Here is a 56,568-nt window from a genome sequence, read left to right on the forward strand (position 1 = left end):
AGATCGGGGCTGATCGGCAGTGTTAGTGTCGCGTTTCTAAGTGGCTAGTGAGCACGCGTCTCTAACCAGCTTTGACATCGGATGTAGGGGGGTGGGTTCAAGGATGAAGTGCGACTTGCGAATGATACCAATAGGTTGTCACTCGCAAGGAGAATGCAATGGAGCGCACCTACTCCCACATTGACCTCGATGAACGTCGCAAGATTGCTCGCTGGAAAACGGCTGGCCTAAGTGTCGAGGTGATCGCCGAGAAGCTTGGTCGACATCGCTCGACGATCTTTCGAGAGATCAAGCGCAACATGTTCGTCGACGATGTCGTCCCTGATCTCAGTGGCTACTACTGCGTGACGGCCCATGACATGGCTTGCGAACGACGCGCCAAGCTCCGGAAGTTGGTGCGATTCTCCAATGTCAGGCAGTCCGTTATCGACCGGATCAAACATGGTTGGTCACCGCAGCAGATTGCTGGTCGAATGCGTCTGGAACGGCACCCAATCTCGGTCAGTCACGAAACGATCTACAAGTTCGCCTACTCGGCCGACGGACACGCAATCAAGCTTTGGCGTCACCTGCCAGAGCATCGCGCTCGACGGCGCCCGCGAAATGCAAGACGCAAGCATGGTCAGAGGTTTAGCCCTGAGCTGAACATCCTGCGCCGCCCGGATGTTGTCGCTGATCGCAAGCAGTTTGGGCATTGGGAATGCGATCTGATCCAGTTTCGCAAGAAATTCGGCAAGGCTAATGTAACGTCGCTTGTGGAGCGGGTCAGCCGCTTTGCTATCTTCCTGCGCAATAACGATCGGCAGTCCCGGCCGGCTATGGAGGGGCTCGTGCAAGCGTTACAGGCGTTGCCACACGTCGCCCGACGCTCGATCACGTTCGACCGTGGCACGGAGTTCACCGACTGGCCTTATCTGCAAGCCAGCATCGGCACGCAGACATGGTTCTGCGACCCCCAATCGCCCTGGCAGAAAGGCACGGTCGAGAACACCAATAGGCGAGCGCGAAAGTGGCTTTCGAGAGAGGTAGACCCACTGTCCGTAACAGATGCCGACCTAATGGAGATCTGCAATCAGCTGAATGAGACACCGCGCAAATGCCTGGGCTACCAAACGCCGGCAGAGGTCTTTCGAAAAAAATTGCTCGCGCAGATGAGGCGTGCCGGGTAGCTTCGCCCTGCCCGCAAGTCGCGGTTCAGCGTGAATTCACAGGGCTATTTAGTAATGCGACATGCCAGTAATTTCAATGGCTTCACTTTGGAGATTTTGGCGTGTCCGGATGCTACACGCAAATCACCCTCGCCGATCTATCGCGAGATCAGCCGCATTACGTTCCATGATCGTGAACTGCCAGACTATGATGGCGACTACAGCACGCTTGCCAATGATCTGGCTCGGGAACGACGATGCAGACTGAGGAAGCTCAGACCTCATCCCGATTTGCGCGAGGAAATCATTAGTCAATTAAAGGCTCGCTGGTCATCGGAGCAGATTGCCGAACGCCTGGTTTCGGACGGTGTATCCCTGGTTCGTGTCTGCAAGGAAACGATCTATCGCTTCATTTACAACAAGGAGGACTACGGCCTAGGTCTCTATCAGGGCTTTGGAAGATGGGATGGGCGCATCCAGCTGGTTCTGCGATCCCAGTGCACCCTGGCAAAAAGGCACGGTCGAGAACACCAACAAGCGTCTTCGTCGCTATCTACCCGGCAATACCGATCTGATGTCGGTGTCACAACGCGACCTGACCACGCTTGCAAGGCATCTCAACAATCAGCCGCGCAAATGCCTTGTATACAAGACGCCGGCCGAGATGTTCATGGCCAATTTGCACGGAAGCGCGTGATCCCCTACCCTTCGGGCACGCATGATGTATGTGGGTTAGCTCCTCCAAACCGTGCCTGGTTGCGGCTTATCATGCGGCGGCAATCTCGCAAATTCGATGGCTGCGCCCTTGCAGTCAGGCGTGATCGTCATCACCGTTGGCTGCCTCTTGACCGACATTCCGCTGGTCCCTTTCCTGCAGAACCCGAAGACCAATTGCTATGTCAGTATTGAGTCTGCCCCAGATCGACGGCTTTTGTGAATCGGGTTTTGGCTTTCTGGTCGGTTTGCGCTCAACGATGAACGGTTTGCTTTGCTGGCGCATCTGTCCTCCATGCTGCGATTCGCAACAACAACGATACCGCACAGCACGAGCGGGGCAAGCAGGCCCCGCTTGCCTGATCTCGTGACCCCCAGCTGATGACACAGTTCTGGCGTTTCAGATGGGCTGGTTTGTCGAGGCTTTCATTTGCAAGGCCAGCGCGTTGTTCATCCTTGTCATAGTCGTTACGCAGTCTCAGGCGCCCATTCGCGGGCTCGATGAGGCATGTCTGACCGGAGAGCGGCTGCGCCTTGATCGTCTCCCCGCAACGGCCGGGTCCAGATTTCTTACCCCGTCAGGCTTCGCCCGCCTCCTCACCCACCAACAAATCTGCACCTTGCCGCCCTCCACTTCATTGCGGCCCTATAGGGTGCGGTCCGATCATCACCAGTCTTCGTGACAGCCATCGAGGCCGCGATGGGCGCGGCCCGAACACGAAAAGGAATAGGACAATGGCAATCATCGGCAACTTCACTGCAAACGAAACCGGCTTCACTGGCTCCATCCGCACTCTTGCCCTCAACGTCAAGGCACGCATTGCCCGCGTCGAGAACCCCTCCGACAAGGGCCCGCAGTTCCGCGTCTACGCCGGCAGCGTGGAATTCGGTGCAGCCTGGCAGAAGACGTCCGAACAAGGCCGCGACTACCTCTCGGTCAAGCTCGACGATCCGAGCTTTCCGGCCCCGATCTACGCAACGCTTGCTGAGGTCGAGGGCGAAGATGGTCTTCGGTTGATCTGGTCCAGGCAGAACCGGGATTGATCCACGGCATGAGGCTCCGCCCATCGGCGGGGCCTCATTGCAAATCATGCGACCGGAGTGGAGTGCGACGCCCGTAAACTCTTCTTGGCTCGGCCATACACCACCGAACTCGGGAGGGGCTGCGCCGAATGACCCGCCCCGTTCGAGAGGATTGGTTCAGGCGCTGGCAGTGCGGCGGCGACCAAGAAGTTGGAAGAGGTGGCTCAGCGTTCCGGATTCGAGCTCGGCGACCGGGCATCTTCCCGATCAGCTGGCCGATTGGCCAGAAGTTCAGAAGAGAGACGGTCACTCTTAGCGCGCGGGAAGATCTGCACTGAGAATGAGCTGGTCGCCAATGTCGCGGTCGACTGGCAAACACCACACTCACCCCGATGCAGACAGCTCTTCGCTGATCGATTTAGACGAGTTCTCGTCGAGCGATGTCATTGTCACGTGCAACGGTGGAATAGCCGCGGCCCTTCTTGCGACGCAGGAGATCGAGAAAGAGGTTCACCGCCTCTCGTTCTGTTGCGAAGTGATGGCTTATTGTTTGGCCGTTCGTTCCGATACGTCCCCAACGTCGCGTCAGGCACGCTTCGCCAAACAGATTTGGCTCGATGGACATGGCATAGAAGCGAGCCATGTTTTTCGTGCGGTCGATCCTCTCGACATAGAGGTGATAGGCTTGGATGATCATGCTGCCATGATCGCGATTGGCGCATTTCCCGTCCAACGAGAGTTTTGAATCGATCGACCGCCACTGATTCATTTTTGTGATGTCAGATGGGCTTCGGGCAGTTCTACCTCGGCATCAAAAACGCGGGGCTGAATAGGCAAGAGGCGGCTCATCCGGACTGTCGTCGATCCCGGTCACGATCCTATTGCACTGAGAAGAACAGCCGTGGGGGCGATGTGATGCAGCTGGATGGAGAAAAACGTCGGTCGCTGCGTCGGAAGGCCATAGGGCTACATCCCTGCCCTGCCTACATAAGCACTCATGTCGGGCCGCCGAAACCAGATGGCGCGGCCGCATCTCAGCGGAGGATTGCCGGCTGTGAAGACAATCTGCTCGTCCGCGCGCATCAGCAGCACTTCCTGGGGCTGTATCAACGGTCTGGGCGCCAGCTGCCTCGATCGTGTCCGCGATGATCCCCGCAGGTGGATGCTGCGACTGACCTGATCGACCTCGACAGTGGTCATGCCGCAGCGGCGAGATATGTATTCGGCGGTAGCGGGATCGTTGATGGCGGCAAAGCTGACCCAGCTGGCGCTCTCGAACCATTTGCTGGACGCGTCGCGTCCCCCATAGGTTTCGCGCAGCTGGCCGATCGACTGATAGATCATCGTCAGCGTAATGCCGTATTTTCGTCCGGCGTCTCGCGCGGTCTCAAGGATGCGCATATAGCCAAGCCTTGCAATCTCATCGAGCAGGAAGAGGGCCCTTCCCTCTATTGCGCCATCGCGATTGTAGATTGCGTTCAAAAACGAGCCGATCACCACACGCGCCAAACCAGCATGGGTCTCCAGCGTCTTCAGGTCTATGTTGATGAAAACATCCGTGTTGCCCGATGCGACGTCGCCGGTGCGAAACGTCGAGCCGGAGACCAGTGCTGCATAGTTTGTATAGGAGAGCCAATGGGTTTCCTTGATGGCATTGGCATAGACGCCGGAAAAGGTTTCCGGCGTCATGTTGACGAAGGCGGCGACGTTCTCTCTCACGAAGTCAGACCCGGAATTGTCGAAAATCTCCTGCAGGCGCTTGCGCAATTGCGGTTCGGGTTCAGCCAGATTGCTGCGTACCTGGCGGAGCGTCTGCTGTTCTTGCGGCGTGTGGCCCGACAGGCAGACATCGGCAATCATGGCGGTGAGAAGCTGCAGGCCGGACGAGCGGAAAAAGTCATCGCGGACGCCGCTTTCGCGACCGCTATCGCTCATGATCCAGGACGCGACCGATGCAATGTCTTCCTCCTTTGTACCACCGTATTGGCCAACCCAGTCGAGTGCATTGAATCCAGTTGCGGGACTGCGCGGATCCAGAATTCTGACCCGTCGGCCCGCCTGCTCACGATGTTTCGATACAAGGGGCGCGACTTCACGGGATGGGTCGAGCACGATGAGCGGACCGCCCCACGTAAGGGCTGTCGGGATGGTTACGGATGACGTCTTGAACCCGCCTGATCCGGCAAAGATGATGCCGTGGGAAGAGCCAAACGATCCGTCGAAGCACAGGAGCGGAGACATGCCGCCGGCGCCCCATGTCTCCTTGTCGTCGGCACGAAACGAGATGGCGGCCACGCTGTCACGATCAACGCGATACCGCTCACCAATCACGATGCCGCCGGTGTCGGGCAAGAGCTTGCCCGCTTTGGAAAGCTTCATCCAGTCAGCCTCGCCGTGAAGGGCACGCTTTCCGGAGACGCGCCTGGGCGAAGCATGCTTGAAGGCGGCGTTGCCGCGCAGCGCCACCCGCATGGCAAAGCACCCGGATATGAGTGCTGCAGTCGCGCCGACCATGGTCGCCGGATCAAGATACAATAACGCGGATTGTCCCGCTGGCAGCTGTGAAGAGAGCATTGAAAGACGTCCGCCTTCTCTCAGGCTTGCCATCAAGAGCATCACGGCGTTTCCGATTGTCGCACCAGTTCCCCAGGCGCGAATGTTCGAGGCACCTGCCGCTGCAAACAGCAATGCAAGGCCGAGCGACGCCGCGGTAAGGTAAGGGGCCGCGATCCCAATGCGCTCCAGGATGCGCTGAGCCTTTTCCGTTGTCCCGAGCCCGGCAATCCAGGTCTCGATACCGGTCATCGAAAAGAACACAGCACACATGAGCGCCGCGGGCATAATGACAAGAGCAATCCTATTGGCCTTCATGTCCGAATGCCTTTACGCCAATCGCGGTCAATCTTGCGCGCTCGCGCTCGTCGGACTTCAATCGCTCGGTAAGGTCGATGAGCGCGCCGAGTAGAAGCGCACGTTTTTCGAACCGCAGGCCGGCTTTGACGATCAGGCCGCCGAGCTCGATCTTGTCGCGCGTATCTTTCTTCCGGGCCTCAGACGTTTCTCCTCTTTTCATTCGCTCAAGCCTCGTCAAGGCGGCCTGAAGCCGGGCCAGTCGCGATCGCCTCGGGCTGCCCGCTGCCCGCTCCGCTCTCGTCGGTGCCTTTCCGTCCGGTGGCGCTCGGCTTGCCCGCGTGAAACCGTTTCGCCAGATCTTCAAATGCCGCCTGAAGCGCGGTTTCGTCGGTCTCAATGTCGCCGAGGCCTGCCCGAACTGCAATGCGGCCGATGCGTTCGGCTTCGCGGGTCTCTGCTGTCTTCAGCTGTTCCTGGAGCTTCGCGATCTCCTGGCGGATTTTCGAGGATGGCTTCTTCATCTCGTCGTTTCCCTTTCTCGGACACTGATGTTGCGAGACAGAGATTCTCAGAGCGTCGTGCCGAACGCACTACTGTGAATCCTCCAATCGCCAGAGGTGGGGTTTTTGTGAATGATCCCGGCCGTTCGAAGGACGGCTTCAAGGGCGCAATTATACGTCGCTGTCGCGACGCACTGCTCTTGGCTTGCGGCGCGGCCGCCCGTCTCTCGCGAACAGTTTTTCCGGTCGCTGGAGCGCATTAAGCAATGGTCGTCCCGCATCTCTCCGTCACCATCGTTGCCCGGGGCTCCGGCCGCAGTGCCGTTCTGTCAGCCGCGTATCGACACTGCGCCAAGATGGACTATGAGCGCGAAGCCCGGACGATCGATTACACCCGCAAGCAGGGTTTGTTGCATGAGGAATTCAATTTGCCGGTCGAAGCGCCGGAATGGCTTCGTCGCATGGTCGCCGATCGATCAGTCGCACAGGTGTCGGAAGCCTTCTGGAACCGCGTGGAAGACTTCGAGAAGCGATCGGATGCGCAGCTCGCCAAGGATGTAACAATCGCTCTTCCGATCGAGCTATCGGCGGCGCAGAACATTGAGCTCGTCCGTGATTTTGTAGCCAAGCACATCACTGCCCGGGGCATGGTGGCTGACTGGGTCTTTCATGATGTGCGTGAAAATCCCCACATCCATTTGATGACCACGCTGAGGCCTTTGACCGAGGCGGGATTCGGGTCGAAGAAGGTGCCGGTCACGGGACCTGACGGCAAGGTTCAGCGCAACGATCGCGGCAAGATCATCTATGCGCTTTGGGCCGGGGGTATCGAAGATTTCAACGCATTCCGAGACGGCTGGTTCGCATGCCAGAACCGGCATCTGGCACTTGCCGGGCTCGACATCAGGGTCGATGGTCGCGCCTTCGAAAAGCAGGGGATCGAGCTTGCGCCGACGATTCATCTCGGCGTTGGCGCGAAGGCAATCGAGCGCAAAGCGGGAATAGATGGAGAGGCAGCCGCATTGGAACGCCTGCAGTGGCAGGAAGAGCGTCGTATTGAAAACGCGCGGCGGATCGAGCGCAATCCGGCCCTCGTGCTTGATCTGGTCACCCGAGAAAAGAGTGTCTTTGCCGAAGGCGATATTGCCAGGATCCTCAATCGCTATATCGACGATGCCAACCTCTTCCAGAACCTGATGGTGCGCATCCTCGAACACCCGGAAACCTTGCGGCTGGACCGGGAGCGGATCGACTTTGCAACGGGTGTACGATCGCCGACGAAATACACGACACGGGCGTTGATCCGTCTGGAAGCGGAGATGGCCAACAAGGCGATCTGGCTTTCTCAGCAGTCATCGCATGGCATGCGCAGGCCCTTGCTCGAGGCGACATTTGCGCGACACGAACAGCTCTCGGATGAGCAGAAAGCTGCCATCGAAGATGTTGCTGGAGCCAAGCGCATTGCTGCCGTGATCGGTCGTGCAGGGGCTGGTAAGACAACGATGATGAAGGCCGCGCGTGAGGTGTGGGAAGCCGCCGGGTATCGGGTTGTCGGTGCGGCCCTCGCCGGCAAGGCGGCGGAGGGTTTGGAGACGGAAGCGGGCATTTCCTCCCGCACTCTGTCCTCTTGGGAGCTTCAATGGAGCAAAGGCCGCGGTCAGCTCGACGGCAAGACAATCCTTGTCTTGGACGAGGCTGGTATGGTGTCGTCGCGCCAGATGGCACGGTTTGTGGACGTCGTCGTGAGGTCAGGTGCCAAGCTCGTGCTCGTCGGCGATCCTGAACAGCTTCAGCCCATCGAGGCGGGCGCCGCCTTTCGTTCTATTGCCGATCGAATTGGGTATACAGAACTCGAAACCATCTATCGCCAGCGTCAGCCATGGATGCGCGAGGCTTCACTCGATCTCGCGCGCGGCAATGTTGGCAAGGCCATCGAAGCCTATGAGGCTCGCGGGAAGATGATCGGGGCTGAGTTGAAGGCTGATGCGATCACCAATCTCATTTCCGACTGGGACCGTGACTACGATCAAGCCAAGTCGACCTTGATCCTGGCGCATCTTCGTCGCGATGTCCGGATGCTGAACGAACTGGCGCGTGCCAGGCTGATTGCGCGCGGCGTCATCGAGGCTGGTTTTCAATTTAAGACGGCCGATGGTGTCAGACGCTTTGCAGCCGGTGAGCAGATCGTCCTTCTCAAAAATGAGGGGTCGCTTGGCGTCAAGAATGGCATGCTGGCAAAAGTCGTGGAAGCGGGGCCCGGCCGGCTTGTGGCGGAGATCGGCGAAGGTGAGCACCGCGCCCAAGTCTTGGTCGAACAGCGCTTCTATAACAATGTCGACCACGGCTATGCGACGACCATTCACAAGGCCCAGGGCGCGACAGTCGACCGGGTCAAGGTGCTGGCATCTCTCTCGCTTGATCGCCACCTGACCTATGTCGCCATGACACGTCACCGCGAGGATCTTGAGGTCTATTATGGCCGTCGATCCTTCGTAAAGGCGGGCGGATTGGTCGAAACCCTTTCGCGCAAGAATTCGAAGGAAACGACGCTCGATTATGCCGGCGGCAGCATCTATCGTCAGGCGCTGCTTTTCGCTGAAATTCGTGGGCATCAAATCGCCAAGGTCGCCAGGACCATCGCGCGTGATCGTCTTGCATGGACAGTACGTCAGAAAGACAGGCTCGTCGCGCTCACCGGCCGGCTTGCGGTCATCGCAACGCGGCTTGGTTACTCGCCTCCGATCAGCAAGACGGCTCACCCTGCAGCTAAGAAGGTGAGGCCGATGGTGGCCGGGATCTCCATTTTTCCAAAGTCGATCGATGAGGCTGTCGAGGAAAAGCTTGGCGCTGATCCGGCTCTCAAGAGGCAATGGGAAGAGGTCTCGATCCGCTTCACCTATGTCTATGCGCAACCCGAAGCGGCATTCAATGCGGTGAATGTCGATGCGATGCTAAACGACCGGGCAATGGCGGCAAAGACGATTTCAAGGCTCGCTGCTGAACCTGAGGCGTTTGGTGCGCTCAAGGGCAAGACCGGTGTCTTCGCCAGCCGGGCCAATAAATCGGACCGGGCTCGAGCGCTCCAGAATGTGACGCCGCTGGCCGAAGGCCTGAAGCACTATCTGCGTCAGCGTGGCGCCGCCGAAAGGAGACAGCAGGCCGAGGAACTGGCAGTTCGCAGACAGGTCGCAACGGAAATACCTGCCCTATCGGCCCAAGCGGCAAGTGTGCTGGAGCGCATCCGTAACGCCATCGACCAAAACGATCTGCCGGCGGCTCTCAAGCATGCGTCGGGCGATGGAAACGTAAAAGCCGAACTCGAGGCATTTGTAGAGGCAGTCTCCAAGCGCTTCGGGGAGCGAACATTCCTGTCGATTTCCGCAAAAGACGCCAGCGGTGCGGTGTATCGGCGCATAACGTCGGACATGAACGCAGTGCAAAGGAGCGAGGTCGCGCAAGCCTGGGACAGCATGCGGACGGCTCAGCAGCTGTGGACCCATCAGAGAACGGTGACGGCGCTGAACAAGGCCGAGGCCATGCGTCGGACGAAATCGCAAGGGCTCGGGCTCAAATGACGGAGGCGAGGAAGAAGGCGACACCGGTTTGGTGCGACCGCCGCCGCGCGTTGGTCTTACTGTGCGCCGTTGTGGCGACGATGTTTGTTGGGATGATTGGTCTTGGCACCGCAGGGTTCAGGATCAATCTCACCCCGAGTGAAGCCCTTGGCGTCTGGCGCATCCTGCCGCTCGATCGCAAGGTCGAGATCAATGACCTTGTCTTCGTGTGTGCACCAGATACCGACGCCATGCGCGCGGCGCGTGCGCGTGGCTATCTTCGCCGGGGTCTGTGTGCCGGCGGCTTTGCGCCGCTGATCAAGACGGTCGTTGCGAGATCGGGTCAACACATCGAGATCGAGGATCAGGTTCGCATTGACGGCCAGGTCCTCCTGCACTCAGGGCTTCACCCAAGAGACGCTCGAGGCCGGCAACTGATGCCGTTTGCTGGCGGTACAATCCCGCCTGGATCCGTCTATCTGCACTCGGATTTCCCGGCATCCTTCGACTCCCGGTATTTCGGGCCCGTTCCGGCCAACAATATTCTCGGCCTGGCGAAAAAGGTGTGGACCTATGCACCATGATCATCTGCGTGGATCTTCGCTTTTGCTGGGCTCGGTTGCGGCAGGGTGGCTCGGCTGGAGCGGCGACCTCCTGTCACTTCCGCTCGCAGCTGGTTTCCCGCTGCTCTGGTCGCATGCGAAAACGAGGGCGCAAGCGTTGACCGTTTCTGCCGCCTATTTCATGAGCGCGTCGCGGGGTCTGCCTGAGGGCGTTGCCAATTATTATGCATCAGACATCTGGCCTGGTCTGCTCCTCTGGCTGATTGCTTCTACTGGCTTCGTGCTGGTGCACACGGCGCTCTGGACCGATCGTCCTGGTTGGCGAAAACCACTTCGCTTCCTGATTGCCTGTGTGATTATGGCCGTTCCTCCCCTGGGAATACTGGGTTGGGCTCATCCGATCACGGCAGCGGGTGTTCTGTTTCCAGCTTGGGGTTGGTGGGGATTGCTGGCAATGATGCTCATTCTCTTGCTCATGACCATGCGGAATTGGCTTATAGCGGTGATAGTCTCTGCAGGATTTTGGCTCTCATCATCTGCTATCGCGACCGAGAGTGCGCAGCCAGCTTTGTGGCACGGAATTGATCTGGAAATGGGTGTCTCGCTTGGTCGGGATCAAAGTCTGGAGCGACAAGGCGTCTTGATGGCAATCATTCACCGCTCTGTCTCGCAGCATGCCTCGCGAACCGTTGTCGTCCTCCCGGAAAGTGCGCTTGGCTTCTGGACGCCGGCCATTGCTCGTCTGTGGCAAAGAGAGCTGTCAGGGACGGCGATCACAGTGATCGCTGGCACGGTGGTCGTTGACGCAGACGGCTACGACAATGTGCTGGTTTCGTTGAATGCGTCCGGTAGTGCCATTGTGTATCGTCAACGGATGCCGGTCCCTGGCTCGATGTGGCAGCCGTGGCTTAAGGTCCTTGGCGATCGAGGCGGCGCTCGGGCGCATTCCTTTGCCAACCCGATCGTTCATGTCGACCATACAAGGATCGCCCCCTTGATGTGCTATGAACAACTCATCGTCTGGCCTGTCATTCATTCCATGCTGCATGATCCAGATTTGATTGTTGCGCCTGCCAATGTCTGGTGGACCCGTGGCACCTCGATCATGAATATTCAACGTACGAGTGCCACGGCATGGGCGCGCCTCTTTGGCAAACCCCTCATCACGGCCTTCAACCAGTAGCCAAGACGAACTTCCGATATCAGTCGCGAACTCGGCGAGATTTCACCTAGATCGTCAGATGAGCTTCATGTCTTTTGCGTTTGCCACCAGTTGCGCGACCGTGGCTGCCCCGAGTTTAGAGCGTGCGGTGTCCAGATAGGACTGAACGGTCCGGTGCGACAGCTGTGTGAGTGTCCCCGTTTCGATGGCGGTTTTCCCCTTGGCTGCCCAGATCAGGCAGAGGCGTTCACGTGAAGACAACGGCCTGGCAGGAACTTGGGGCACGGTTTGTCGGAGCTCCTTCAGGCGGTGATGAAGCTCCATCAGAAGGGGGACACCATCGCTCAATTCCAGGGTCCCAGGTCTCCAGTAATCGCCATGAGAACTTGCAAAGCTCAAGATTAGCTGCCGGTCAAAACTCGTCCTGGCTGAGATCGCCAGACCGTGGGTGATGCCGTGCTCAATGGCATCGCTCGCGAAATGGCGCAACTTGGCGTCCCTCGAATGAAGCCAGCCGGTGGCCGACCATATGAAGGTGCCACTGCTGCGTTTCGCCTGACGGACGACAGGGTCGAGGCAAGCAAGATTGTTTTTGAGATAAAGGTCCTGCCAGTCTGTCGGAAAGGTGCCAAAATAGTCTCGGCTGCCCCCTTCAAGACCAAGATAGGCGTGATAGTCGAAACCATTACAGTTCGCAAAAGACGTCAGAGCTTGCGAGAGGGCGCTGTCACAGACTGCTGCGTCCAGGCAGTCAAGAAGCATCCGAAACTGCATGACCATGTTGGACCCTTTCCTATGCAGCCTCACCGAGCCAGTCGGCTCAGCGATGTTTGTTGGCCGGCAGATTCTTCCACGAATTCGACCGTGATGCGATGTGGGCTTGGGGTACAAATCTGCATTATTGGGTAGCAACCGTCACCAGCGTGTCGCCAGGCTTCAACGCTTGGAGTTGGAACCGCCTGTGTCATCATTTTCGCTCGCCGCTTCGTCTGAGCGTGTTTTGTCGTCCTGCGCCATGAGCAAAATTTAGCCTAGGACCGCGATATGGTCGGCTTCCCGATTGCTGTCGTGGGACAGGGCATGGCAGTTGTTAACGTGATCATTTGTTCTTCCCTGACGATGAATCTGCCGCCTTCGATATTAGACCCCCTGTGCTCGCCGCTGCATCTTTTGGTTGGGAACAACCAGAAGAGAGCGAGAACTGCCATGGACATGCGACGTGTGATCGTCGGTCTTTTTCCGTTGATTGGTTTTGTGGGTGATGCGGGTTCGGTGGCTGCGGATCAGCTCGTGCTGAACAGCTATGGCGGCCCCTATGAGGAGATCATCCGTTCGCGGATTATCGAGCCGTTTGAAGCCGAGACGGGTATTCGTGTTGTGTATGACGCTGTCGGCTCATCGTCGCAGGATTATGCAAAAATCAAGGCAACGGGTGGCAAGCCAGGCTTCGATGTCGTCGTGATGACGGCCGCCCAGGCTTTGCAGGGATGCAAGGACGGTCTGTTGGAAGAACTACCGAGTGACGTGATCAAAGAACTGGCTCATCTGTCTTCACGTATTGCGGACGCTGCCGGGCCTTGTGGCGCTGTGCATGAAGTCCAGTACATGTCGCTGCTCTATCGGACCGATCACATCGAGGGCGTACCGTCGTCATGGAGCCTGCTCCTCGATCCTGCGCTGTCGCGTCGGGTGATCCTGCCGACCTTTCAGAACGTCATGGCCGTCAATCTCCTTCAGGTGATGTCCGTCATGAATGGCGGCGGACTGGTCGACAATCTCGATCCAGGTTTTGCCGCCATGGCTGCTATTGCGCGCCAGTCGATCGGCTTCGAGCAGTCCTCGGCACTGCTTGAAAGCTACATCAAGGACGGCTCGGTCTGGGCCATGCCATTCTGGAACGGACGGGCGCAGCTGCTGGTGGATTCCGGTGCACCCGTCGATTATGTCCGGCCGTCGGAAGGCACGATCCCGTTGATTGCGACGCTCAGCGTGCCCGTCGGTGCTGAAAACAAGGAAGCGGCCTATCGATTCATCGACTTCTTCCTTCGAAAATCCAGCCAGGAGGCCTGGGTCGCAGGTTATCGTGTCGGCAGCGCTCGCACGGATATCGATGTCCCTGACGAGCTTCGTGATCGCCAGATCACTGAGGCAGAGCTCGATCAACTGCATCTGCCCGACCTTTCCGTGATGGCCGAGCGCATGCCCGAATGGTCTCAGCGCTGGGACCGCGACGTCGTTCCGGCGGCGAGGTAATCCCATGGCCAATACTGTTTCTCTTGTCCTGCCGGCGAGGCATTCGCCGGCAGTCGGGCCAGCGCATATCTATCTTGCGCTCTCCCCTTCTGTTTTCATGCTGCTGATCTTCTTTGCGCTTCCCATGGGCATGATGATCGGGCTCAGTTTTACCGATCCAGTATCCGGTCTGCCGTCACTGGCGAGCTATCAGCGCTTCCTGACCGATGGGCTTTCGCTTCCTGGCATTCTTCGGACTGTGAGCATGTCGCTGTGTGTTGCGGTCTGCGTCACGGTGCTTGGCTATCCCGTTGCCTATTATCTGGCGCGGGCCAGGGGGCGGACGCGTGCGCTGGTCTTCGCCTTGGCGCTGGCACCCGAGCTTGCGGGTGTCGTTCTTCGCACCTATGGCTGGCTGATCATTCTGGAAGATCGCGGCTTCCTCAATGATGCGCTTTTGCATCTTGGGCTGATTGCCTCTCCCCTGCCCTTGTCGAAGAACATGTTCGCGGTCGTCGTCGGCCTCACCCATGTGGTGCTGCCCTTCGGCATCCTGTCCCTGATGACCAGCATTCAGGGGATCGATCCCAATCTGGAACGGGCAGCGCAAGTGCTGGGTGCTTCGCGTGCAAGCGTCATGCGCCATGTCGTGCTGCCGCTTTCCTTACCCGGCATCATCAGTTCACTTTTAATCGCCTTCACCATGACAGCCAGTGCCTATGCCACCCCTGCCCTGCTGGGCGGTGCAGGCTTCAAGGTCATCGCCACGATGATCGCCGAGCAGGTGCTGTTTTATGTCAACTGGCCGTTTGCGGCCGTCATGGCCAACGTACTTTTCTTGATGATGCTCGGGGTGTCCTATCTCGGGATCCGCTTTGAGGCACGCCGACGCTTGAGGCTGAGTGGCCGGGGAGGAGTGACGTCATGAACCGGATTTCCAGTTTCCTGTTTTGGGTTGCGCTTGTGGCAGTGCTTGTCTTCATCACCTTGCCGATCATCGTTGTTCTTGCTGCCTCGTTCAGCCCGACCTCCGAGGTGACACTCGATCCGCGCGACTGGACGCTTCGCTGGTATGCGGATCTCGTCCATCCACGCTGGCTTGAACCTTTCTGGCTGAGCGTCAAGATTGCCGTGATCGTCAGTGCGATCAGCGGATTGGCGGGACTTATGGCTGCCTACGCCATCGTTTTCGAGCGCTTCCCGAAGAGCGATGTCGTCATGTCCTTCCTCTTGTCACCGCTCTCTGTACCGCAGATCGTCAAGGGTGTGGCGGTTGTCCTGTTCATCTCGCAACTTGGGTTGCAGCAGTTTCTCGGGACGGAAGCCCTCATTGCAGCTCATGTGGTCCTGACATTGCCCTTCGTCACCCGCATGGTGGCCGGATCGATCGCCAATTTCGACCGAGGGCTCGATCAGGCGGCCCAGATACTGGGTGCCGGTCGCTTTGATCGGTTGCGTTACATCCTGCTGCCTCTGATCAAGCCGGGGCTTTTGTCGGGCGTCACCTTCGCCTTCATCATTTCCTTCAACAACATTCCACTGTCCGTCTTCCTGGTCCGGCCGGGAGACACCACGCTGCCGATCAAGGTGATCAATCACCTGGAATACAGCCTCGATCCGGTCATGGCGGCCGTTAATGTCGCCTCGATGATCTTCATCCTGGCGGCCATCTTCATTTTTGAGAAAATCGGCGGCTTTTCCGCCCAACTGCATGGGGGAAGCAAATGACTGCTCTCGACATCGAACTGCAATCCATCACGAAATCCTATGGCACCGTACCTGTTGTCCGGGATCTCAGCCTTTCTGTCCCGCGTGGTGAATTCGTCAGCATCCTGGGCCCGTCCGGCTGCGGCAAGACCACGACCCTCAACATGATCGCCGGCTTTGCGACGCCGTCTTCCGGGGACATCAGGATTCGCGGCAAGAGCCAGGTGCGCGTCTCGCCCGAGCACCGCAATATTGGCCTCGTCTTCCAGAATTATGCGCTTTTCCCGCATATGACCGTGGCCGAGAATGTTGGTTTCGGTCTCAAGATGCGCAAAGTGCCAAAGGTAGAGGTGGCGGGCCGCATCGCCGAGGCTTTGGAGAGCGTGCATCTCTCCGGTTATGCCGAGCGCTATCCCCGCGAGCTTTCCGGTGGCCAGCAGCAGCGCGTAGCTCTTGCGCGCGCGATTGCACCACGTCCCTCTGTCCTTCTTCTCGATGAGCCTTTGTCCAATCTCGACCTGAAGCTTCGCGAAGCCATGCGCATCGAATTGAAGGAGATCCAGGCCGCACTTGGCATGACCTTCGTCTACGTCACCCATGACCAGGAAGAGGCCATGGCCATGTCTGACCGAATTGTCGTGATGTGGGGCGGAGAAATCGCGCAAGAAGGGCGGCCAGGCGAGATCTACCGCAATCCGAAGTCGCGTTTCGTCGCGGATTTCATCGGGCGATCGAACCTGATCCCCTTTTCCTCTTGGAAGGCGTCTCTGCACGGAACCGAGGTCATGCTCGATTACAGTGGGCTGACGTTGATTTCGGCGAAGAAGAAGGTGACACCTGAGACCGGCTTTATCTGTATTCGTCCTGAAAATCTCCATCTGGTGACAGAGGCCGGCGCGCTCGCCGGGTGCGTAAATCGGCTTTCGGGGCGCTTGAGACGAATTGTCGATCTCGGCGCCCAGCTGGAGCTTACGGTCGAACTGGCGCCCGGACTTTCGGTCGCGCTTGTTCTGACCTCCTCTCAGACCGACGATCTGCCCGAGCTTGGCGCTGTGCTGCACATGGTGGTGGCGCCTGAGGATGTGCAGCTGCTTTCCCACTGAAATTGCAAATGATCGGCCGCGCCAATCAATCGTGGCCGATCACTATTGGAGCGCCGGGCAAGCACCGGCCTAGGGTTTGACAACGGCTGATTGCCGTATCGGTTGAGGGCCTCCTCACCGCATCTCAAGGAGACAGGACCATGATGCTCAAGGAAAAAATCCACGCGACGCAAAACTCCACCAATGTCTGCGCCGAGGTAGAGGGATTCGATTTTCAGAATTATGATGACCGGGATATCGCGGAGCTGCGCAGGCTCTGGCTCGAATATGGTGTGCTGCGGTTCAAGCGTACTCAAATCAGCGACGCCGATCAGGTGCGGTTTTCCCGTCATTTCGGGGACTTCGTCATCCATCCCAAGCAGCTGCAGGAGGGAGGACACCCGACCCACCCGGAGATCCTCGTCATCTCGAACCAGATGAAGGACGGCAAGCCGAGCGGTGCACTCGGCAATAGCGAGGCCACCTGGCATACCGACACCTGGTTCTACGAGCGCCCGCCGGCCGGCGCCATCCTGCGGGCCATCCAGGTCCCGCCTTCAGGTGGAGACACTTACTTCCTCTCCACCTATCTCGCCTATGAGAGCCTGCCAGAGGCGCTGAAGAAGGCCATCACGGGCCGGCAGATCTTCTTCCAGAACGTCTATGACAAGACCGGCAAGCTTCGCCTCAACAAGCAGGAGCCGACCAGCAGGGATTTTCGGGAATGGGATGGGGTGGTGCATCCGCTGGTCCGCACCCATGGCGAGACCGGACGCAAGGCGCTTTATCTCGGGGGCACGATCGAGGGCGCCTGGATCGTCGGCATGCCGCAGGACGAGAGCTTCAGCCTGCTCGAGGAGCTTTGGGCGCACACCACCGGCCAGGGCGACATCTTCATCCAGTCTTGGGAGGAGGGCGACATCATGATGTGGGACAATCGCTGCACCATGCATCGGCGTGATGGCTTCGACCCCAATACGATCCGGATCATGCATCGCACGACGACCTCGGGCGAACGCCCGGTCTGAGTGGGTCGGAGCGGCGAGATCTGAATAGGCGGGAAATGCGAGGGCAGGAGATGACGATGCTGACAGACTATCAGGTGGAACCCAACCAGCCTCCTTTGTCGAAGGCGCTCATTGACCTGCTCTCGCAGACCGAGACGGCCACTATCGGACATGTCGAACATTTGGGCTTCGTCGGTGAGGGCATAGTGCCGGTCATGCCTGCGCGCGTGTCAGGCCAGGCGCTCACCGTTGCCGCACCCGGTCGAGACGGCGCTGTAATCTACAAAGCCATCGACCTTGTACAGCCCGGCGACATCTTGGTCATTTCACGGGTCGACCGGGATGATATCGCCTGTGTTGGTGGTGGCGTTGCCCTTGCTGCGAAAGCGCGCGGGGCTGCAGCCATCATCATCGACGGGCCGGCAACCGATCTCGAGGAGATCGTATCGGTGGGCCTGCCTGTCTGGTGCCGTGGTCGCTCATCGCGAACCACCAATCGCAAGATTGCCGTCGGCGGCTCGATCAACGTGCCAATAGCCTGCGGGGCCGCCGCCGTGCTCCCAGGCTATGCCGTGCTCGCCGATCACGAAGGGGTATTCGTCGCCGAGCGGCAACGCATGGAAGTACTCGCCCGCTTCGCGATCGAGCGCCAGAAGCGTTCACTCCGATTGCGGGCTCACCTGGCTGACGGCCTTTCCATCTTTGCTTTTGAAAGTGATCCAGTTTCATGAACATCGCACTCATCCAGATGAACTCGCAGCCGGATCGTTCGGCCAATCTCGCCCAGGCTCTGCGTTTGATGCGCGACGCCTGTGCTGGGGCAAAGCCCGATCTCCTGGTCTTGCCGGAGCATTTCGACTGGACCGGTGGGACACCGGAGGAGAAGCGGCAGGCGGCTGATCTGGTGCCCGGTGGTGAGGCCTATGAAATGGTTCGGACCTTTGCCCGCGAGGCCGGTGTCGCCATTCATGCCGGCAGCCTGTTGGAGCACCGTCCCGATGCGAGTACGATTTTCAACACTTCTGTGGTCTTTGATGCCTCAGGGACGGAGATTGGCCGCTATCGCAAGATCCATCTCTTCGACATCACGGCACCAGATGGCAAAGTCTATGCTGAGTCAGCCGTGGTCGCAGCGGGAGATGGGCTGCTTGTCTATGAGATAGGTGGGTTCAGGGTCGGTTGCGCGATCTGTTATGATCTGCGCTTTTCTCGGCTGTTTGATCATCTGGCAGGGTTGGATGTCGATCTGATCATCCTCCCAGCCGCCTTCACGCAGCAGACCGGTAGAGATCACTGGGAGGTCTTGTGCCGAGCCAGGGCGATCGAATTTCAGTGTTACTTCGTGGCTTGTGGCCAGTGTGGCAGTTACCGTGCTCCCAATGGTGAGGAGCGGGTGATGTTCGGGCATTCCATGGTGGTCGACCCCTGGGGACGTGTGATTGCAACGGCGGATCGGGAGATCGGCGTGATCAATGCTGTACTCGACCGGACAGTGGTCGAGAGGGTGCGTGAGATGATCCCCATGGCCGAGCATCGGCGGGATCTCAGGTCGATGTCGGTTGTGTCTACTTCGATGAATCGATCGTAGGCCGTCGGGTTGAAGCGGACAGGGGCAGATTCAATTTACAAATCAAGCTGGTCGTTGCGCCTCGAGCGGTGCCACGCCGGATGCCCGATATTGCCCGGCATCGGTGGAGGGTGATCGAGCCCGAATGCCGTGCGAGCGTAGGTCAGCCTTATCCATAGCCGTACTGTATGGGGGCTTTCATCGGCGCCTGTTTCCTTGCGGCCGGCACCCTTGTTGCTATCATGGATTGATGACCATTCGCAGATTCGTTCGTTTTGCCGCCTGGACGGGGTTGGCCCTCATCGTCTTCGTCACATTGGTACCGATTGAGGCGAGACCACCCACCATCACCTCGAACCATCTTGATCGTGCACTCGCTTTTCTCGAGATGTCGGCATTGTTTGTCATCGCCTATCCGCGCCGGGTCCTTTCCATAACCGTCGTGCTTTTCTTCGCCGCGTTCGTGATCGAGCTGGTTCAGTTCGCCTCCAAGACGCGACACCCTGAGTTTCAAGATGCCGTGGTCAAGGCGCTCGGTGTGCTTGTCGGGGTCGCTGCCGGCTGGTTCACCAACTACCTGTCGCGCAGGGGTACGAAGTCGCCTTAGTCTGGCAGCGTGAAGCGGGGCGGACAATTGTCACTCTTGAGCCCAGCATGATGTCCGGGGACCAAGCGAACCGGATCAGGTGAGAGATTGGCTCGATTTCGACAAGATCAGTCTACGAACTCGTTTGGTTGGAGCCTTGCTTGTGGATGCGCGTTTTTCGTTGTCGCACTCCCTCGTTACCGCTCCTATCCACCTCCTGCACCCTTTGATGCTGATACCAACGCGCGATTTCAATTTGCGCACAGCAAATATCGACGCCAAGGATAAAGAGTGAGCATAGTTTCTGAGAATCCCCCTTTTGGCATTGCCTTGCGGATCTTGTCCGGTTGTCTCTTCGCCGGCATGTCGATCTGCATAAAGGCGATATCGACCGAGGTACCCGTCGGAGAAATCGTCTTCTTTCGCTCTGCGTTTGCACTGATCCCGCTTGTGATCTTTTTATGGATCCGCGGTGAGTTTCCGCATGGTCTCTCGACCAAGCGACCCTTGGGACATCTTCTTCGCTCAAGCCTGGGTGCCGCCGCGATGTTTGCGTCATTCGCTTCGATTGCGAGACTACCCCTCGCGCAAGCAACGCTGCTCAGCTATCTGTCGCCGACATTCACCAGCATCGCGGGCGTTCTCCTGTTGTCGGAACGGGTGACGGTCTGGCGCGTCGGCGGCGTCGTTCTAGGGCTCGCAGGCGTTCTCATCCTGGTTTGGCCTGAAATGGGAAACTCTAGTTTCAGCGGCGATCGGCTATGGGGCTATGTCTTTGGACTGCTGATGGGTGTGCTTACTGCCTTTGCGCTGATCATGGTGCGCAGCCTCAGCCGGACAGAGAACCCGGGCGCAATCGCCTTCTACTTCGTCATCGCCTCCATGCTTGGCGGTATTGCAACCATTCCTTTTGGCTGGATGGCGCCCGACATGTATCAGCTCATCATGCTTGTTCTTGCGGGGCTGTTCGGAGGATTTGCGCATATCGCCATGACATTGGCGTTCCGGCACGCTGAGGCTTCGTTGCTCGCGCCTTTCGAGTATCTTGCAATCACCTGGCCGATACTCGCTGACATGCTCTTGTTCGATGTGGCTTTGTCCCACGCTTTTCTGAGCGCGCTTCCGCTTGTTCTCGGCGGTGCGGCGATGGCCGCAGTCGACGGCCGGCGGCGACGTGTTCAAACGTAGTGGATACACCCAGCCGAAATGCCTGACGATCGACAAAGTGGACCGGTCCTCAATGCGATCTTCCTCAAAGCCGAAGATGAACACTCTGGGCTTAGAGCTGGCTCGGTTTGTCTGAACAGTTTCGGGCGTTTCGCTAAGTGGATTTCCACCTCGATTATGCCGCCACCATCATTGGTGCCAGCGCGTTGAAGTAGGCCTGATCCGGCGTCTGCCGGTCAAGGGATGAATGTGGGCGTCGGCTGTTGTAGAAGGTCAGATATCGGCCAATGCCAGCGCGGGCCTCAGACACGGTCTTGTAGGCGTGCAGGTAGACCTCCTCATATTTGATCGACCGCCAGAGCCGCTCTGCGTCCTGTGCCGGTAGCATGCCCGCCCCGGTTCGAATGGCATCCTGCCATGCGGAGCCACGCTCCCAAGCTTTATTGTAGACGAGCGCCAGTTCGGCAGATTGCCGGGTCTGCAGCAGGGCGTCGAAGAGAAGACCAGCTTGACGAATGTCCTTGTTGCGTTTCACCAGGCCTTGTCCGTCAGTGTGCCTTCGGCTGGCGACGACGAGCTTATGGACCGCATACCGAGACGGATCAGGGACAACAACCGGGACCCCGCTCCGGTGTAGCAGCATTGTCCTGACCGGATCCCGGATGAGGAAGTCGAGAAAACGCAAGGGATCCGCGCTGGCGCCACCGAGGGCCGGCATCTTTGCCGGCTGGTCGATATTGTCGTCTGAACCGCGGTAGGACGTCAGGAACTCAACCCGGTATCCCCCCCCGGCGTTTTGGAACGCGGTCGAAGCAGCAGATCCTGATCGATGGGAACTGGTCGGAAGCTGGGGTCCACACCCTGTAGCAGCTCGACGATCGGAGGCAGGCTATCTGCTACTTCCTGACTGATGGCGTAGTCTTGAGCAAAATCTGCGTCTCCAGTTAAAATCGCAGCCATGGGAAGACGCATGCCCAGCAGCCCTGAATAGCACTGAAAGGCCACCGTCCCGATAAGCACGCCTCTGAGCCGAAAAAGGCCAACCTCGGCAAGGGCCTCGACTATGTCACCGGACATGGCATCGGGGGCGACCATTCCGCCCTCACGCGTCAAGGTGTTGACCAGGTGCCTACGGGTGCGCAAATCGTCCTTGTCTCGCCTATGATCTGCTACGCGCTGAGATAGAACCGGGTCATCGGCCGGACCGACACATCGGCGTTTCGTGCCACCATGACCGTCTGGAATGTCGCAGTACCAGTATTTTGCCCCTTGATGTTCGCTGGGGTGAAACAACCCGTGGAAGGAAATTCGGCTATCCAAGCGGCGCCAAACGAGCGCTGGTCCAGCTCCGCAAGCATCGTTCGGCACATGAGGTCTATCGACTTCATGGCCTTATGCCACGAGTTAAACTGTTTTTCAAAAACGGTATAACTCGTGCTTGGAAGAGGTCAAGTTGGCTGCAGTGTTGGGGCTATCAGAACGCGACAGCGTTCGCATCGAAACGGCAGAGGCGAGGCTGATCCTCTGCCCCTTTCCCACAGGATCAGCCTCAAACGAGTCGATCTCCCGTTGCAGAATCAAAGAGGTGAAGGTCGTCGGAAGCGACATCAAAACCGAGCACCTCGCCTTCCGTTACACGGAGTGAAGCTGGCACGGATACAGAGAGTTCGTTTGAGCCTATGCTGAGCGTCAAGAGCCGCGTTTCGCCGTGGAACTCATTACGCTCGACCCGGCCCCGGATCGCACCTTGGTCCGTGCTCAGACGCAGTGCCCCGGGTCTGATGCCGACGGTGACCGGGCCGGGCTTGACCGGGAAAGGTGTTGGCAAAGTTATATGAGTGTCCACGAGATCCTCGCCCGCCTTGTCGAGGGTCAGGAAGTTCATGTTCGGCGTGCCGATGAACCCGGCCGCAAACACAGTGGCCGGCTTCTGGTAGATTTCTTCCGGCGTTCCCATCTGTTCGATCCTGCCGTCCTTCATCAGCACGATCCGGTCGGCAAGTGTCATCGCCTCAAGCTGATCATGGGTGACATAGATACTGGTCGTCTTCAGATCGCGGTGCAGCCGGGCAATCTCCACGCGCAGGCTGCCACGCAGTTTCGCATCGAGATTGGAGAGCGGCTCGTCAAACAGAAAGACTTCAGGCGTCTTGATCATGGCACGCGCGATCGCCACGCGCTGTTGCTGGCCGCCCGACAATTCGGTCGGCTTGCGGGTGAGGTAGATGCCAAGACCGAGTGCCTCGACCACCGGTGCCAAGCGCTCCTCGATTGCAGCCTTGGGCGTGCCTGCCCGCTCGAGCCCGAAGGTGATGTTCTCACGCACGCTCATATGGGGATAAAGCGCATAGTTCTGGAAGACCATGGCAATGCCGCGGTCGCCAGGATCGCGGTCATTCATCCGCTCGCCACCGATGAAGAGATCACCGCCGGAGATATCTTCGAGGCCGGCAATCATGCGCAGCATGGTGGACTTCCCGCAGCCGGATGGGCCGAGGAAGACGACGAATTCATGGTCATCAATTTTCAGATCGAAGTCGCGCATGACTTCCAGCGCGCCATAGACCTTGCGGATAGCCCGGCATTCGACAGTGGCCATCACTTGCCCTCCCCGTCCAGGATGATCTGCAACTTCACATCTTCCGGCCTGCCTTCTGCTGCACGCTTAAAGGCCTCGATCGACTGCTCGAACCCATAGGTGCCGGATACCAGGGGCTTGAGATCAACCTTGCCGGCGGCGATCAATGCCAGCGCCCGGTCGAAGACATTGGCGTAACGGAAGACGGTCTCGATGCGGCATTCGCGAAAGCAAGCGGCCGCAAGGTCGACGGCGACCGGTTCGGGCGGCAAGCCGACCAGCACCACCGTGCCGCCCGGTCGAACCAGTTTGAACAGGTCTTTGATCGCGCCAGCCGCGCCCGAGCATTCAAAGACGATGTCCGTACCCCAGCCGTCCGTTTCCTTGTTGACGGTTTCGACGAGGTCGACCTGCGTGAGGTTGACCCCGGTGATGCCGCCATAACTTTCGGCAAGCTTCAGCTTGGTTTCAGAAAGATCCGAAATCAGCACGCGCGAGCAGCCACCGCCAAGAGCCGCAAGTGCGACCATGATGCCAATCGTGCCGCAGCCGGTCACCACGGCTGTGTCGCCTGGGGTGATCTTTGCGCGGGCTGCGGCCTGCATGCCAACCGCAAAGGGTTCGACCATCGCGCCTTCTGCAAACGAGACATTGTCCGGCAGCTTGTAGGTGAAGCTTGCCGGATGCACCGTCTCAGCTGTCAGCACCCCATGCACCGGGGGCGTTGCCCAGAAGGTAACGGCCGGATCGACATTGTAGAGGCCAAGCCGCGAGGCGCGTGATTTTGGGTCGGGAATGCCGGGCTCCATGCAGACCCGGTCACCGGGTTTCAGATGCGTGACCTTGGCACCGACTTCGGTCACGGTTCCAGCCGCCTCATGACCGAGCACCATGGGTTCGTTGACGACAAAATCGCCAATACGGCCATGGGTATAGTAGTGAACGTCGCTGCCGCATACGCCGACGGTGTGGATGCGAATGCGGACGTCGTCCGGCCCCATCTCCTGGGGTAGATCGATGTCGCGCAGTGAGAGTTCGCCGACACGTTCGAGGACAAGTGCTTTCATGGGATAATCAACCTTGATCGGATTTCTTGGAAAATGCGGCATTGAGGCCTCCAGCCAGCACCCCAAGCAGGATCAGCGGTGGCAGGGAGAGAAGGACGACGGCGGCGTTCAAGATGCCCCAGGGCACGTTCATGCCGAGCTGCGACATCTCTGAGGCGATGATCGGCAGGGTCTTGGCGCTTGATGTGGTGAGCATCATGGCAAGCAGGAATTCATTCCACACGAGCACGAAGGAAAAGGCGATGGCGCCGAAGACCTGGAACCGCGCAATCGGCAGCGCGATGCGGAAGAAGGTGGCGTAGGGCCCCAGGCCATCGACGCGGGCCGCCTCTTCGACATGCAGGCTGACACGTTCGAATGCCGGCACCGACAGCCAGATGGTGATCGAGGCCGTGACGATGAGATAGGTCACGATCAGCGACAGGCGGGTATCGTAGAGATCGAGCCCAAGCCAGATGACCAGCATGGGAATAGCAATTGCCACCGGCGGCAGGAAGCGCAGCGACAGGACGAAGAACTGCGCTTCTGCGGTCAGCCGGTTCTTGAAACGGGCAATCACATAGGCCGCGGGTACGCCGAGCACAGCGCCGAGTGCCACGGCACTTGTGCATACGATCAGAGAATTGGTCAGCGCGCGCGCCACCGAGCGGCGGTTCAGCACATAGCTCATATTGTCGAGCACCGGCTGGAAGAAGAGTTTCGGCGTCGAGACCAGAAGGTCGGCATTGGTCTTAAAGGCGTTGAGCAAGGTCCACAGCAGCGGCAGCACGACAAGCGCTGCAGCAAGAACCAGAATGACCCTGAGCAGATAAGTCGAGAGCTTCATCGGTTCAGCCTCTTCCAGGTGAATGTGAAGGTGACGATGGTCAGCACCATCATGATGACGGCCATGGAGGAGGCGTAGGAAATCTTGCCGGCTTCGATGAAGCCTTGGGAATAGGCATACATGTCGAGTGTTTCGGTGGAGATGCCAGGGCCGCCACGGGTCATGACATAAACGAGGTCAAAGGAGCGCAGGCTTTCGATCGCCTTGACCAGGAGGAGGCTGATCAATGGCGCTCTCAGCATTGGCAGCGTGACGAAGCGATGAATCTCGAAACGGGTGGCGCGGTCGATCCGCGCAGCTTCAAGTGGTTGCGGCGGCAGGGATTCCAACAGCTTCAGAATGATGACGGCAAAGAACAGGCCCCATTGCCAGACATCGACAAAGGCAACGGCGAGAAGCGCGCCAAGCGGCGTAGAGAGAATATCCGGCGTGATGTCGGTCAGTTCGCGAACCGGCCAGGTCAATGCGCCATAAAGTGGGTGGAAGGCGAACTTCCAGACGAAGGCTGCACAGACACGCGGCAAAAGAACCGGAATGATGAAGAGAACGCAGAGCAGATTGCGCAGCTTCGGGCTTGCGGCCTCGAACATGGCAATGCCGAGGGTCAACCCGGTCACCATGGTGGCTGTAACGCTGATGATTTCCCATTTGAAGGAAACCCAGAGCGCGTTGAGAAAACGGGCGTCTGAGAACAGCGCGAGATAATTGGCAAACCAGACATAGTCAGCATCGGGCGCCGACAGCGTGCGGTTCTGTAGCGATATATTCACCGCATAGAGCGTTGGCACCAGAGCGAGGATGATCAGGATGCCCAGGGTCGGGCCCAGGAAGACATAAGGCAGCGAGCGACCGCGGCGCATGGCAGATCCTTTGATGAAGAAAAAAGGGGCGCGTCGTCGGACGCGCCCGAGTTGGCTGCTTGGGGGCCTTAAAGCTTGGCGGCGAAGGCTTCGAGTTCGGACAGCGTCGCCTTGATGTCGGTGCGGCTGCCAGTGATCAGTTCTTCCAGCATGATGCCCCACTGATTGCCCAGTTCCTGCCAGCGTGGATCTTGCCAGAAAGTGACAGTGGTCTTCTCACCCGTGGCTGCCATGGCGTCGGCGAGGTTCTGACCGAAGGTCTTGGCATATTCCGGGCTCTGATAGGTGCTGGTGCGGGTCAATTCGCCCGGCTGGCCGGCGGCAAGGCGACGGGCCTCCTGCTCCTTGGAGGTTGCCCAAGCAACAAAGAGACCGGCGCAGGCCTTTTCTTCGTCTGTCGCATTGGCCTTTGAGGCGATGGCAAAACCGTGGGAATAACCACCACCCGGCAGCGGCGACGGCGGAACCGAGAAGGCAACCTTGTCAGCGACCTGGCTCTGCGCCTTGTCGACGGACATACCGCCAAGCGGTGCGGATTCGATGATGATCGCGACCTTGCCCGAGCGGAAGGCACCGGTTGATTCATCCCAGGAGCCTGTCTGCGTGCCCGGAGCCGAATACTTGAAGAGTTCGAGATAGGTCTCGGTTGCCTTCACGGCAGCTTGCGAGTTGAAGGCTGGCTTGCCGTCCTTGAACCACTCGCCGCCATTGGCCTTGAAGAAAGGCATCCAGCGCCAGACATTGGCACCCGAACCACGCTGGCCTCGCAAGGCGGTACCATAGACGCTATTTGCCGGATCATGCAGCTTCTGGACGGCTGCGAAATACTCGTCCCAGGTCTTGGGCGGCTGAATGCCGGCCTTTTCGAGTAGATCGGTGCGATAGACCATCAGGTCGCCGCCGCCCTGGACGGGGGCAAACCACTGCTTGCCGTCATAGGTGGCTGCCGCCCGCATGCCGGCATCGAAATCATTGTAATCGTATTCGGCCGGGTAGAAGCCATCTAGCGGCACGATCCAGCCGGAGGAGGCAAACAGCGCCAGATTGGCTTCGTCGACATAATAGACATTAAAGCTGCCAACGGTCGATGCATCGGCCTGTGACTTGGCGCGACGATCGTTTTCGTTGAGATAGCTGATCTCGAAGCCGGCACCGGAAAGTGCCTCGAACTCGTCGACATAGTCTTCGAGCAGTGTGAGCCCATCGCGTGGCTGTGCCAGGATGCGAACGTCATCCGTGCATTGTGCAGCGGCCAGAGCGTTCGAGGCGGCAAGGATAGCGATGACCGCGCAGCCTGCGCGGAGAAGATTTGATGTCATGATTTCCTCCCTTGATGGCAACTCCCTCGCCATCGACGGGGGCACTTTTGCCGAAGAGGTCAGCGCGAACTAGTTGGACTTCGTCGCAGAAATGATACTATTTTGACATCTGTACTCCGCTATATGAGTCATCACATGCCTATTGCACCAGATTTCCCGCAGTCTCCTTCCGAGACCTTTACCGCCACGCGTGAACAGATCGTCCTGCCCGGAGGCGCCTCCTATCTGATCCGCCGCGACGACTATCCCAATCCGATCTGTATCTGGAACTACCACCCCGAATGGGAGATCCATTTCATCCCGGACGCGAGTGGCTTTGCCTATGTCGGGGACTATATCGGCCCGTTTCGCCCCGGACATCTGATGCTGACAGGAACCAATCTGCCACATAACTGGATCACCCCTGGCGCCCCGCCGCTTCCCGGTCGGGATATGGTCCTGCAGTTTGATGCCGATGCCCTGATAGGTGTGCGGGCTGTCTGCCCTGAATTCGATGTGCTGCACCGGCTCAAACCCTTGGCGCAACGTGGGATCGAGATCTTGGGCAATGACGCCAGCTTGATTGGCGAGAAGATCCTCGAACTGCATGCGATCGGCCATCGGGGTGGATTGGGGCTCTTCCTGGAAATCCTCGAGGCGATCGATGCAGCAGCTGAAAAGCGCCTGCTCGCCAGCGAGCACTTCATCTCGATCTACAACCAGGTGTCGGATCGCAGGCACCGGCGTATCGACCAGGCCATCCAGATCCTGCAATCGGATCCCGGCGCGCAAATGCATGAGGTGGCGCAAGAGGTCGGTTTCGAGCCTTCCGCTTTCTCACGCGCCTTTCGTCGCCTGACCGGCATGAATTTCTCCGACTACAGCCGTTCCGTTCGCGTCTGGCGAGCACGAACGCTTCTGAGCGAGACCCAGACATCTATTACCGATATCTGCTTCGAAGCCGGCTTCAACAACCTGTCGAATTTCAACCGCACCTTTCGTTTTGAAACAGGGTTGACGCCGCGTGCCTATCGAAATGCGGCAAGGATCAGGGCAAAGTCGCTTCTTTGATCTTCAATCTGGGCACGAGCTCACTCGATGTGTTGACCGACGTCAGATGACGCCGGAGCTTCAGCGTTCTTCGCCAACTCTTTGCCAAGACTTCGCCTCTCAACCCTGCCCGGTCCGCTATCATCTCCTCCTGTCGCAGCCAAAGCCTATTCGGGAGGAGCAGGTCGCATGCCAGCCAATCAGGTCGTTTCACACCTTTGCGCAAAATTGCGCTTCACCCCACATCTGGCGGAGCCCGTTCTGCTTGACGAAACTCTGATTGCCGCAAGTGGCGCAGGTTTGGCAGTGGCGGAAGTGCATGACGCGCTGGATCAGGCCTGGACGGATATCCAAAACGGGCGGGCGCTTGGGCACAAGTCTGTGCTGTCGCTTCCCGAGGAGGTATTCTGGCAGGACGCCGGTCTTGAAACCCGACCCGTGGAGTTTGCAGGTGAGAGGCTCGGTTGGAAACTCTCCTGTCTCTATGGGGCAAACCCCGATTTTGCCGGGGTCAAGGTCATCGGCGCCAATGCCTTCAACCGGCTTTTGGGCCTTCGGCGCTCGCGATCAACCTATATTCTCATGGAGAAACTCACCATGCAGCCGCTCGCAATCGTCGATGCGACTGCGCTTTCGGCGGCGCGCACAGGCGCATATGCATCAAAGGTGCTTGGCCTTTGTCCGATCGAAACAGACGGTATCACTGTGTTCCTGTTCGGCGCGGGGCCAATCGCCATGGCAATTCTTACTTCACTCGCCGAACGTGCAGCGCCTCGCATTGCCCGCGTCTATCTCAAGGCTCTGAGATTCGAGAGCGCAACAGCGCTTGTGGCATCGCTGTCTGTAACCCTGCCCTTTGACCTCGTCGCGGTCGAAGACAATCGCTTTCTTTCTGACGCCGATTTTGTGGTCACGGCCACCAATTCCGACAAGCCCGTTTTCGAGGATGATGAGCTCAGGCGCAACGCCTGTCTTCTTCATCTGGGAGGCGATGAGGTGCCGGTCAAGACCTTGCGGCGGGTCCTGCGGCAAGGTCAGGTCGGCTGTGACGATCTGGAGACGGTCTCCCGACGGAACTCGCAGAGCCTTGCCCTGCAGTTCTCGAGGACCGGCTCTTCGCTCGAGGCACTCGGGCCCCATCTTGGCATTCAAGAGCTATCAAAGACATCAGACTGGCATCTTCAGCCAGGCACGCCGCTTTCTGTCACCTGTGTAGGACTGCCGGTGCTTGACCTTTATGTGGTGGCAGCGCTGTTTCAGAAGTATCGCGCAAATCTTCAGACTGCGTGATGGATAATTGCGCATCAGATCTGGCTTGAAAGGCAGGACATCATGTCAGCCATGACAGAACGCCTTGCACGACATGCGCTTCAAATCGATGTCGAGGCTGGCGAGCCTAAGCTGAAAGAGATTGCGCTTTGCTGCGTGCTTGATCTTGTAACGGCCGCAATTGCGGGTTCGGGGACAGCAGCACCGCATGCAGCCCTTGGTCTCATCGACATGCAAGGCACGGGGGATGCGCCTGTCTGGTTTGACGATCGACAATCTTCCCTGTGGCTTGCCGTGCTGCATAACGGTCTTTGCGCTTCCGCACTTGATATTGACGACGGCAATCGGGCAGCCCGCGGCCACCCCGGTGCGAGCGTCATTCCAACCGTGCTGACCCTTGGCGCAAGTCTGCCAGAGGTCACCGGGTCGGCGATCCTGTCGGCGCTCATCGCTGGATATGACGTCGGGGTTCGGATTGCAGCCTCGCAACGGCCGGACGCCATCGCCACCCGTCAGACCGGCCGGTGGGCAGCCTTTGCAGCGTGTGCAGCTGCCGGGCGCCTTCTTGGGGTCTCGCAACCGGTTCTGTCGGAGGGGCTGGCGATTGCCGGCGTTCTGGCTCCGAACCAGCGCGCCAATGGCAGTTCCGGTTATTCCAGGGCGACCGGCAATCTGGTCAAGGAGGGGATCGCGTTTAGCGCAAGGACGGGGCTTGAGGCGCTTTTCCTGGCACAGCGTGGCTTTACCGGTCCAATCGACGTTCTCGACCATGACCGCTTTTATGACCAGGATCGGCTGATGGCTGATCTTGGTCATCGGTTCGAGATCTTGGACACCTATTTCAAGCCCTATGCCTGTTGTCGCTACATCCATCCAGCCCTTGATGCGCTGAGCCAATTGATGCACGGCCATGGCCTCGTCGCCGATGACATCGAACGGATGGACGTTTACACTTTCTCTCAGGCGCTGCGACTGGCCAACAGCTGCGCGCCTCAAACACTCGTCGGTCTGCAATACAGCCTTCCGTTCTGTCTGGCGGTTCTCGCCGTCGAGGGCGAAGAGGCATTCCTGCCTGTCTCGGAGACGCTTCTCTTCCGCAAGGATCTGGTGCGGTTGGCTGAGAGGGTCATTCTCTCCATCGACGAGGAGGCGGAGGCACGTTTCCCCCGGGAGACCATGGCCAAACTGCAGATCACCTTGAGATCCGGCAGGAAGCTTTCGAGTGCATTGACGGCGCCTGAGGGTGATCCCAGGGAACCGATAGACCGCGCGCATCTGAGCCTGAAGCTTCGTTCGGTGCTCACCAATCGCGGTATCTCCGAGCTATACAGCCGCGCAATTGACGCTGTTGAATGTCTCGGCAGAGGCAATCCATCACCTGTCTTCGCGTTGCTGAGTGCCAGCCTCAAGCGGACGTGACCAGTGCAATTGGAGGGAGGCTGGATTTGCAAACATTGGCAAATTGCGATCATTGTCACAGGCTGGCCGGCGGTCTAACCTTGGTGTCGCAGCATGCTCGGCAGATGTTGCAAGCTATTGGGGGCTATTGAGGACGAACATGGCCAAGCGCGCGCAAAAGACCGATGAGCAGAAGGGCGATGAGGTTCTTCGCCGCCTGCTCAATACGCCGCCTGAGCCAAAGACCGGCAAGACGGTCTTGGAGGGATCCGAAGGCCACAGCGAACATGCCCAACCACTCGAGAACAGAGCGCATTAGGCTTCGGGCCGGCCATCCTCGTGTCCCGTCGACTACTTCATGACATTGTCGATACGCTCTGTCATGTGACAGGCGGATCTGTAACTGACGTCAAGCATGCGGTGCAACTGATTGGCATTCATGCGATAGCGGTATGCGCCCATGAGATGGGCGGCGAGAACCCATTTGTGCAACGGGATGTTGGAGCCCTCCAGCACGGTTCCTATGGTGACCGAAAAAGGCTTGTGACATTCCTTGCACTTGTAGAGGCCGGGCCGGGTCGATTTGCCAGCAAATTTCATGATCCGGAACTTGTCGCCATTGCCGCAATGCGGACAGATTGGCCCTTTCGGCCAACGGAGCTTTTCCAGATGTCTGCGCGCCGTCTCGGGATCGTTGTAGAGAGCAATCGTAAGATCAAACATCCGCTGTGTTCCGGCCGAGAGATATCGGCGCGCTGGTCATCAGGTCCCGCCAGCACTGCGGTGCCAGATTGTCGTCATCCACCGTCTCGGAAGATTGGCAGAAAATCAAGTTCGTCGTCTGATATCGGCAGCGGGGCCCGGGCTGTCTTGTGATCGCCGACCTCAAGACCGACCAGAGGCACTCACCCGTACACGACCGTCGGGCCAGCTCAGCCTGTGTTCATCCCTAAGAACTATCGCCTTTGCCTGATGGCGGCACCGAAATTGCCGGTGGATCTGAACGTGGATCACCTCCTGATTTGCCTGACCGGAGAGGAGGATTTGCTGAGAGACAATCCGATCCTTACTGATCGGGAAGGATGGACGCGAAATCGCAAGGATCGACCCCATCGGTAAGTTATCGGCTGCCGCTGACATCGAAGAACGGGTCTCGATTTCGGTATCGAGCGTATTTGTCCCGCTCGACATCAGGGGGAGGATGGGTGGGAAAGTCTGATCTCTGGCGACTTCCCCTGCCCTGTCCTCCTCTAACCTGCCTTGTCTCTTCATGGCACGACCTCAACGAGTGAACCCGAGATTGCCTTGCGCCACGTTGTGGTCAACCCGTGTGCCTTTATTGCTCGCCATCATGAGGCTGGCTGCCTTGAGGCGAATTGTCCTCGGATGACAAAATTCCGAGCCCCCCCTTTTTTGCAGAGGCGAAACATGTATCTCCATATTGAGATATTCCGGAGGAATTTATGGGGCCCGGTTTTATTCTGGTTGTGGTGCAGATTCTGGCCGGCGGGGCGCAGGTCGAACACCTCTCGGCTTTCGAGAGCCGCAAGGAATGCGTAAGCATGGGCGAACAATGGGTTGAGGAGACGCTCTCTGACGCCCAGGCTGACGAGACCAGTTCCGTCTTGTCCGCCTGGTTCTATTGCCAGGAGGTCCGTGGTGCCAACCGCTAGACGTCCTCAGGAGATCAGCGGGTCATGCCGGACACGATCCGCCTCGTCTATCTTGTTTTTGATTTCTGCAATCCACGGGCCACACCTTTTAAGAGAACCCCATCTGATACAACCAGCCGACCGTCTTTGTAGACATGGCGGATCCTGGAAATGTTATGCGGCTCTGCGATGACGATATCGGCTCGTCTCCCGACTTCGAGCAGTCCTCTATCGGCGAAAAGCTCGGGAAAGACACGGGCGACGTTTCCCGTGGCAAGTGCAACAGCCTGCGGCAGGCTCCAGCCGTTCTTTCTCGTTGTCCGGTGAAGCGCAGAGGCGATGCTATCCCAGTCGCCGCCGGCATAATCCGTGGAAAGCGTATCGATGAGACCTGCATCAACAAGCGCGTCGAGATTGTCAGGTTGGTTTCGAAACCGGCTATCGATCATGTCGAGGGTCGAGACGTCGATTGTAACACCAAGCGCTTTCAGCTCGCGCGCAAAAGTGCATGCCTCCTCTGGCAGGAAAGACGGATGATTGGCATGGGCTGCCACCATCCGGGCCTTCGGATAGGCCTTGGCGAGGGCAATCAGTGTCGTCGCGGTTGGCAAGGCATGATGAAAGATCGCCGGTAGCTGGAATTGTGCCGATGCCGCGGCGATCTCTTCAAGACCAAGCCTTGCGCAGTGGACGGGGGCGAGCACCTTCATGCGCAGCAGGTTGCCGAGCGCGCGGGCGGTGAGATCGATCGCGTGCTCATCGAGCAGGTCCTGAAGTACTGCCTCGCTGATCCTCATCTTGCCATCGAGGTTTCGCCCAAGCACCGCTTCTTTCAATTGGCGTGCCAGATGTGCAGAGATCCTGATCCCCGTCCTTTCTTCGATGGCATCAGGGATAAAACGATAGTCCTGGGCACCACCGCCGAGTGTTTGCCCGCCACCAGCTTCGCCAAGCACCCTGCAACCCCTTGAAACAAGTTCCTCGAGCCGGGCTGATCGATGACGCGCCGTGAGCCCCTGACCATCGATCTGATCGGCTGCTGCAAGGCTATGCGGTGTATGGGCACTCGTCATGTGGATGTCGAGCGCATGGGGCTCGAGCGCTCCGTCGCGGTCTTCCGGCAGGGCGAGCCCACAGACATTGATGAGCGAGGTCGTTCCCGACAGCAGATGCCGATTGCGTTGATACCTGACGTCATCAAGTGAGAGCGGCAGAGAGCCGCTCGGCATGGACGGACCTGCGATCGTGGCATGGGCATGGCCGTTGATGAAGCCTGGCAGCATCAGATATCCCTTGGTCGAAACAACGGTCTCGCCATTGCTCGCTTCGATCGGCGCTTGTGTGATTTCGACGATCATGCCGTCTCGGATCCGTATCGATGCGCTTTCAAGATGCGTCTTGCCATCACCGGTAATCAGGCTGCCGCCTTCAAGGACAAGCTGTGATCCGGGGCGGTTCTGCGTGGGGCTCATGATGGATCCCTCTCAAGGTCGAGATCTATTCGATCGAGCGCATAGCCGTAGCCGCGCACCGTGCGGATGAGATCCGGCTCGCCATGGGCGGTCAATTGACGTCTGAGATGCCCGATATGGACATTGACCGTGCGGGTATCGACAAAGACGCCAGGGGGCCAGGCTTGCGCAATCAGGCTCTTGCGCGAAAACACCCGGCCGGGCTCACGCATGAGGGTCGCTAGCAGTTCGAACTCAATGCCCGTCAATCGAAGCTCGCGGCGCTGCCGCCAGACTTTGCGAGCGGCAATGTCGAGCTTGATGTCGGCAAAAACCAGGCCGTTGCGATCACTGACGCGCATCTGACCCGCAAAGCGTCGAATGGCCTTCAGGAGACCGGCAGGGTCAAGTGGACGGTGAATGCTGTGAACGCGGCCCTTCTGCCGATGCCCTAAGTGGGGGCATGCCCGGTCATCAGCGCTCAGAGCCAGAATGGTCAAGCCTTCTTCTGGCATAGTATGCAAAAGCGCTTCAAGCAGCCAGTCCGCTTCCGGAAGCTGACAGTCGACAAGGGCGATCACCGACGCCTGGCTAACGATGTGGTCAAAGCCTTCGTTTGCCGATGTGGCACAGATTGCCGTCATGCCTTCGCTTCCGAGACTATGTCTCAGAAAGAGCGAAAGTTCCGTTGCTGCCGTGCAGACAACAACCAGCGGTGCGCTCTCCCGCGCATCTGGATGCAGGTTTTGCATAAGCAGGCCTCGTTTGGGTTCTATGCCCGCACGTCGAAGATGCCATGACCTGCAACAAGGTTCAAACGGCAAGTCTCCGATCTAGATGAAGAATTATTGCGGCTGACAAGGCGGGTCACCCTAGCAGATTTGTCACTTGGCAAGCTGAACAGAATTGATCTCAATGACAGGCCTGCCCGCTCCGGTTGAGATCGTCAGATGACCCGAACGGCGCTATGGGGTCTCGCGACCGTGGCGAGACAGACATGGAGTGCCAAACGCATGCCGACATCGCCAATGTCTTCTTTCCCGGCAAGGCAGGATAAGCGCCGCAAAGCCGAAGTCTTGTTCTTGAGCCTCTCCGATCGGGCTGGACAGCGCATTTTGAAGGCCCTTCAGGCCGAATACCAAATCCGCTCAGTCGAGACGATCGAGCAATTGCGACAAACGCTTCTCACAAAAGGGATCGATCTTCTCATTCTGGATCGCTCGGCGGACCCTTGCGATGATGTCGTTCAGTTCTGCCGGGACATTCGCCTGACCAGCTCGGTCGCCATCATCTTGATGGTCGGCTCAGACGATCCCAATCTTCGCATCGAAGCACTTGAGGCGGGCGCCGACGATTGTTTTTCGCAAAAAACTGGGCTTGCGGGAGATCAAGGCACGTGTCGCCAGTCTCTTGCGTCGGGCAGCCTTTGGTGCCGCCGCACTCTCGACAAGCCGGGTCCTGTTCTTCGACGGGTGGTCTATCGACCCCCATAGGCGGTCCTTGACGGATCCGACCGGTCGCCCGGTCGATCTGACGGCGGCGGAGTTCGATCTGCTATGGGCCTTTTGCCGCAACAGCGGCAAGACCCTGTCACGCCAGACGCTTCTCACCTTGACGAGAGTGGGGGCTGCGCGTCCGGTCGATCGCAGCATCGATGTGCATATCAATCGGCTCCGCAGCAAGATTGAAGTCGACCCGCACCGGCCAATGCTTTTGCGGACGGTTCGACTTGGCGGCTACATCTTCACGCCTGCAGTCGAGGTCGAATTGCTGCCGACAAGAAAGCGCGCGCAAGGGCAAGGGCCAAGGCAAGAGGCCAGTCAGAACCAGGATCATTGAGAACCGGATCGGTCAAAAACAGGACATGCGCGAAGTCCACCTTCGCGATCCAAGCGGTTACTCCATTGCCGGTACAGACCGCGCATTGTTAAATTTTGTTTCTTTTGTCTGTCAAAGTTGCGCGCGGCACATGCGCGGCTATAACTTTGTCTGCATAACAGTTGTAGATGACATTATTTTGTGCTGGCCAGCAGTCCCACGGGGCTGGCTCTTTCTGAAAGTTCAATCGATGCGCACTTGACCGGTCACCTTCGGCGGCCGGTGATCGACCCTCATTGCCGAAAAGGATCTCTCTATGGGCAAGCATCCATTTGACAGCCTTATCGAAGCCATTTCCTCCGCCAGTGATCCCCATGCTTTGACGAAAGCCCTGTCGGAGTTTGGCGAAAAGCACGGTTTTCCCTTCTTTGCCTATCTCCGGCTGGACGGCACGCGCTGGCGGGCCGTTTCCAATTATCCCACTGATTGGCAGGATTGCTATTATCGCAACAATTACAGCCGTATCGATCCGATCGTCCGTGCTGTCAAACGGGGTGTTCATCCCTTTTGCTGGTCGCTTGACGATCCGGTCTTCGAGACCGAACGGGCCGAGGTCGTTGCCTTTCGCGACGAAGCCATTGCCCATGGTATCAGGGCGGGATTTTCTATCCCCATACGGGTCGGCTTTAGTCATCAGGCGGTCTTGACCTTCGCCTCGTCAGACACCCATTGTTTGAACCGCGCCGCCATGCTCGACATTGTCGAGGCAGCAGCGACTGCCGCAATGCTGCATGCAGCTTTTTCCTTTCCCCGGATGCCGTGCCAGCAAGCCGCTCCGAGCCATCTGACCTCCTTCGAAAGGATGTGCCTGCGCTGGGTTGCGGAGGGCAAGACGATGCAGGATGTGGCCGATCTGCTCAACGCCAAGTATTCGACAGTGCGCACATCGATCGACAAGGCACGAGACAAGCTCGATGCCGTCACGCTGCAGCATGCAACTGCGGTGGCCACTCGCCTGTCCCTGATCTGACTGTGTCCTCAAGAAACAGGGCTTGAACATCACTGAAAGATCAGGGCCGGTCATCAAACACCAGGTCCTGGTCAACCAGAATGTTGAAGCGGTAGCCCGGTCTGATCGTCAATGTCGGCTGTATGTCTAGGCCTTTTGAAACTGAGCGCTCGGCAAGCCGTCCGAAGGTCTCTGCAAAGCTGCGCCGGGCAGCGTCAGACGGATCCGCCATGCCGAAGCCATTTCGCGTTTGCGGAAGGGAAAGGTCGATGCCGGTGCCAATCAGCGCCACCAGCGCTGCAGTTCCGAAGTTCCTGATATAATGGCGGTCAATCTTGTCCTGGAAGCCTGCCGCCCCCGCCTGGTCTATGCCGGCCATGGCGGCAATCTTGCGTCTTGTACCATCAGACAAGACAATATCAGTCCAAACGACCAGCACCCGTGACTGACCATAAGAGACCTTGGCGTCATATTGACCGACAAGTCTTGATCCTTGCGGGATGAGAAGATGCCGTCCCGTGGCGCTGTCATAGACGTTCTGGCTCACTTGGGCGAGAAGGCGACCCGGTAGATCGGCATTGAGACCGGTCAAGAGCAAAGCTGGTATGACAGAACCGCGCAACAATGTCTTCGGGTTCGTCAAAGGCTCCAGCTGGGGGTCAGTGCTTTCCGACCCTCTCATATTGTCGAGAAAGGCCTGCTTTTGATCCTGCCCGTTTTGATCGAAGGCGCCCTCCCCTGTCCTGCCCATGGTTTCAGCGGCCGCTATCAGGCGCTCAGCCAAACGATCCCTGGGGCCAGGATTGTTGCTCGATGCTTGAGCCACTTCGAAACCTGGTCTTGTCGGCAGTCTGTCGGAAAGCACACTGGTATCGATCCTCAATGGCGATGCCCTGGCGCCCTCTGCCCTTTGCAGCCGTGCCATGACCTGACGCTGGCGTTCGTTGAGGATCTGTTCCTGGTGCTCGCGCTCCAGTCGCTTGCGCCACAGATCATCCTCGTTGAGCGCTGAAGGCACCGACGAAACCGACTGCTTTCCTTCCGGCCTGGTTGGTGTGACAAGTCTCGGCGCCGGGATCACGTCGGGCCGATCAAAAACCCTTGCAGGGGACTGGACGACTGGAGGAGACGGATTATCCCCGATGATCCCATCGCCAATCCCCTGTTTCAAGGTGTCGGCAAAGCTCGTCGCTGGCCGGCGGTCCCGCCCATCCTCTGCCCCTTGTCCACCGCGCCACAAACCACGAGACGACAGTCCAAAGACAATTGTTGCGATTACCAGGATCACGGCGACCAGAACGAGGATAAGGGGCAGGCGGTTGAGCCGCTGCATCCCGCGCGTTACCCCATTGCCGGATCGGGCGGTCAGGACTTGAGGCGCACCGGAAAGCTGCAATGCTTCGCTCATCTGTCGATCGCTCCGTCGATAATTTCGAGGGCCGGCGGTCCGGCCACATGAATGGCGCGCATAGCTTCCGCTCCATCGCCGTCACTTTCGGGCTCAAGTCTCGTGCGATACACCTTTGATAGCCTGATATTCGGCGTCGTGACCCGCAAGAGAAGGTCCTCCCCCACCTCGACAACTGAAAGCTTGAGGATTGTATGTTCGCCTTCCATGTCCTGCGCGCTGGCAATCGAATATCCCTCAGTTGATAGAGCTTTTTCCAAGGCGGCGCGCATGACCGGCGGAATGTCCTCCGCCAGGGCAAGCTTCGAGGATTTCGCAATGAGCCCTGAAAGATCCTTTGTCAGATCCGAGGCAATCGGCTGGGCGACCGCAGGGCTCTCAAGGATCGACAATGCCGCCTGATGGCCGGCGAATGCTCCATTGCCACTTTGCAGCTGGCACGAAGCGAGTGTGAGGCCGACAATCAGCAAGCCGGGGACCAGGATAGAGGACGAGTTCGGGGTCAGGTCGGGGCTAAAGGTCATCTCAACGCCCCCGCCTGATGGTGATTTTCTTCTGCCGCCAACCGGTTCCTGCCAGAAGCACGGCTCTGTCCACCTGTTGGTCGATGATGATCGTATCGCGGTTCACCCGGTAATTGACGATCTGCCGCGCCCCCTCCGACATGAGGAAGAGAACGGGCATCTCGCCATTGGCAATCCCTGCTGGAAACTGGATGTAGGTCTTGTGGCCATCAAAATAGACCCGTTTGGGCCGCCACTTTGCCTGCCCCTCGATCCTGTAAGCAAAATCGAGCCGGCCGGGCGATGGTGCCTCATCCTTAGCCCCAAGCCTCGCATTGACGATCGCGATCTGGCTTGACGCCGTTTGGGGGTAGGAAAAGCCGATACGCGCCATATAGCGGCTCTCATGCGATCTCAGCCGGATGTGATAGGTGCGCATCGATGTCGTGACGATCATCGAGGTCGCCAGATTGGCCTCTGTCGGACGCACGATCAGATGAATTGTCTGTTGCGCTCCCTCGCCCGAACTTGCCGCCTCCACGCTCCAGCGCACGCTGTCGCCGACCAGAACGTCTTTGACGGTTTCCTTTGGCTGGAGCTCGATATCGCAGACCTGTAGCGGCGCACAGATGATCGAAGCCTGCCCGTCTCCGAAGACGAAGAGCACCTTGCCATCGGGGCCGTGTGTAACGCCACCTTGGCCGCCTTGCCAGGCGCTGGAATGACTGAGTGCCTTGACTTCGGCAGGTGTCATCTCCTGTGACAGGGCCGGCCTTTGGCCAAGGTCTGAAAAGATCAGCAGGCTGATCAGAACGCGCGCTACACGCTGTTGTAACCGGTATGTCACGACGATCTCCATTGCTGTCAAAGAGCTGCCTGTCGGGCCGCTTCTCAGATCCGGTTCTTAGAGTTGTGCTGTCCAGTCGAAGTCGCGCAGGTAAAGGCCTATGGGATTGAGCCGGATCACGGCTTCATCCTGTGGCTCGGTGAGTGTCACTGACGCTATGGCGCGAAATCGTCGGCTTGCCGTTTCCCGGCCCCTGCGGTCTCTTTCAAACTCGCGCCAATCGATCTGGTAGGTTTGATCCGACAAAGCGACGATGCTTGACACTTCGACTGAAACCGTGACCCGTTTGGCGGCCTCGAAGGGCGAATTGGCGCGAAACCAGGCATTGATCTTCTCGGTCGACGGATCGGATGTCCTCAAATGGGCGTATGTGCGGTCGATATATTGCTTCTGGACCACCGCATCGGGGGTGACAGAGCGAAAGCTGGATATGAAATTGCCAAGGATTGCCCTGACCACGCGCTGATCGGCATATTTGATCTGCTCGGGAACCCCTGTAGCAACCGGACTGCCCAAGCGGTCGATCTCGACAATGTAGGGAACGAGCCTGGTTGTCTGGCTGAGAAAGAGGGCATAGCCAAAGCCAATGGTCGCGAGGCAAAGACTGAGGAGTGCGACCGCCCTCCACACCCTGGCCTCCCGCACGAAACTGCCATAGCGCTCGTTCCATTCGAGCCGGGCCGACAAATAGGGATTTTCCGGAAAGGAATTACTCTTCGTCATCACCGCCTCTCCTCAGGTTTTGGCGTTTTTGGGAGGGATCCTGAAGCAGAGGATGTCTTATTTGTCCCTGCTGACGCAGCCGCTTCGAGTTTGGCATTGGCAAGGCCAAGCAAGGAAGCGTGCTGGGCACCGGGTGCCGCAATCATCTTGTCGCGAGCCGCAGCGCTCAGAGCTCGGCCTGCCTGCCCGGCGCCCGCAGAAAGCCCGATCATGGCTGCCTCAACGCGCGAGGCGCCTCCAGCTCGTGCCGCATCGGCGGCTCCCAAACCGGCCTTTGCAGCGCTCGCCCCCAGAAAGGCCCCACCGGCAGCCATTGTGCTCGCTTGCGTCGCGTGGCGGATAACTTCGAGGCCCTGGGTGACCGAAACACCCTGCACCACACCTTGGACGATGGTCGGGACATAGAGAGAGATGAGAAACACCACCACGGAGAGACCGGCCATCGAGAGGGTCGAAAGCAGTGGATCACTGTCATTGAGGGGAGCTGCTGCAAGACCAAGCAGGACGTCAGATCCGATCCGGGCGATCATCACCAGCGCCATCAGCTTCATGCCGACCGAAAAGGCATAGACCAGATAGCGAAGCGCGAAATCCTTGGTGAAGGATGAGCCACCAAGCCCCAGCATGATCATTCCCGCTAGGAGCCCGACATACATTTCCACCATGACAGCGACGAAGATGGCAGCGACCAGCGAAAAGCAGATGACGACGACACCCATGGCAATCACGGAGGCTATTGCCAGTGCATTGTCCTCGAAGACACCGAAACGGGCCTGCTCTGAAAGACCGGAGGCAACCTTGATGCCGGCGTCGAATATCTCCGCTGGAGAGGCAGACCCCTGCCCTGCTCCAATCGCAAACAGACTGTCGACCACGGACTTTGCAAAGCCTGGCCCCTGTTCGAGCAGGAAGGCAAAAAAGCCGACGAACAGGATCCGGCGCACCAGTTCGGCAAACCAGCCGTCCAGTGATGCTGCAGACAAGGCGAGCCAGATTGCCGCAAGACCGATTTCGATCGCCGCCAGGATCCAGAACAGAGACCGTGCGGCCTCCATGATGGTGGTCTGCCAGTCATGTGTTGCTGCAACCACCTGGTTTTCCAACTCGCTCAGCATGGCGCCCTGTTGTGAAAACCCCGGTGTCGACAGGCAAAACAGAATGGTGGCGGCAAGCCAGATGCTGGCTGATGAGGGCCTCGCCATGCAGCCCTTAATGCCGTGGTCTCGTCTAGAACTTATCACCAGCGTGGCTCCATCTTCTGACCTTGTGGGATGTCCTCGATCGCTTTGCCGAAGAAGGCTTCCCGCCGGGCCTGAGCCAGATCCCTCAACGACTGCTCGGATTGCAGCCATGCGGCCGAAAGTGTCATCTGCTGGGCAAACAGTCCCCGCAGTTTCTGCAGTTGGGCGACCTGTTCCACGGCAATGTCATGGCCAACCTGCAGGGCCTTCATCTGCCCGTCTGATGTCTCGGAGAGACGTTTGAGCGCCCGCATGGTGGTGGCCTCGCTTTCAAATTGCTCCGTGGTCAGACCGGCCATGCGCAACGTTGCTGCAATCGTCTCCTGATTGCTCTTCGACCAGGTCTGATAGGTCTCAGCAAAGCTCTCGCCGCTTGGCCCCGCCTGACGGAAGTCCGCATAGCCACCAAATCGCTGGGCAAGGATCTCGTCGGCATTGCCCATGGTGAAGGCGATGCCCTCGCCCTGCACTGCAATCTCCTTGAGCTTCAGGAGATCGGCTTCGACATCGCCCCAGACATGCGCAGGCAAGGCTGCCGTGTTTTGCAGCAGGGTGGAATAGATCTGCAGTTGGTTCTGGATCTGCTGGGCGAGCTGGCTGATCTGCGTCAGCTGGTGATTGACTTGCGTGCCTGAGCTTTCCAGAAGCCCGACGAGTTCGGCATTGTTGGCAAGTTGCGTCCATTCAGTTGCAGCCCCGGTCACCGAACCCGAAAGCGCTGAAGAGACGTGGCCAACGGTCAAGATCGATGACATCAGCACCAGCCATGGCCGTCTTGTTTGGGAGCGCTTATGGATCAAGCAGCGACAAGGCATCTGTCTCTCCTTTCAAGCTCAGCCAGTGACGCGGCCAGTTTGCGCCATGGGTCTGGCAAAGGGTCTTGATAGTCCGGATCTGTTCAGCGTCGGAGACGCCGGTGAAGGCGAGCGTCAAGGGGCCAAGTGCCATCTCGAAAAGCCTGCGTCCTTTTGGTGTCGCGCAGTAATAGTCTTTCTTCGGGCGAGCCGTTGCGATGATCTCGATCTGCCGCTGGTTGAAACCGAGCCGTTCGTAAAACGATGCCATCGATGCGGTCTGGGCTGCCGGATTGGCAAGGCAGATCTTCGTCGGGCAGCTTTCAATGAGAATATCGACGATGCCGGACCGTTCGGCATCGGAGATCGACTGGGTGGCAAGAATGACGGCGCAGTTCGCCTTGCGCAGCACCTTCAGCCATTCGCGGATCTTCTCCCGAAATACCGGGTGGCCCAGCATCAACCAGGCCTCATCGAGAATGATCAGGCTTGGTGCTCCGGTCAGCCGCTTCTCGATCCGCCGAAAGAGGTGCAGAAGAACCGGAACCAGGTTGCGCTCACCCATCCTCATCAATGCTTCCAACTCGATGCATTGGAACGACTGGAATGAAAGCGTATCCTTCTCGGAATCCATGAGATGGCCCATCGGCCCATTGACGGTGTAGTGTCTAAGGCCTTCCTTGATCTCTCGCGACTGAACGCCACTGACGAAGTCCGAAAGGGATCGGCCAGGGGACGCCGCCATCAAGGCGATCTGATGGGCGATCGCATTGCGGTGCAAAGGTGTCACCGTGACGCCCTGGAAGATGAGAAGCGTCTCTATGAACTCGGTGGCAAAGGCGCGGTCGGCGTCGGTTTCGAGCTCGGCAAGCGGACAGAAGGAAAGCACTGTCCGCCCGTCGTCTTCGGCGCCGATCTCGTGATGGTCACCACCGACGGCACGTGTCAGCGGCATCAACGACATGCCTTTGTCAAAGGCGAAGATCTGCGCATTTTGGTAGCGGCGAAACTGCGCGGCAATCAGCGCAAGCAGGGTCGATTTTCCAGATCCTGTCGGACCGAAGATCAGGGTGTGGCCGACATCGTCATGGTGAAGATTGAAATGAAACGGCGTCGATCCCGAGGCCACCTGAATCAGTGCTGGCGCATCGGATGGGTAAAACGGGCATGGCGCGGTGCTATCGCCTGTCCAGACCGAATTTAAGGGAAGAAGATCAGCGAGATTGCTGGTGTTGATCAAGGGGTCGCGGACATTGGCATACCAGTTTCCGGGCAAGCTGCCGAGATAGGCTTCCGTGGCGTTCAGCGTTTCGATCCGGGCGCCAAAACCTTCCGCCTGGATCAAACGGCGGACCAGTTCTGCGTTTTCGAGGAGCCTGCCGGAGTGATCATCGAAAAGCACGATCACCGACGTATAGTAGCCAAAGGCGACGAGGCCAGAATTGGCTTGGCCGATGGCATGTTCCGTCTCGGCCACCATGGCGGCGGCATCCTGGTCGAGTGAGCGCCCCTCAGTCTGAAAAAGCTGATCGAGAAACGGCCTTACCTTTTGCTGCCATCTCCGCCGCTTCTGTTCGAGCCTGCGTCTTGCGTCTTCAGCGTCAAGGAAGATGAACCGCGAAGACCAGCGATATGACAGGGGCATCTGGTCGAGTGCGTTTAGAATGCCCGGCCAGCTTTGCGACGGGAAACCATCGATCGCAACCACACCAATATGCCGGTCGTCGAGCTTGGGGGTCGTGCCATGCTCCATCTGGGCGGTTAAGATACAATCGAGATACATGCCGACATCCGGAAGCCTGACTGGCATGTTTTCGCCGCTGATACAGAATCGGACGAACTGCAGCAGACTGTCGAAGCGCGCCTCGCGAAGGCCGAAAGCTTCATTCAGGCGATGAGCCCGCATCCTTTGAAGGGAAATGGTCGCCGACAGATACTGCTCGATTTCCCTGATGGCATTGGAAAAGGCCGCGAGTGCTCTGTCCGCCGGCCCCAAGCGCTGACCGATGTCGCTTGAAAAGACGAACTGCGACATCCCCTCCCCCGCCTGAAGATTGGGCTTGTAGGTCAGGACGAGGGTTTGGCGGCTTTCGAAATGGCGATCCTTAACCTTGAAGTGGCGGCGTCGTTCCTCATCGATTGCTCGCGATACCGGGTCTGGAAAATGCGAGCGGGTGCGATCGTGATAGCCCGCACTGGGAACCCGCAGACTGTCAACCTGCAACATCCAGCCCGAGCCGAGTTTTGAGATTATCGCATTGATTTCATGTGATATTCTGTTTCTTTCGAGCGGTGTCGCACTTTCTGTGTCCGGCCCGAAGAAGTACCAACCGGCCAAGAGGCTGCCGTCCTTCAGCAGGAGCGTTCCATCCTCGACCAAGGCGGCATAGGGCATGAGATCCGCAAAGGATGGCCCGCGCTGTCGAAACATTGAAAGTGCAACCATTTCTCGTCTCCTCTTCACCTGGCAAACGGAGTGGATGTGGCGCGGTAGACGGGGCGATATCGTATATGGCGCAGATAGATGCGGCGCATCAGCGGATCCTTGCGTGCCATGAGGCGCAGAACCGAAACGATGATGATCCATGCGAAGACGCCGAGAATGGCGGCGGCGATCGTAATCACCACAAACACCAGGATGACGCAGACAAGCCCGGTCAACAGCACGAGCTCGCGATCGCCGCCCATCAGAAGATTGGGGCGCGACAAGGCGCGATGGATGGGATGCTGAATAAGCGAAGTCTCAAGCGCCGGCGTCATACCAACCCCCTGGTAATCTGGCTCAGGATCTGATTGGTCGCTTGGCTGCGTGTCGCGGCGTAAGCGAGAACACCCTGGTCGATGGGTTCTCGGTTCGTTGCAAGTGTAGAACCTGTGGCGCCAAACAGGCCAACGATCTGGCTTGCCCCCAGAAGGATGCCGGCAACCAGCACGACATACATCAGTCGCCTGGCAAAATCGTTCAATTCGCCTCCGAAGATCAGCATGCCGCCGGCAACAGCGACCGCTGCAAGGGCGATGAAGCCTGCGACAGGCCCGGTGATCGATTGCTGGATCTGTTCAAGCGGCGCCTCCCAGGGAAGTCCGCCGCCAGAGCTTGCATGCGCTGAGCGCGTAACAGCGAAGGCAGCAACAACCGCTTCTGCCATGAGCAGTTTCTGAACATCTTTCATCTTCAGCTCCTTTCCTGGTCAAACAAGCAGGTATCGCCCTTCGTCGAAGCCCTCGACACCAACCACCTCATCAATCCGGCGTTTGCCGTTTGAGCGCTTGATCGACACGATGAGATCGATCGCGTCTGCAATGACATGCTGCATGGGCATCTGGCTCACTTCGCAAACCAGTTGCTCCAGCCGCCGCAACGCGCCGGGCGCATCATTTGCGTGCAATGTCGTGAAGCCACCAGGATGACCGGTATTCCAGGCCTTCAGCAGTGTCAGGGCAGCCCCATCCCTCACCTCCCCCACCATGATGCGGTCTGGGCGCAAGCGAAGCGTGCTTTTCAACAGCCGTTCGATGGCGAGGCTGTTACTGCTTCTGAGCGTGACGGCGTTCTTGGCCGGGCAATCGATCTCCAGCGTGTCTTCAATGAGGACGATGCGATCGTCGGGGAAGTGTTTATGAATTTCCTGGAGCACCGCATTGGCAAGTGTGGTCTTGCCGGATCCCGTGCCACCGCAGACCAGGATGTTCTGTCGTGCCTTGATTGCGCGTTGGAGACGATCAAACTGATCAGGGCTCATTGTCTCTTGCTTGACATAGTCCTCGAGCGGGATGCGGTTGATGGCACGCCGCCTGATCGAAAAGGTGGGCGCGCTGACCGCTGGCGGTAGCAGACCTTCGAAACGATGCCTGCCAAGCGGTATTTCCCCGGACACGATGGGCATCCTGTTGTTGACCTCCTGGCCAAGTGCATGGGCGACAAGCCCTATGAGGACCTCTGCCCGCGCAGGTTCAAGCGAGCCGATATTCTCCATGCCGCCCGTCAGCCTCTCGATAAACAGAGTGCCATCAGGATTGAGCATGACCTCGATGACATCGGGGTCGACCAACCGCTGGCAAAGATCAGCGCCAAGCGCCTCTTCCAGCTTGCGGTTCAGACGGGTGCGGCTTACCAGCTCGCTCATGAGCAAGCCCCTTGCGGTGTCGCCAGCGTGACGAAAGACGAGTAGCCTTCAGGCCGCAGTTTTTCGAAAACTGCCTTCGAGATCTCAAGCGAACCGGCAACACTTTCTGTCTCGTTGATCAAGGTGGCCGGGCCGAGCCGCCTCATTGGCCAGCCGGCCATGCGCAGGATGCGCTCGAACCTGACATCCGTGGCCGTCACCAGTTCGCGGAACCCGTTCGTCAGGCACCACTCGACGATGCCGGCGAAGAGCGTCCTTGTTCTCAAACTGGAAAATGAAGTCTGGGCAGACCGCACATTGAGCCTGTGGCGGCCACTGCCATGGGGCGGTTGTGGCAGATCCTTGTCGATGCAGAAGCGCGAGCTCTCGATCATCTGCGGGTGCACTCGAAGTCTCCCACCCTCAAGCAGCATGGGAAAGACTTGCGCAAGCATGCTGGAGCGCGCAGCCTGGTGAAGCCTCACACTGCCGACGACCCGATGGCTGCCTTCGACCAGCAGGATGTAGGTTGGCGCTTGATCGTCAAACTCATCGCGCTCCTGGCCGTCCAGGCTTTCGACTTGCCAGTTGAGACGCTCGGCAAACACCTTCGAACGCAAATGCAGCATCGCTTGCAGGAGTGACGCGGATTGGGGATGCAGAACATCTTCGATAACGACCAGTTGCATGGTGGTTCCCTCGTTGGCCCTCTCATGAGAGTGAAACGAAGCGATGTGGTCCAGATACAAATCTGTTGAACGGCTGGGCTATCGGCAGATGTCGTGTGAGTCGGGACTTGTGCCACCGAGAGAATCGGTTTTGCTCGATATCACGGTCGTAATCCGAGCCGGCAATCGCCCGTGGAGCCAGGCTTTCCACGACAAATCTGTCACGCGCTCCCACGCACTTCCCCCAGGCAGGATACCCCAAGTGTCTGGTTTTAAAGGATCATTCTGGCAATGAGAAGTTTTTTAAGGCGGTCCTCCCATCCAAGTCGTTCCAGTCGCTCGGGGCTTCTTGCTTGCCAAGCGGGGGGAATCGGATAACAGTCCCGATAATTTCCGGATTTACACGAAAATATCGTGACTAGAGGCTTCCTGGCAGATGAATGTGAGACGCGCAATGCAGGATACGGTAACAAGCTTTGCCGATATCATCCTCGAGCAGGGTGGCGAGATCTCGTCCAAGCTTGATATGCTGCGCATGGAGAAATTTCCGCCCAATGCACAAAAGACGCTTCGGCTGTTTCCTTTGGCGGAAGTTGCCCAGTTCGTCGGAGTATCACCGAGCTACCTGAAGAAGCTCCATTTGCAGGGCAAGGGTGTGGAACCGTCGGTAACCTCGACGGGCAGGCGATACTACACGGCATCGCAGATGGATGAATTGCGTGCCCTTCTCGACCGCGTCCCGCACCGGCGTGAAGGCGAGAAGCTTCAGGTCCTGGCCGTTGTCAACTTCAAGGGTGGTTCCGGCAAGACCACGACGTCTGCACATCTTGCTCAGTTCCTGGCATTGAGCGGCTACCGTGTGCTTGCCGTCGATCTCGACCCGCAGGCGTCGTTGACGGCGCTCTATGGAATCCAGCCCGAGCTGGACGAGAAGCCGTCATTTTACGAAGCCATCCGATATGATGACGGGCGCCGCTCGATTACCGAGATCATTCAGCCGACGAATTTTCCCAACCTGCATATCGTTCCGGCAAACCTGGAACTGCAGGAATACGAATACGAGACCCCGCTTGCCATGCAGCGCAAGGACTCGATGGATGGCAAGTTGTTTTATACGCGGATCGGCAAGGCGCTTGCTGAGGTCGATGATCAGTATGATGTGGTGGTCATCGACTGCCCTCCCCAGCTTGGCTATCTGACGCTCACCGCATTGACGGCTGCGACCTCCGTCCTGATTACCGTGCATCCTCAGATGCTCGACATCATGTCGATGTCGCAGTTCCTTCTAATGCTTGGCGATATCCTGAAGAGTGTGGAGGGAGCCGGTGTCAATGTCAGCCTCGACTGGTTCCGCTATCTGATTACGCGGTTTGAGCCCATGGACGTACCACAGCAGCAGATGGTGGGCTTCATGCAGTCGATGTTTGCCCAGCAGATGATGAAGAACCACATGGTCAAGACGACAGCTGTTTCCGATGCGGGCTTGACCAAACAGACGCTCTACGAGGTCGAGCGGTCCCAGTTTACATCAGCGACCTATGACCGTGCACGTGAAGCCATGGATCTGGTCAATGGTGAAGTTATCGAGCTTCTGGAAAATTCTTGGGGGCGTCGTCGTGGGTGATCCGTTGTCAGCCGTACAAATCGATGTTTTTCCCAAAGGTTTCAGGGTCTTGGGCCTTAAAAAGGACGAGTACAATGGCGCGTAAGGACATCTTTGCCAATATCACCTCGACGGAAGGGCCACGAGTGGAGCGTCGGGCAACACCGGGCTATGCGAACAAGGGCGCCTCACGGTCGATGATCAGCTCGCTCAGCGAGCTCGCTGAAAAAGCGGCGATGGTGGATCAAACGCTGTCTGGTGAAGTGGTTGTCGAACTGGACCCAGTGCTGGTTGATGATTCCTTCGTCTCGGATCGCATGGGCGAAGACGAAGTGGCCTTTCAGGAGCTTGTCGAAGCCATCCGGGAACGCGGTCAAAATACACCCGTTTTGGTCCGCCCTCACCCCGACGCCAAGGACCGGTATCAGATCGTCTTCGGGCACCGACGCGTGCGTGCCGCCCGTCTGCTGAACCGTCCAGTCAAGGCGGTGGTCAAGACAGTGTCGGATACCGATCATGTGATCGCTCAGGGGCAGGAAAACTCCGCTCGGGAAAACCTCTCCTTCATTGAGCGTGCGAGTTTTGCCCACCACTTGCAAGAGATCGGGCATGACCGACGCACAATCCAGCTTGCTCTGTCCGTTGATGGCGCGCTTTTAACCCGCATGTTGTCCGTCACAAGCAGAGTGCCGCTTGAGGTGATCCAGGCGATCGGCTCGGCCAAGGGCATTGGTCGTGACCGTTGGCTTGATCTTGCTCAGACCGTTGAACGTCCGGATCTTCGCCGTGTGGCGCAGGCATCCGTTGTCGGGGAAGGTTTTGCCGATCTGCCATCCGAGGCGCGCTTCGAACGTCTCGTTCAGGATCTGCGCAATGCGCGCAAGCCAGAGAAAAAAACGCGCCCGACAGGCAATTGGCAGTCGGAAGATGCGGCCGTAAGCGCCGAGTTCAAAGGTGCTGGCAAGAGTTACTCGATCTCCCTGAAGTCGCGGGAGGCCGTCAGTTTCGGTCGTTTCATTACCGAAAATCTGGAACGGCTTCATGCCGAGTTCAGAGCCCAGTCAAAGTCGTAAGGAGAAGAAACGCAAAAGAAAAAGGCCCCCTAAGCGTCGCCGCCCTGGAAGCCTTCCTCATATCCTAGCAGAATGAGAATCGCATCTCCGGGGAGTTCAGTCAAGAGTCTTTGGCACCGTTTTTGGTGAGCACTTTTCTGTTGCCTTCAAGAAGGTGAAGAAAAATGCACAGGCATTCCATAACCACGCCCTTCGGGCGGGGATCAGTCAAACTCGACCATGTGAGCCGTCAGTTCGAGGCGGCACAAGCCAAAGAGGGTCTCACTGCCGATAAGTGGAAGGTGTTTCGTGATGTTTGCGAAGCACGCCATTCCATCGGCATTCCGGATCGGGCTTTGACAGTTCTCGACGCCCTGTTGAGCTTTTATCCGCAAAGCGATTTGTCGGAAGAAGCCGGCCTGATCGTCTTTCCGTCCAACGCGCAACTTTGCCTTCGCGCCCATGGAATGGCTGACGCGACGCTGAGACGGCACCTGGCGCTTCTGATCGATGCAGGTCTGATTTCCCGCAAGGACAGCCCAAACGGCAAACGCTACGCCCACAAGTCACGTGACGGGCGCGTTGAAGATGCGTTCGGGTTTTCGCTGGCGCCGCTTCTTGCCCGCAGGGACGAGCTTGCGCACCTGGCCCAGCAAGTGGTGGCCGACCGCCGGCGCCTGCAGCTAGCGAAAGAGGCCATCACCATCACAAGACGAGACGTTCGCAAGCTCATTACTGCAGCCTTGGAAGAAGGCGCTGGCGGCGATTGGCACATGCTCGAGGAAGCCTATTTACAGATTGTCGCACAGCTTCCACGAAGCCTGACGATCGCGGTTGCCGAGAACTGCCTCCAGAAACTGACGGCCTTGCACCAGGAGGTATCTAGCCTTTTGAAAATGCAGCTTATTTCTCAAAATATGAGCGGCAATGGCGCTGAAAATGAGCGTCATATACAGAATTCAAATACCGAATCTAGCTATGAACTTGAACCTAGCTCTAGAAAAGAGCAGGGCGAAAGCCCGAGGCTGGAGCTGAAAGCGAAGCGCGAACCGATAAAGGCGTTTCCTCTCGCAATGGTGCTGAAGGCTTGCCCGCAGATTGTCGACTATGGGCCCAGCGGCGCGATTGGGTCGTGGCGCGAGTTGATGCAAGCCGCCGTGGTTGTCCGCTCGATGTTGGGGATAAGTCCGTCAGCTTACCAGGATGCCTGCGAGACCATGGGGCCGGAAAATGCAGCGGCAGCCGTTGCTGCCATCCTTGAGCGCGCAGGGCATATCAATTCGGCGGGCGGTTACCTTCGCGATCTGACCCGACGCGCAGCGCGGGGCGAATTCTCACTGGGGCCAATGATTATGGCTTTGATGCGGGCAAATGGGGAGGTGCGGTTGGCAACCGGTTAGGGGATAAGCGACGACCGGGCAGAGTCTTGCTATCATCAAGTTGATGGCAATGGGAGCCGATCCAGGTGAAAAAACAATGAGACTGGAACCCATAGAGGGCGATTTGATCTGCTGGTTGATTGTCAGCCGTACAAACCGGCATTTTATCACGAGTAATCAGATGTTTACGGGTCGCTGAGGACGTCTTATTTGGAGCCGGTCGTTCCTGAGATATATCACTTCATCTTGTCGGCACCGCTAGACTTGATGCGGCCCAGAGGAATGGAAAGAGCGGGTAGGGGAGGGGCCCAATCTGCCAGGACGGGCGATTTCGGCTTAGCTGTTCGATCCTGAGGCTCGCGATTGCACTATGGCGCCTGCCGCTCGAGGCAGAGGTGATAATCAGGATCGCGTCTTCTGAGATCTCACAAGGTCTCAGGCGTGCAGGTCGCGATCAGTCTGAACAAAATATCGCCCGGTCAAGGCCTTGGCGATTTTGCGCTTCCTTGGCTGCGGTGTCGCACGAACGGCAAGCCGGATTGCTGAACTGAGGGCAGGGGACGGTAAGGTCTTGATGGCCTGGTATAGCGATCCAGCGTAAGCGGTTAGACGCCCCCACGTAGCGGCGCGGAACGATATGGTGCGCAGTTTCCTCACGAATCTTCTGGGGGAGTCCTATGAGCGACAGTGTGAATCAGGCCCGAGCATTTGAGGTTTTAATAGCAACGCCAATACGGTCGCGCGTGTACCGCGAGATTCGTCGGATGACGACAAGGCTCAGCTGGTTTCGGAAGCTCTTTTGCCATGGACCAATACGTCAGCCATTGCGTGCGCGGCTGGACTTAATCCCTCGGCCAGCGCACCGTCCCAAGCGACGATTTCGATCAACCAAGCCCTGAAGTATCTGGAACACGTCTGACAGACGATGGAGCCTCGTCAACAATGACAAGTTCGTCTCTGTGACCCGCCAGGTAGAGCTTCGGCTCCGACAGTTTGGGGCGGTTTGCCTCTGATTCGAGATCGAGATAGATTGAAGGTTGGGTTTCTGCGATATGGAGTTTGAGGATTGTCTTGCCGGCTTGGCGGGGACCCGATAGTGCAACCGCAGAACTATGGTTCCCAAGATGTAGGAGTTTGGCTTCGATTCTACGTTTGATAATCCTTGCATTTATGAAGCATTATTCAGTAACTGCAAGGATGAGCGATGGCGGGATTGCTTCATCGCCTCGCAAAGCGGAATGCTGCGGTTTGCAGCCTCGGTGAAATAACCCGCACGTAAGCCGGGTGCTGAAAACTCCCGTGGCTCTCCAACCCAGCCATGTTCGCCCGCTGCTTGACGATCGCGTTTACCGGTTCCGGCTCCAGCGCGCGTTTTGACACATTGCCCTAGCGATCAACCTTCCTGAACACGCTGCCACTCTCTATCCTCGCCACTTCGATCCAGACATCCAGCACCTCGACGGACCTGCCATTGAGATAAACGACCTCATCGTGATCGGCGCCTGAGGTTTTGGTGGTTTTGGTGCGGCCAAGATGGATGCCGCGAGGGGGAGGGGAGGGCCGTCCTCCGTCTCGATCCGAGGTTCTACGGTAATTTTCTCCAGTCACAATCCAGCAAACTCACTGCGGCGACCGCCAGAGGCGAAGGCGACCATCATGATTGCCCGATTTCGACTATCGTTGAGGCTGCCGGTGGTGCAGTAGTCGCCAGTATTTTTGCCAACACGTCGCGGGGCACCGCTTTGGCACTGTTCCGCGTTCGTGGCCTGGACGGCGAGATCAAGATGCCAGCCGTCGCAGCACGGTGTCCGGCGCATTCGGCCAGGCGGTACGCAAGGATCCCTGATCGAAGAGGTTTTGGGAGACGCCTTCCAGCTTACCATGGTCAGAATCTACCTTTCGCTTCTCCGGATTGCACCAGTGCACAACGAACTTCAGAAGCATCGCCTCTGTCGCCGGCCAGATCAGCGACTTTCCGGTGGCGGCAAGGGTCCGAGCCTGTAAATTGCATTATCTGGTGTCAGGGCGTGGAGCGTGTTTGCGCCCATGGCCTCGTTGACCAGATGGTTTAAGGTTTCGGGGGCCTCGTCGGTAAGCAGCCCGGCAAGGTCGTCGCGTCGCTCCATTGGCAGAACGGCGGCGATCGTATCAAGTTCTTCGGCGCGACGGTCGACCGGTGACTTTTGGGTTGAAGGTTGCAAGCGTAGTTCCAAAAGCACGCTTCAAGACAGCGCTGCGCCGTCCAACCAACGGCACAATTTTCCTGATGAATCGAATCAATACTGCTCGATAAGGGGTATGAGACGCGTCATTAGGTTCTAAACCCTCGATTGGGAGCGTCTCACATATGAAAAGCCCACTCAAATGATACACTGATTTGCGTCTCATGGAGATTGTCTCAGCGCGTATACATCAACGAGACATCTGCGGAGGCAGGGCCGTAAGGGTTGGCTGTGGATGGCAAAGCTCAGTAGGTTGCATACCCAGAGCGTCATCGATGGGACGATGAGCTGCGAATACAGGTTCAATGTCGACCGTAGGCAACTCCCTATTGGTCGCGCATGCATGACGGTGAACCCGCTGGTCGACATTGCGGATTCCTAAGACTCGCGAGAAGCGGCTTTTAGCCTGCGCCGGCGCGCAATAGTTGACTTGACTGATGCTATCGACCGGGCGACAAGTTAACGTATGGAAGAAACTTCTGAAAAGCCCCGCCGCAGGCAGATCGTCGGCATCAGCCTGTCCCCCGAAATGGCGGCCGCTGTGAAAACGGAGGCTGCTCGCCGGAAGCTGTCAATACGAAAGCTATTTGAGGAGCTTTGGGCGGATTACGAGGCTAAGAACTCCTGAGCGATCCCTATCAGGGTTTCGTGCTGGCAATCCAGTCTGTCAGAGCCACGAGGTCATGTGCCCAGAATATGGTTAGGCCGCGATCCTGCGCGTCGATGAGATTGTGCAGCTTGTACACCCCAGATAGCATAGCGCTTGGGACAACCTGGCGCAGGCCAAAATCGGTCTTCCAGCTTTGTGCCTTAACCGCTGCGTCATTGTTCAGACGCTTCACGGAATTCGTCGACGAGTTCGACACCTTGCACTCGATCGGCATGACGCGATGATCGTGCAGCCGCACGATGATGTCGCCCTTGCGTGTACCTAGTTTACTTTCGCCGCAGAACTCTCCAGGCGCAGGAGCACCAGAGATGTTGACGATTGTGCGCGATGGCACCTCCGTGAAGCCCAGCGCACGTAGAGCGGCCTTTACTGTCGCTTCTTGCTGCTCTTTTCCCTTGGTTCGACGTCCAGTTTGCGTTTTGCTTGCCGCGATCAGCGCGGCCGATGCTACAACTGCCGCATTGCGCTCCGCTTCAGTCGGCTCACGACCTTCGACCACCCAAGCAAAGCGCCGGCGGTCGAGCACCTGACGTACAACGGTGATCAGCCGTGCTACATCAGCCGGCGACCGTTGGAGATGACTCTTTGAAAGAGACTTGGCATCTGCCAGCACCTTGTAATCGTCCGTCGAGATCGGCGGTGCGGCAAGGTAGCGAAAGGCTTCCAGTAAATGGGGTTCTCCCAAGACATCGAGCGCGGGGGTATCGAGATCGGTCAGGTCGACCGTTGTTTCCAGCAATTCTTCGACATACCCCTGATACAGGTCGAAGGCTTCGAGGTAGTCCTCAAGGGGTTCTTCGAGACGTTCCTTGGTGAAGGCGGCACTGGCTTTCAGGCGGTCGGCTTCGAACTGCTCGGCGGTCCAGACAGGAGGTTCAATCATCGAGCAGCACCCGCAACGAGAAGAGCGGGACCGGGCACAATCAGACGCTCCATTTCGCGAGGCTCGAATTTTGTGAGGCCGCCCGCATAGGTTCGACCAGACCGCTGCGTAATGTTTACCGACAGGTAGTCGACGAGGGCCTTCTTGGCATCCTCCGACAGCTCCTCGCGCGGATAGAGGCCGTGGGCGATATTGATGTGCCGCGCTTCGGCTCTGTTGATGACAAAGCCTGGCGGACGACGTGCCATATATGTCGAGATAATCGGTGCAGCGGCACGGAGACCGACTGACCACCACGCTTTGCGATGGCTCGCTACGTAGCCTTTATCCCCGCCCATCCGACGCGCGATTTTCAAAAATTTAGTTACTGCCTTGCGGTCGGCATTGTCGAGTTCATCAAGATCGGTGGGTATGTCGATCACGCAGCGTAGGCGCTTAGGATCGTGCAAAAGCCCGCCCGCTTCTAACACCTCGCGCGCACGCGTCACTGTGGGGAACAGCACCGAGTCCGGCAGGCCTGCGCTATGTTCGCCCGCAATCCATACACCATTCGCACCGGTCACAGTGCCGCGATGCACTCGGCACAGTTCGCCCAGCTCGACGTAGCCCTCCGGGGGCTTTTCCGTAATATGCGTCAGGTGCGACCAGCGGCTTTCCGTCGATAGCCGGTCGCGGTGGATTTTACGACCCTTGCCGAGTTCACCCAGCTTATCTAGGTCGTCAACGCGCTGAAAGTATACAGAGGTGGGTTTGGCTCCGATCTCGAAAGTCGCAATTGCAGCTGTCGTAGCAGCATCTGGGAAAGGTTGTGCGTTGGGATCGATCACTGTCACGCTCTTGCCGCCAAGTGCGCCGAGCATCAGCGTGCGCACGATGGCACCATAGTTCACGTCAAGCCATTCAGAGGCAGTTATGAAAGTGCCATAATCCTTGGGCTTTGCGTTTCGCGCCGTCGCGAGGAAGAAATACACGTGCAGGCCCGCCAGCTTGCTAGCTGAGAGACCCAGCTTCGAAGCTTCGATTGCAAGCCACTCTTTCCATTTCGGAGCTATTTGATGGTGCCGCACGTAGGGCGGATTTCCGATGTAGAGCGTGCTCCCATCCACGCGGTCGGAAAAACGACGATAGTCCCCCAATATGATACGCGAGCGATCGGCGAAGCCTGCTGCGGCAAGGTTCGCACGCGCCAATAGTGCCGCCAGCGGGTCAATATCGATACCGACAAGCTCTGCTTTGGGAAAAGCCGCGGCTGCGCGCATCAGAAAGCGCGCCGAACCGACGCCAGGATCGACAATGCGGACGGGATTACGCGTCGAGGCTGCCCAGTC

The 56,568-nt window shown here is 58.2% G+C and carries 52 protein-coding genes and 4 pseudogenes (1 of these 56 only partly in view); 25 read left to right on the top strand and 31 right to left on the bottom strand.

The window, feature by feature from the left end:
- The first annotated feature begins 158 nt into the window (after nt 1-158).
- Together H6M51_RS18800 and H6M51_RS18805 are read left to right on the top strand one after the other, a co-directional pair.
- Nucleotides 159-1,169, top strand: coding sequence for an IS30 family transposase (locus tag H6M51_RS18800; protein WP_185811361.1), 1,011 nt, complete (start codon nt 159-161; stop codon nt 1,167-1,169).
- Nucleotides 1,170-1,298: 129 nt separating this feature from the next.
- Nucleotides 1,299-1,845, top strand: a pseudogene (locus H6M51_RS18805) (transposase); the annotation flags it as partial.
- Nucleotides 1,846-1,959: 114 nt separating this feature from the next.
- Here H6M51_RS18805 and H6M51_RS18810 read toward each other — a convergent pair.
- Nucleotides 1,960-2,148 (bottom strand): hypothetical protein, encoded by a 189-nt coding sequence (locus tag H6M51_RS18810; RefSeq protein ID WP_185811362.1) that lies wholly within the window; start codon nt 2,146-2,148, stop codon nt 1,960-1,962.
- A 449-nt stretch (nt 2,149-2,597) separates the two neighbouring features.
- On the opposite strand from H6M51_RS18810, the gene H6M51_RS18815 reads away from it, so the two are divergent.
- Nucleotides 2,598-2,906 carry a DUF736 domain-containing protein gene (locus H6M51_RS18815; protein WP_006724080.1) on the top strand — a complete coding sequence of 103 codons (309 nt, stop codon included), beginning with the start codon at nt 2,598-2,600 and terminating at the stop codon, nt 2,904-2,906.
- Nucleotides 2,907-3,303: 397 nt separating this feature from the next.
- Here H6M51_RS18815 and H6M51_RS18820 read toward each other — a convergent pair whose 3' ends face one another.
- From H6M51_RS18820 to traC, 4 genes are all read right to left on the bottom strand, one after another.
- Complete coding sequence (locus H6M51_RS18820; RefSeq protein WP_407073601.1) at nt 3,304-3,582, bottom strand: WGR domain-containing protein; 279 nt, start codon at nt 3,580-3,582, stop codon at nt 3,304-3,306.
- A 269-nt stretch (nt 3,583-3,851) separates the two neighbouring features.
- Nucleotides 3,852-5,756, bottom strand: coding sequence for a Ti-type conjugative transfer system protein TraG (gene traG / locus H6M51_RS18825; protein ID WP_185811364.1), 1,905 nt, complete (start codon nt 5,754-5,756; stop codon nt 3,852-3,854).
- Nucleotides 5,743-5,958, bottom strand: a complete 216-nt coding sequence (traD, locus tag H6M51_RS18830) for a type IV conjugative transfer system coupling protein TraD (protein WP_185811365.1) — start codon at nt 5,956-5,958, stop codon at nt 5,743-5,745. The genes traG and traD overlap by 14 nt, the downstream gene beginning before the upstream one ends.
- 4 nt (nt 5,959-5,962) lie before the next feature.
- On the bottom strand, nt 5,963-6,259 hold the full coding sequence (gene traC, locus H6M51_RS18835) for a conjugal transfer protein TraC (RefSeq protein ID WP_185811366.1): 297 nt from the start codon (nt 6,257-6,259) through the stop codon (nt 5,963-5,965).
- A 245-nt stretch (nt 6,260-6,504) separates the two neighbouring features.
- Here traC and traA point away from each other — a divergent pair, with 245 nt between their 5' ends.
- The 3 genes from traA to H6M51_RS18850 all read left to right on the top strand — a co-directional run bounded on the left by traA (nt 6,505) and on the right by H6M51_RS18850 (nt 11,538).
- Complete coding sequence (gene traA, locus H6M51_RS18840) at nt 6,505-9,813, top strand: Ti-type conjugative transfer relaxase TraA (protein ID WP_185811367.1); 3,309 nt, start codon at nt 6,505-6,507, stop codon at nt 9,811-9,813.
- 92 nt (nt 9,814-9,905) lie between these two features.
- Entirely contained in the window at nt 9,906-10,376 is a 471-nt protein-coding gene (traF, locus tag H6M51_RS18845; RefSeq protein WP_348644532.1) for a conjugative transfer signal peptidase TraF, read from the top strand.
- Entirely contained in the window at nt 10,366-11,538 is a 1,173-nt protein-coding gene (locus H6M51_RS18850) for a conjugal transfer protein TraB (protein ID WP_185811369.1), read from the top strand. Before traF ends, H6M51_RS18850 begins: the two co-directional genes overlap by 11 nt.
- 54 nt (nt 11,539-11,592) lie before the next feature.
- Here the strand turns inward: H6M51_RS18850 and H6M51_RS18855 are convergent, their stop codons facing one another.
- Complete coding sequence (locus H6M51_RS18855) at nt 11,593-12,297, bottom strand: LuxR family transcriptional regulator (RefSeq protein WP_185811370.1); 705 nt, start codon at nt 12,295-12,297, stop codon at nt 11,593-11,595.
- Nucleotides 12,298-12,723: 426 nt separating this feature from the next.
- On the opposite strand from H6M51_RS18855, the gene H6M51_RS18860 reads away from it, so the two are divergent.
- The 9 genes from H6M51_RS18860 (at nt 12,724) to H6M51_RS18900 (ending at nt 20,886) form a co-directional block, all read left to right on the top strand.
- Nucleotides 12,724-13,770 (top strand): ABC transporter substrate-binding protein, encoded by a 1,047-nt coding sequence (locus tag H6M51_RS18860; protein WP_185811371.1) that lies wholly within the window; start codon nt 12,724-12,726, stop codon nt 13,768-13,770.
- A gap of 4 nt (nt 13,771-13,774) precedes the next feature.
- Nucleotides 13,775-14,677, top strand: coding sequence for an ABC transporter permease (locus tag H6M51_RS18865; RefSeq protein WP_185811372.1), 903 nt, complete (start codon nt 13,775-13,777; stop codon nt 14,675-14,677).
- On the top strand, nt 14,674-15,477 hold the full coding sequence (locus H6M51_RS18870) for an ABC transporter permease (RefSeq protein WP_185811373.1): 804 nt from the start codon (nt 14,674-14,676) through the stop codon (nt 15,475-15,477). Before H6M51_RS18865 ends, H6M51_RS18870 begins: the two co-directional genes overlap by 4 nt.
- The gene (locus H6M51_RS18875; RefSeq protein ID WP_185811374.1) at nt 15,474-16,559 is read left to right on the top strand and encodes an ABC transporter ATP-binding protein; all 1,086 of its coding nucleotides are present in this window, start codon (nt 15,474-15,476) and stop codon (nt 16,557-16,559) included. The genes H6M51_RS18870 and H6M51_RS18875 overlap by 4 nt, the downstream gene beginning before the upstream one ends.
- Before the next feature lie 140 nt (nt 16,560-16,699).
- Nucleotides 16,700-17,566, top strand: a complete 867-nt coding sequence (locus H6M51_RS18880) for a TauD/TfdA family dioxygenase (protein ID WP_185811375.1) — start codon at nt 16,700-16,702, stop codon at nt 17,564-17,566.
- Nucleotides 17,567-17,622: 56 nt separating this feature from the next.
- Entirely contained in the window at nt 17,623-18,276 is a 654-nt protein-coding gene (locus H6M51_RS18885) for an RraA family protein (RefSeq protein WP_185811376.1), read from the top strand.
- Nucleotides 18,273-19,133 (top strand): carbon-nitrogen hydrolase family protein, encoded by an 861-nt coding sequence (locus H6M51_RS18890; RefSeq protein WP_185811377.1) that lies wholly within the window; start codon nt 18,273-18,275, stop codon nt 19,131-19,133. Before H6M51_RS18885 ends, H6M51_RS18890 begins: the two co-directional genes overlap by 4 nt.
- A gap of 229 nt (nt 19,134-19,362) precedes the next feature.
- Complete coding sequence (locus H6M51_RS18895) at nt 19,363-19,719, top strand: VanZ family protein (RefSeq protein ID WP_185811378.1); 357 nt, start codon at nt 19,363-19,365, stop codon at nt 19,717-19,719.
- A gap of 270 nt (nt 19,720-19,989) precedes the next feature.
- Nucleotides 19,990-20,886 (top strand): DMT family transporter, encoded by an 897-nt coding sequence (locus H6M51_RS18900; protein WP_185811379.1) that lies wholly within the window; start codon nt 19,990-19,992, stop codon nt 20,884-20,886.
- Between the two features lie 154 nt (nt 20,887-21,040).
- Here H6M51_RS18900 and H6M51_RS18905 read toward each other — a convergent pair.
- The 7 genes and pseudogenes from H6M51_RS18905 to H6M51_RS18935 all read right to left on the bottom strand — a co-directional run.
- Nucleotides 21,041-21,232 (bottom strand): annotated as a pseudogene (locus H6M51_RS18905) (integrase core domain-containing protein); the annotation flags it as partial.
- Nucleotides 21,227-22,253, bottom strand: a pseudogene (locus tag H6M51_RS25070) (GSU2403 family nucleotidyltransferase fold protein); the annotation flags it as partial. The pseudogenes H6M51_RS25070 and H6M51_RS18905, both read right to left, overlap by 6 nt.
- Nucleotides 22,254-22,414: 161 nt before the next feature.
- Nucleotides 22,415-23,464: an ABC transporter ATP-binding protein gene (locus tag H6M51_RS18915; protein WP_185811380.1), complete on the bottom strand. Its 1,050-nt coding sequence runs from the start codon at nt 23,462-23,464 to the stop codon at nt 22,415-22,417.
- Entirely contained in the window at nt 23,464-24,510 is a 1,047-nt protein-coding gene (locus tag H6M51_RS18920) for an NAD(P)-dependent alcohol dehydrogenase (protein WP_185811381.1), read from the bottom strand. Before H6M51_RS18920 ends, H6M51_RS18915 begins: the two co-directional genes overlap by 1 nt.
- Nucleotides 24,511-24,517: 7 nt before the next feature.
- Nucleotides 24,518-25,336: a carbohydrate ABC transporter permease gene (locus tag H6M51_RS18925; protein WP_185811382.1), complete on the bottom strand. Its 819-nt coding sequence runs from the start codon at nt 25,334-25,336 to the stop codon at nt 24,518-24,520.
- Nucleotides 25,333-26,196 carry a carbohydrate ABC transporter permease gene (locus H6M51_RS18930; RefSeq protein WP_185811383.1) on the bottom strand — a complete coding sequence of 288 codons (864 nt, stop codon included), beginning with the start codon at nt 26,194-26,196 and terminating at the stop codon, nt 25,333-25,335. The genes H6M51_RS18925 and H6M51_RS18930 overlap by 4 nt, the downstream gene beginning before the upstream one ends.
- A gap of 68 nt (nt 26,197-26,264) precedes the next feature.
- A complete protein-coding gene (locus tag H6M51_RS18935) occupies nt 26,265-27,515 on the bottom strand; it encodes a sugar ABC transporter substrate-binding protein (protein WP_185811384.1) in 1,251 nt (416 codons plus the stop codon).
- 135 nt (nt 27,516-27,650) lie between these two features.
- Here H6M51_RS18935 and H6M51_RS18940 point away from each other — a divergent pair, with 135 nt between their 5' ends.
- The 3 genes from H6M51_RS18940 to H6M51_RS18950 all read left to right on the top strand — a co-directional run bounded on the left by H6M51_RS18940 (nt 27,651) and on the right by H6M51_RS18950 (nt 31,232).
- Nucleotides 27,651-28,565, top strand: a complete 915-nt coding sequence (locus H6M51_RS18940) for an AraC family transcriptional regulator (RefSeq protein WP_185811385.1) — start codon at nt 27,651-27,653, stop codon at nt 28,563-28,565.
- A gap of 168 nt (nt 28,566-28,733) precedes the next feature.
- Nucleotides 28,734-29,834 (top strand): ornithine cyclodeaminase, encoded by a 1,101-nt coding sequence (locus H6M51_RS18945; RefSeq protein ID WP_185811386.1) that lies wholly within the window; start codon nt 28,734-28,736, stop codon nt 29,832-29,834.
- A gap of 51 nt (nt 29,835-29,885) precedes the next feature.
- Nucleotides 29,886-31,232 (top strand): MmgE/PrpD family protein, encoded by a 1,347-nt coding sequence (locus H6M51_RS18950; protein WP_246780576.1) that lies wholly within the window; start codon nt 29,886-29,888, stop codon nt 31,230-31,232.
- Between the two features lie 330 nt (nt 31,233-31,562).
- Here the strand turns inward: H6M51_RS18950 and H6M51_RS18955 are convergent, their stop codons facing one another.
- On the bottom strand, nt 31,563-31,934 hold the full coding sequence (locus H6M51_RS18955) for a transposase (RefSeq protein WP_185811388.1): 372 nt from the start codon (nt 31,932-31,934) through the stop codon (nt 31,563-31,565).
- Between the two features lie 740 nt (nt 31,935-32,674).
- Here H6M51_RS18955 and H6M51_RS18960 point away from each other — a divergent pair.
- Nucleotides 32,675-32,884 carry a hypothetical protein gene (locus H6M51_RS18960; protein WP_185811389.1) on the top strand — a complete coding sequence of 70 codons (210 nt, stop codon included), beginning with the start codon at nt 32,675-32,677 and terminating at the stop codon, nt 32,882-32,884.
- 47 nt (nt 32,885-32,931) lie between these two features.
- Here the strand turns inward: H6M51_RS18960 and H6M51_RS18965 are convergent, their stop codons facing one another.
- Both H6M51_RS18965 and H6M51_RS18970 read right to left on the bottom strand, forming a co-directional pair.
- Nucleotides 32,932-34,335 carry an amidohydrolase family protein gene (locus H6M51_RS18965; protein WP_185811390.1) on the bottom strand — a complete coding sequence of 468 codons (1,404 nt, stop codon included), beginning with the start codon at nt 34,333-34,335 and terminating at the stop codon, nt 32,932-32,934.
- Nucleotides 34,332-34,958 carry a response regulator transcription factor gene (locus H6M51_RS18970; protein ID WP_185811391.1) on the bottom strand — a complete coding sequence of 209 codons (627 nt, stop codon included), beginning with the start codon at nt 34,956-34,958 and terminating at the stop codon, nt 34,332-34,334. Before H6M51_RS18970 ends, H6M51_RS18965 begins: the two co-directional genes overlap by 4 nt.
- A gap of 369 nt (nt 34,959-35,327) precedes the next feature.
- Between H6M51_RS18970 and H6M51_RS18975 the strand changes: the two genes are divergently transcribed.
- From H6M51_RS18975 to H6M51_RS18985, 3 genes are all read left to right on the top strand, one after another.
- On the top strand, nt 35,328-35,807 hold the full coding sequence (locus H6M51_RS18975; protein ID WP_185811392.1) for a response regulator: 480 nt from the start codon (nt 35,328-35,330) through the stop codon (nt 35,805-35,807).
- Between the two features lie 7 nt (nt 35,808-35,814).
- On the top strand, nt 35,815-36,153 hold the full coding sequence (locus tag H6M51_RS18980; protein ID WP_185811393.1) for a helix-turn-helix domain-containing protein: 339 nt from the start codon (nt 35,815-35,817) through the stop codon (nt 36,151-36,153).
- 295 nt (nt 36,154-36,448) lie between these two features.
- Nucleotides 36,449-37,162, top strand: a complete 714-nt coding sequence (locus H6M51_RS18985; protein ID WP_185811394.1) for an autoinducer binding domain-containing protein — start codon at nt 36,449-36,451, stop codon at nt 37,160-37,162.
- A gap of 40 nt (nt 37,163-37,202) precedes the next feature.
- Here H6M51_RS18985 and trbI read toward each other — a convergent pair whose 3' ends face one another.
- The 11 genes from trbI to H6M51_RS19040 are packed head-to-tail and all read right to left on the bottom strand — an operon-like array spanning nt 37,203 to nt 47,452.
- On the bottom strand, nt 37,203-38,549 hold the full coding sequence (gene trbI, locus H6M51_RS18990) for an IncP-type conjugal transfer protein TrbI (RefSeq protein WP_185811395.1): 1,347 nt from the start codon (nt 38,547-38,549) through the stop codon (nt 37,203-37,205).
- On the bottom strand, nt 38,546-39,073 hold the full coding sequence (locus H6M51_RS18995) for a hypothetical protein (RefSeq protein ID WP_185811396.1): 528 nt from the start codon (nt 39,071-39,073) through the stop codon (nt 38,546-38,548). Before H6M51_RS18995 ends, trbI begins: the two co-directional genes overlap by 4 nt.
- Before the next feature lies 1 nt (nt 39,074).
- A complete protein-coding gene (gene trbG / locus H6M51_RS19000; RefSeq protein ID WP_348644535.1) occupies nt 39,075-39,899 on the bottom strand; it encodes a P-type conjugative transfer protein TrbG in 825 nt (274 codons plus the stop codon).
- 57 nt (nt 39,900-39,956) lie between these two features.
- The gene (gene trbF / locus H6M51_RS19005) at nt 39,957-40,622 is read right to left on the bottom strand and encodes a conjugal transfer protein TrbF (RefSeq protein WP_185811397.1); all 666 of its coding nucleotides are present in this window, start codon (nt 40,620-40,622) and stop codon (nt 39,957-39,959) included.
- On the bottom strand, nt 40,622-41,824 hold the full coding sequence (gene trbL / locus H6M51_RS19010; RefSeq protein WP_185811398.1) for a P-type conjugative transfer protein TrbL: 1,203 nt from the start codon (nt 41,822-41,824) through the stop codon (nt 40,622-40,624). Before trbL ends, trbF begins: the two co-directional genes overlap by 1 nt.
- 35 nt (nt 41,825-41,859) lie before the next feature.
- Nucleotides 41,860-42,678 carry a P-type conjugative transfer protein TrbJ gene (gene trbJ / locus H6M51_RS19015; RefSeq protein ID WP_185811399.1) on the bottom strand — a complete coding sequence of 273 codons (819 nt, stop codon included), beginning with the start codon at nt 42,676-42,678 and terminating at the stop codon, nt 41,860-41,862.
- Entirely contained in the window at nt 42,653-45,103 is a 2,451-nt protein-coding gene (locus H6M51_RS19020) for a VirB4 family type IV secretion/conjugal transfer ATPase (protein ID WP_185811400.1), read from the bottom strand. Before H6M51_RS19020 ends, trbJ begins: the two co-directional genes overlap by 26 nt.
- Before the next feature lie 14 nt (nt 45,104-45,117).
- A complete protein-coding gene (locus H6M51_RS19025; RefSeq protein WP_185811401.1) occupies nt 45,118-45,417 on the bottom strand; it encodes a conjugal transfer protein TrbD in 300 nt (99 codons plus the stop codon).
- On the bottom strand, nt 45,414-45,806 hold the full coding sequence (locus H6M51_RS19030) for a TrbC/VirB2 family protein (RefSeq protein WP_246780588.1): 393 nt from the start codon (nt 45,804-45,806) through the stop codon (nt 45,414-45,416). Before H6M51_RS19030 ends, H6M51_RS19025 begins: the two co-directional genes overlap by 4 nt.
- Before the next feature lie 42 nt (nt 45,807-45,848).
- The gene (trbB, locus tag H6M51_RS19035; protein WP_185811403.1) at nt 45,849-46,784 is read right to left on the bottom strand and encodes a P-type conjugative transfer ATPase TrbB; all 936 of its coding nucleotides are present in this window, start codon (nt 46,782-46,784) and stop codon (nt 45,849-45,851) included.
- Nucleotides 46,781-47,452 carry an acyl-homoserine-lactone synthase gene (locus H6M51_RS19040; protein ID WP_185811404.1) on the bottom strand — a complete coding sequence of 224 codons (672 nt, stop codon included), beginning with the start codon at nt 47,450-47,452 and terminating at the stop codon, nt 46,781-46,783. The genes trbB and H6M51_RS19040 overlap by 4 nt, the downstream gene beginning before the upstream one ends.
- 415 nt (nt 47,453-47,867) lie before the next feature.
- Between H6M51_RS19040 and repA the strand changes: the two genes are divergently transcribed.
- From repA to repC, 3 genes are all read left to right on the top strand, one after another.
- Nucleotides 47,868-49,055: a plasmid partitioning protein RepA gene (gene repA, locus H6M51_RS19045; RefSeq protein ID WP_185811405.1), complete on the top strand. Its 1,188-nt coding sequence runs from the start codon at nt 47,868-47,870 to the stop codon at nt 49,053-49,055.
- Nucleotides 49,034-50,107 carry a plasmid partitioning protein RepB gene (gene repB / locus H6M51_RS19050; RefSeq protein ID WP_348644537.1) on the top strand — a complete coding sequence of 358 codons (1,074 nt, stop codon included), beginning with the start codon at nt 49,034-49,036 and terminating at the stop codon, nt 50,105-50,107. Before repA ends, repB begins: the two co-directional genes overlap by 22 nt.
- 164 nt (nt 50,108-50,271) lie before the next feature.
- Nucleotides 50,272-51,486: a plasmid replication protein RepC gene (gene repC, locus H6M51_RS19055; RefSeq protein ID WP_185811406.1), complete on the top strand. Its 1,215-nt coding sequence runs from the start codon at nt 50,272-50,274 to the stop codon at nt 51,484-51,486.
- An 863-nt stretch (nt 51,487-52,349) separates the two neighbouring features.
- Here the strand turns inward: repC and H6M51_RS24975 are convergent.
- The 4 genes and pseudogenes from H6M51_RS24975 to H6M51_RS19070 form a co-directional block, all read right to left on the bottom strand.
- Nucleotides 52,350-52,637, bottom strand: coding sequence for an AAA family ATPase (locus H6M51_RS24975; protein ID WP_348644539.1), 288 nt, complete (start codon nt 52,635-52,637; stop codon nt 52,350-52,352).
- Nucleotides 52,634-53,591: pseudogene (locus H6M51_RS24720) on the bottom strand (tyrosine-type recombinase/integrase). The gene H6M51_RS24975 and the pseudogene H6M51_RS24720 overlap by 4 nt, the downstream one beginning before the upstream one ends.
- Nucleotides 53,592-54,325: 734 nt before the next feature.
- Complete coding sequence (locus H6M51_RS19065; protein WP_176951721.1) at nt 54,326-55,240, bottom strand: XamI family restriction endonuclease; 915 nt, start codon at nt 55,238-55,240, stop codon at nt 54,326-54,328.
- Nucleotides 55,237-56,568: the 3' portion of an Eco57I restriction-modification methylase domain-containing protein gene (locus H6M51_RS19070; RefSeq protein WP_185811408.1), read on the bottom strand. 282 nt of this gene lie beyond the right edge of the window; the window shows 1,332 of its 1,614 coding nt (coding positions 283-1,614); its start codon lies off the right edge, out of view; it ends in the stop codon at nt 55,237-55,239. The genes H6M51_RS19065 and H6M51_RS19070 overlap by 4 nt, the downstream gene beginning before the upstream one ends.

It is taken from the genome of Rhizobium sp. AQ_MP (genome assembly GCF_014237835.1).
GTDB lineage: Bacteria > Pseudomonadota > Alphaproteobacteria > Rhizobiales > Rhizobiaceae > Allorhizobium.

Excerpts from the sequence above, each read along its gene's own strand:
- H6M51_RS18975 (WP_185811392.1), top strand. The coding sequence starts at position 35,328 with ATGCCGACATCGCCAATGTCTTCTTTCCCGGCAAGGCAGGATAAGCGC.
- H6M51_RS18930 (WP_185811383.1), bottom strand. The coding sequence starts at position 26,196 with ATGCGCCGCGGTCGCTCGCTGCCTTATGTCTTCCTGGGCCCGACCCTG.
- H6M51_RS18935 (WP_185811384.1), bottom strand. The coding sequence starts at position 27,515 with ATGACATCAAATCTTCTCCGCGCAGGCTGCGCGGTCATCGCTATCCTT.
- H6M51_RS18860 (WP_185811371.1), top strand. The coding sequence starts at position 12,724 with ATGGACATGCGACGTGTGATCGTCGGTCTTTTTCCGTTGATTGGTTTT.
- H6M51_RS18880 (WP_185811375.1), top strand. The coding sequence starts at position 16,700 with ATGATGCTCAAGGAAAAAATCCACGCGACGCAAAACTCCACCAATGTC.
- H6M51_RS19030 (WP_246780588.1), bottom strand. The coding sequence starts at position 45,806 with ATGGCAGAAGCGGTTGTTGCTGCCTTCGCTGTTACGCGCTCAGCGCAT.
- H6M51_RS19025 (WP_185811401.1), bottom strand. The coding sequence starts at position 45,417 with ATGACGCCGGCGCTTGAGACTTCGCTTATTCAGCATCCCATCCATCGC.
- traC (WP_185811366.1), bottom strand. The coding sequence starts at position 6,259 with ATGAAGAAGCCATCCTCGAAAATCCGCCAGGAGATCGCGAAGCTCCAG.
- H6M51_RS18820 (WP_407073601.1), bottom strand. The coding sequence starts at position 3,582 with ATGATCATCCAAGCCTATCACCTCTATGTCGAGAGGATCGACCGCACG.
- traF (WP_348644532.1), top strand. The coding sequence starts at position 9,906 with ATGATTGGTCTTGGCACCGCAGGGTTCAGGATCAATCTCACCCCGAGT.
- repA (WP_185811405.1), top strand. The coding sequence starts at position 47,868 with ATGAATGTGAGACGCGCAATGCAGGATACGGTAACAAGCTTTGCCGAT.
- traG (WP_185811364.1), bottom strand. The coding sequence starts at position 5,756 with ATGAAGGCCAATAGGATTGCTCTTGTCATTATGCCCGCGGCGCTCATG.
- H6M51_RS19020 (WP_185811400.1), bottom strand. The coding sequence starts at position 45,103 with ATGGTTGCACTTTCAATGTTTCGACAGCGCGGGCCATCCTTTGCGGAT.
- H6M51_RS18875 (WP_185811374.1), top strand. The coding sequence starts at position 15,474 with ATGACTGCTCTCGACATCGAACTGCAATCCATCACGAAATCCTATGGC.
- H6M51_RS18945 (WP_185811386.1), top strand. The coding sequence starts at position 28,734 with ATGCCAGCCAATCAGGTCGTTTCACACCTTTGCGCAAAATTGCGCTTC.
- H6M51_RS18850 (WP_185811369.1), top strand. The coding sequence starts at position 10,366 with ATGCACCATGATCATCTGCGTGGATCTTCGCTTTTGCTGGGCTCGGTT.
- trbF (WP_185811397.1), bottom strand. The coding sequence starts at position 40,622 with ATGACGAAGAGTAATTCCTTTCCGGAAAATCCCTATTTGTCGGCCCGG.
- H6M51_RS18800 (WP_185811361.1), top strand. The coding sequence starts at position 159 with ATGGAGCGCACCTACTCCCACATTGACCTCGATGAACGTCGCAAGATT.
- H6M51_RS18955 (WP_185811388.1), bottom strand. The coding sequence starts at position 31,934 with ATGTTTGATCTTACGATTGCTCTCTACAACGATCCCGAGACGGCGCGC.
- traA (WP_185811367.1), top strand. The coding sequence starts at position 6,505 with ATGGTCGTCCCGCATCTCTCCGTCACCATCGTTGCCCGGGGCTCCGGC.
- H6M51_RS18870 (WP_185811373.1), top strand. The coding sequence starts at position 14,674 with ATGAACCGGATTTCCAGTTTCCTGTTTTGGGTTGCGCTTGTGGCAGTG.
- H6M51_RS18890 (WP_185811377.1), top strand. The coding sequence starts at position 18,273 with ATGAACATCGCACTCATCCAGATGAACTCGCAGCCGGATCGTTCGGCC.
- H6M51_RS18960 (WP_185811389.1), top strand. The coding sequence starts at position 32,675 with ATGGGGCCCGGTTTTATTCTGGTTGTGGTGCAGATTCTGGCCGGCGGG.
- H6M51_RS18995 (WP_185811396.1), bottom strand. The coding sequence starts at position 39,073 with ATGACCTTTAGCCCCGACCTGACCCCGAACTCGTCCTCTATCCTGGTC.
- H6M51_RS18865 (WP_185811372.1), top strand. The coding sequence starts at position 13,775 with ATGGCCAATACTGTTTCTCTTGTCCTGCCGGCGAGGCATTCGCCGGCA.
- H6M51_RS18885 (WP_185811376.1), top strand. The coding sequence starts at position 17,623 with ATGCTGACAGACTATCAGGTGGAACCCAACCAGCCTCCTTTGTCGAAG.
- H6M51_RS18950 (WP_246780576.1), top strand. The coding sequence starts at position 29,886 with ATGACAGAACGCCTTGCACGACATGCGCTTCAAATCGATGTCGAGGCT.
- H6M51_RS18815 (WP_006724080.1), top strand. The coding sequence starts at position 2,598 with ATGGCAATCATCGGCAACTTCACTGCAAACGAAACCGGCTTCACTGGC.
- H6M51_RS19040 (WP_185811404.1), bottom strand. The coding sequence starts at position 47,452 with ATGCAACTGGTCGTTATCGAAGATGTTCTGCATCCCCAATCCGCGTCA.
- trbL (WP_185811398.1), bottom strand. The coding sequence starts at position 41,824 with ATGGCGAGGCCCTCATCAGCCAGCATCTGGCTTGCCGCCACCATTCTG.
- trbB (WP_185811403.1), bottom strand. The coding sequence starts at position 46,784 with ATGAGCGAGCTGGTAAGCCGCACCCGTCTGAACCGCAAGCTGGAAGAG.
- H6M51_RS18925 (WP_185811382.1), bottom strand. The coding sequence starts at position 25,336 with ATGAAGCTCTCGACTTATCTGCTCAGGGTCATTCTGGTTCTTGCTGCA.
- H6M51_RS18970 (WP_185811391.1), bottom strand. The coding sequence starts at position 34,958 with ATGACGGCAATCTGTGCCACATCGGCAAACGAAGGCTTTGACCACATC.
- H6M51_RS18895 (WP_185811378.1), top strand. The coding sequence starts at position 19,363 with ATGACCATTCGCAGATTCGTTCGTTTTGCCGCCTGGACGGGGTTGGCC.
- traD (WP_185811365.1), bottom strand. The coding sequence starts at position 5,958 with ATGAAAAGAGGAGAAACGTCTGAGGCCCGGAAGAAAGATACGCGCGAC.
- H6M51_RS18810 (WP_185811362.1), bottom strand. The coding sequence starts at position 2,148 with ATGCGCCAGCAAAGCAAACCGTTCATCGTTGAGCGCAAACCGACCAGA.
- H6M51_RS18940 (WP_185811385.1), top strand. The coding sequence starts at position 27,651 with ATGCCTATTGCACCAGATTTCCCGCAGTCTCCTTCCGAGACCTTTACC.
- repC (WP_185811406.1), top strand. The coding sequence starts at position 50,272 with ATGCACAGGCATTCCATAACCACGCCCTTCGGGCGGGGATCAGTCAAA.
- H6M51_RS18855 (WP_185811370.1), bottom strand. The coding sequence starts at position 12,297 with ATGGTCATGCAGTTTCGGATGCTTCTTGACTGCCTGGACGCAGCAGTC.
- trbJ (WP_185811399.1), bottom strand. The coding sequence starts at position 42,678 with ATGCCTTGTCGCTGCTTGATCCATAAGCGCTCCCAAACAAGACGGCCA.
- H6M51_RS18920 (WP_185811381.1), bottom strand. The coding sequence starts at position 24,510 with ATGAAAGCACTTGTCCTCGAACGTGTCGGCGAACTCTCACTGCGCGAC.
- H6M51_RS18985 (WP_185811394.1), top strand. The coding sequence starts at position 36,449 with ATGGGCAAGCATCCATTTGACAGCCTTATCGAAGCCATTTCCTCCGCC.
- H6M51_RS18915 (WP_185811380.1), bottom strand. The coding sequence starts at position 23,464 with ATGGCCACTGTCGAATGCCGGGCTATCCGCAAGGTCTATGGCGCGCTG.
- H6M51_RS19065 (WP_176951721.1), bottom strand. The coding sequence starts at position 55,240 with ATGATTGAACCTCCTGTCTGGACCGCCGAGCAGTTCGAAGCCGACCGC.
- H6M51_RS18965 (WP_185811390.1), bottom strand. The coding sequence starts at position 34,335 with ATGAGCCCCACGCAGAACCGCCCCGGATCACAGCTTGTCCTTGAAGGC.
- trbI (WP_185811395.1), bottom strand. The coding sequence starts at position 38,549 with ATGAGCGAAGCATTGCAGCTTTCCGGTGCGCCTCAAGTCCTGACCGCC.